Annotated in this window: 54 protein-coding genes, 1 tRNA gene and 1 riboswitch (2 of these 56 running past the window's edge); of the genes, 33 read left to right on the top strand and 22 right to left on the bottom strand. The window is 64.2% G+C overall.

Annotated elements, in window-relative coordinates; genetic code table 11:
* The 3 genes from AC07NV_RS02820 to tgt form a co-directional block, all read left to right on the top strand.
* Nucleotides 1-1,897, top strand: the 3' portion of a protein-coding gene (locus AC07NV_RS02820; protein ID WP_495164817.1) for an EAL domain-containing protein. 215 nt of this gene lie to the left of the window's left edge; 1,897 of the gene's 2,112 nt are visible here — the last part of the coding sequence; the start codon falls outside the window, past its left edge; its stop codon occupies nucleotides 1,895-1,897.
* Between the two features lie 52 nt (nucleotides 1,898-1,949).
* Complete coding sequence (locus AC07NV_RS02815; protein WP_495164816.1) at nucleotides 1,950-2,438, top strand: hemerythrin domain-containing protein; 489 nt, start codon at nucleotides 1,950-1,952, stop codon at nucleotides 2,436-2,438.
* Nucleotides 2,439-2,592: 154 nt separating this feature from the next.
* Nucleotides 2,593-3,717, top strand: coding sequence for a tRNA guanosine(34) transglycosylase Tgt (tgt, locus tag AC07NV_RS02810; RefSeq protein ID WP_495164815.1), 1,125 nt, complete (start codon nucleotides 2,593-2,595; stop codon nucleotides 3,715-3,717).
* Between the two features lie 2 nt (nucleotides 3,718-3,719).
* Here tgt and AC07NV_RS02805 read toward each other — a convergent pair whose 3' ends face one another.
* Entirely contained in the window at nucleotides 3,720-3,890 is a 171-nt protein-coding gene (locus AC07NV_RS02805) for a NepR family anti-sigma factor (RefSeq protein ID WP_495164814.1), read from the bottom strand.
* A gap of 209 nt (nucleotides 3,891-4,099) precedes the next feature.
* Here AC07NV_RS02805 and AC07NV_RS02800 point away from each other — a divergent pair, with 209 nt between their 5' ends.
* The 7 genes from AC07NV_RS02800 (at nucleotide 4,100) to xth (ending at nucleotide 10,967) form a co-directional block, all read left to right on the top strand.
* The gene (locus AC07NV_RS02800; protein ID WP_495164813.1) at nucleotides 4,100-4,894 is read left to right on the top strand and encodes a response regulator; all 795 of its coding nucleotides are present in this window, start codon (nucleotides 4,100-4,102) and stop codon (nucleotides 4,892-4,894) included.
* 54 nt (nucleotides 4,895-4,948) lie between these two features.
* The gene (locus AC07NV_RS02795) at nucleotides 4,949-7,654 is read left to right on the top strand and encodes a bifunctional [glutamine synthetase] adenylyltransferase/[glutamine synthetase]-adenylyl-L-tyrosine phosphorylase (protein ID WP_495164812.1); all 2,706 of its coding nucleotides are present in this window, start codon (nucleotides 4,949-4,951) and stop codon (nucleotides 7,652-7,654) included.
* A complete protein-coding gene (locus AC07NV_RS02790; protein ID WP_495164811.1) occupies nucleotides 7,651-8,118 on the top strand; it encodes a peroxiredoxin in 468 nt (155 codons plus the stop codon). The genes AC07NV_RS02795 and AC07NV_RS02790 overlap by 4 nt, the downstream gene beginning before the upstream one ends.
* Nucleotides 8,118-8,909: a ferritin-like domain-containing protein gene (locus tag AC07NV_RS02785; RefSeq protein ID WP_495164810.1), complete on the top strand. Its 792-nt coding sequence runs from the start codon at nucleotides 8,118-8,120 to the stop codon at nucleotides 8,907-8,909. Before AC07NV_RS02790 ends, AC07NV_RS02785 begins: the two co-directional genes overlap by 1 nt.
* Before the next feature lie 130 nt (nucleotides 8,910-9,039).
* A complete protein-coding gene (locus tag AC07NV_RS02780; RefSeq protein WP_495164809.1) occupies nucleotides 9,040-9,726 on the top strand; it encodes a M23 family metallopeptidase in 687 nt (228 codons plus the stop codon).
* An 89-nt stretch (nucleotides 9,727-9,815) separates the two neighbouring features.
* The gene (gene erpA, locus AC07NV_RS02775) at nucleotides 9,816-10,157 is read left to right on the top strand and encodes an iron-sulfur cluster insertion protein ErpA (RefSeq protein ID WP_495164808.1); all 342 of its coding nucleotides are present in this window, start codon (nucleotides 9,816-9,818) and stop codon (nucleotides 10,155-10,157) included.
* A gap of 39 nt (nucleotides 10,158-10,196) precedes the next feature.
* Complete coding sequence (gene xth, locus AC07NV_RS02770) at nucleotides 10,197-10,967, top strand: exodeoxyribonuclease III (protein WP_495164807.1); 771 nt, start codon at nucleotides 10,197-10,199, stop codon at nucleotides 10,965-10,967.
* Between the two features lie 4 nt (nucleotides 10,968-10,971).
* On the opposite strand, the gene AC07NV_RS02765 is transcribed toward xth, so the two are convergent.
* Both AC07NV_RS02765 and AC07NV_RS02760 read right to left on the bottom strand, forming a co-directional pair.
* The gene (locus tag AC07NV_RS02765; RefSeq protein ID WP_495164806.1) at nucleotides 10,972-11,259 is read right to left on the bottom strand and encodes a putative quinol monooxygenase; all 288 of its coding nucleotides are present in this window, start codon (nucleotides 11,257-11,259) and stop codon (nucleotides 10,972-10,974) included.
* 7 nt (nucleotides 11,260-11,266) lie between these two features.
* On the bottom strand, nucleotides 11,267-12,436 hold the full coding sequence (locus tag AC07NV_RS02760; RefSeq protein ID WP_495164805.1) for an N-acetyltransferase: 1,170 nt from the start codon (nucleotides 12,434-12,436) through the stop codon (nucleotides 11,267-11,269).
* Between the two features lie 117 nt (nucleotides 12,437-12,553).
* Here AC07NV_RS02760 and AC07NV_RS02755 point away from each other — a divergent pair, with 117 nt between their 5' ends.
* Entirely contained in the window at nucleotides 12,554-13,660 is a 1,107-nt protein-coding gene (locus tag AC07NV_RS02755; protein ID WP_495164804.1) for a fatty acid desaturase family protein, read from the top strand.
* 461 nt (nucleotides 13,661-14,121) lie between these two features.
* Here the strand turns inward: AC07NV_RS02755 and lptG are convergent, their stop codons facing one another.
* Both lptG and lptF read right to left on the bottom strand, forming a co-directional pair.
* Nucleotides 14,122-15,219, bottom strand: a complete 1,098-nt coding sequence (lptG, locus tag AC07NV_RS02750; RefSeq protein WP_495164803.1) for an LPS export ABC transporter permease LptG — start codon at nucleotides 15,217-15,219, stop codon at nucleotides 14,122-14,124.
* Nucleotides 15,220-16,386 (bottom strand): LPS export ABC transporter permease LptF, encoded by a 1,167-nt coding sequence (gene lptF / locus AC07NV_RS02745; protein ID WP_495165144.1) that lies wholly within the window; start codon nucleotides 16,384-16,386, stop codon nucleotides 15,220-15,222.
* A gap of 187 nt (nucleotides 16,387-16,573) precedes the next feature.
* Here lptF and AC07NV_RS02740 point away from each other — a divergent pair, with 187 nt between their 5' ends.
* From AC07NV_RS02740 to AC07NV_RS02730, 3 genes are read left to right on the top strand one after another with little or no spacing between them, the layout of a single operon-like run.
* Entirely contained in the window at nucleotides 16,574-17,089 is a 516-nt protein-coding gene (locus AC07NV_RS02740; RefSeq protein WP_495164802.1) for a DUF2141 domain-containing protein, read from the top strand.
* Between the two features lie 7 nt (nucleotides 17,090-17,096).
* The gene (locus AC07NV_RS02735; protein WP_495164801.1) at nucleotides 17,097-18,071 is read left to right on the top strand and encodes a diacylglycerol/lipid kinase family protein; all 975 of its coding nucleotides are present in this window, start codon (nucleotides 17,097-17,099) and stop codon (nucleotides 18,069-18,071) included.
* Between the two features lie 10 nt (nucleotides 18,072-18,081).
* Nucleotides 18,082-18,942: a hypothetical protein gene (locus AC07NV_RS02730; protein WP_495164800.1), complete on the top strand. Its 861-nt coding sequence runs from the start codon at nucleotides 18,082-18,084 to the stop codon at nucleotides 18,940-18,942.
* A 34-nt stretch (nucleotides 18,943-18,976) separates the two neighbouring features.
* Here the strand turns inward: AC07NV_RS02730 and AC07NV_RS02725 are convergent, their stop codons facing one another.
* The 3 genes from AC07NV_RS02725 to AC07NV_RS02715 form a co-directional block, all read right to left on the bottom strand.
* Entirely contained in the window at nucleotides 18,977-20,944 is a 1,968-nt protein-coding gene (locus tag AC07NV_RS02725; RefSeq protein ID WP_495164799.1) for an ATP-binding protein, read from the bottom strand.
* A 107-nt stretch (nucleotides 20,945-21,051) separates the two neighbouring features.
* The gene (gene spt, locus AC07NV_RS02720) at nucleotides 21,052-22,254 is read right to left on the bottom strand and encodes a serine palmitoyltransferase (RefSeq protein ID WP_495164798.1); all 1,203 of its coding nucleotides are present in this window, start codon (nucleotides 22,252-22,254) and stop codon (nucleotides 21,052-21,054) included.
* 7 nt (nucleotides 22,255-22,261) lie between these two features.
* Nucleotides 22,262-22,498, bottom strand: coding sequence for an acyl carrier protein (locus tag AC07NV_RS02715; protein ID WP_088472186.1), 237 nt, complete (start codon nucleotides 22,496-22,498; stop codon nucleotides 22,262-22,264).
* 67 nt (nucleotides 22,499-22,565) lie between these two features.
* On the opposite strand from AC07NV_RS02715, the gene AC07NV_RS02710 reads away from it, so the two are divergent.
* The 5 genes from AC07NV_RS02710 to AC07NV_RS02690 all read left to right on the top strand — a co-directional run bounded on the left by AC07NV_RS02710 (nucleotide 22,566) and on the right by AC07NV_RS02690 (nucleotide 28,158).
* The gene (locus AC07NV_RS02710; RefSeq protein WP_495164797.1) at nucleotides 22,566-23,219 is read left to right on the top strand and encodes a Pycsar system effector family protein; all 654 of its coding nucleotides are present in this window, start codon (nucleotides 22,566-22,568) and stop codon (nucleotides 23,217-23,219) included.
* Between the two features lie 271 nt (nucleotides 23,220-23,490).
* Nucleotides 23,491-24,888, top strand: coding sequence for an MATE family efflux transporter (locus tag AC07NV_RS02705; protein ID WP_495164796.1), 1,398 nt, complete (start codon nucleotides 23,491-23,493; stop codon nucleotides 24,886-24,888).
* A gap of 266 nt (nucleotides 24,889-25,154) precedes the next feature.
* Nucleotides 25,155-25,442 carry a co-chaperone GroES gene (groES, locus tag AC07NV_RS02700; protein WP_037514464.1) on the top strand — a complete coding sequence of 96 codons (288 nt, stop codon included), beginning with the start codon at nucleotides 25,155-25,157 and terminating at the stop codon, nucleotides 25,440-25,442.
* A 78-nt stretch (nucleotides 25,443-25,520) separates the two neighbouring features.
* Complete coding sequence (gene groL, locus AC07NV_RS02695; protein ID WP_495164795.1) at nucleotides 25,521-27,164, top strand: chaperonin GroEL; 1,644 nt, start codon at nucleotides 25,521-25,523, stop codon at nucleotides 27,162-27,164.
* A 226-nt stretch (nucleotides 27,165-27,390) separates the two neighbouring features.
* A complete protein-coding gene (locus AC07NV_RS02690; RefSeq protein WP_495164794.1) occupies nucleotides 27,391-28,158 on the top strand; it encodes a glutaminyl-peptide cyclotransferase in 768 nt (255 codons plus the stop codon).
* Here AC07NV_RS02690 and AC07NV_RS02685 read toward each other — a convergent pair.
* The 4 genes from AC07NV_RS02685 to AC07NV_RS02670 form a co-directional block, all read right to left on the bottom strand.
* The gene (locus AC07NV_RS02685; RefSeq protein ID WP_495164793.1) at nucleotides 28,155-28,835 is read right to left on the bottom strand and encodes a DJ-1/PfpI family protein; all 681 of its coding nucleotides are present in this window, start codon (nucleotides 28,833-28,835) and stop codon (nucleotides 28,155-28,157) included. The genes AC07NV_RS02690 and AC07NV_RS02685 overlap by 4 nt on opposite strands.
* Nucleotides 28,836-28,856: 21 nt before the next feature.
* Nucleotides 28,857-28,949, bottom strand: a riboswitch (ZMP/ZTP riboswitch).
* Nucleotides 28,950-28,983: 34 nt separating this feature from the next.
* A complete protein-coding gene (locus AC07NV_RS02680) occupies nucleotides 28,984-29,190 on the bottom strand; it encodes a hypothetical protein (protein WP_495164792.1) in 207 nt (68 codons plus the stop codon).
* Nucleotides 29,191-29,264: 74 nt separating this feature from the next.
* Nucleotides 29,265-29,594 carry an entericidin EcnAB gene (locus tag AC07NV_RS02675; RefSeq protein WP_495164791.1) on the bottom strand — a complete coding sequence of 110 codons (330 nt, stop codon included), beginning with the start codon at nucleotides 29,592-29,594 and terminating at the stop codon, nucleotides 29,265-29,267.
* Nucleotides 29,595-29,765: 171 nt separating this feature from the next.
* A complete protein-coding gene (locus tag AC07NV_RS02670) occupies nucleotides 29,766-30,098 on the bottom strand; it encodes a hypothetical protein (RefSeq protein ID WP_495164790.1) in 333 nt (110 codons plus the stop codon).
* A gap of 230 nt (nucleotides 30,099-30,328) precedes the next feature.
* On the opposite strand from AC07NV_RS02670, the gene AC07NV_RS02665 reads away from it, so the two are divergent.
* From AC07NV_RS02665 to AC07NV_RS02640, 6 genes are all read left to right on the top strand, one after another.
* Complete coding sequence (locus AC07NV_RS02665; protein WP_495164789.1) at nucleotides 30,329-31,315, top strand: ArsR/SmtB family transcription factor; 987 nt, start codon at nucleotides 30,329-30,331, stop codon at nucleotides 31,313-31,315.
* Entirely contained in the window at nucleotides 31,312-32,250 is a 939-nt protein-coding gene (metF, locus tag AC07NV_RS02660) for a methylenetetrahydrofolate reductase (protein ID WP_495164788.1), read from the top strand. The genes AC07NV_RS02665 and metF overlap by 4 nt, the downstream gene beginning before the upstream one ends.
* 14 nt (nucleotides 32,251-32,264) lie before the next feature.
* Nucleotides 32,265-33,311, top strand: a complete 1,047-nt coding sequence (locus AC07NV_RS02655) for a homocysteine S-methyltransferase family protein (RefSeq protein ID WP_495165143.1) — start codon at nucleotides 32,265-32,267, stop codon at nucleotides 33,309-33,311.
* 4 nt (nucleotides 33,312-33,315) lie between these two features.
* The gene (locus AC07NV_RS02650; protein ID WP_495164787.1) at nucleotides 33,316-33,840 is read left to right on the top strand and encodes a GNAT family N-acetyltransferase; all 525 of its coding nucleotides are present in this window, start codon (nucleotides 33,316-33,318) and stop codon (nucleotides 33,838-33,840) included.
* Between the two features lie 22 nt (nucleotides 33,841-33,862).
* On the top strand, nucleotides 33,863-36,481 hold the full coding sequence (gene metH / locus AC07NV_RS02645; RefSeq protein WP_495164786.1) for a methionine synthase: 2,619 nt from the start codon (nucleotides 33,863-33,865) through the stop codon (nucleotides 36,479-36,481).
* A gap of 93 nt (nucleotides 36,482-36,574) precedes the next feature.
* Nucleotides 36,575-37,534, top strand: coding sequence for a right-handed parallel beta-helix repeat-containing protein (locus AC07NV_RS02640; protein ID WP_495164785.1), 960 nt, complete (start codon nucleotides 36,575-36,577; stop codon nucleotides 37,532-37,534).
* A gap of 4 nt (nucleotides 37,535-37,538) precedes the next feature.
* On the opposite strand, the gene AC07NV_RS02635 is transcribed toward AC07NV_RS02640, so the two are convergent.
* From AC07NV_RS02635 to AC07NV_RS02615, 5 genes are all read right to left on the bottom strand, one after another.
* The gene (locus AC07NV_RS02635) at nucleotides 37,539-38,045 is read right to left on the bottom strand and encodes a type III secretion system chaperone family protein (protein ID WP_495164784.1); all 507 of its coding nucleotides are present in this window, start codon (nucleotides 38,043-38,045) and stop codon (nucleotides 37,539-37,541) included.
* Nucleotides 38,046-38,129: 84 nt separating this feature from the next.
* On the bottom strand, nucleotides 38,130-38,486 hold the full coding sequence (locus AC07NV_RS02630) for an accessory factor UbiK family protein (protein WP_495164783.1): 357 nt from the start codon (nucleotides 38,484-38,486) through the stop codon (nucleotides 38,130-38,132).
* A gap of 45 nt (nucleotides 38,487-38,531) precedes the next feature.
* Nucleotides 38,532-39,083, bottom strand: a complete 552-nt coding sequence (locus tag AC07NV_RS02625) for a TspO/MBR family protein (RefSeq protein ID WP_495164782.1) — start codon at nucleotides 39,081-39,083, stop codon at nucleotides 38,532-38,534.
* A gap of 60 nt (nucleotides 39,084-39,143) precedes the next feature.
* The gene (locus AC07NV_RS02620) at nucleotides 39,144-39,884 is read right to left on the bottom strand and encodes a TlyA family RNA methyltransferase (protein WP_495164781.1); all 741 of its coding nucleotides are present in this window, start codon (nucleotides 39,882-39,884) and stop codon (nucleotides 39,144-39,146) included.
* Nucleotides 39,884-41,929 (bottom strand): protein-disulfide reductase DsbD family protein, encoded by a 2,046-nt coding sequence (locus AC07NV_RS02615; RefSeq protein WP_495164780.1) that lies wholly within the window; start codon nucleotides 41,927-41,929, stop codon nucleotides 39,884-39,886. Before AC07NV_RS02615 ends, AC07NV_RS02620 begins: the two co-directional genes overlap by 1 nt.
* A gap of 122 nt (nucleotides 41,930-42,051) precedes the next feature.
* Between AC07NV_RS02615 and AC07NV_RS02610 the strand changes: the two genes are divergently transcribed.
* Nucleotides 42,052-43,734 (top strand): alkaline phosphatase family protein, encoded by a 1,683-nt coding sequence (locus AC07NV_RS02610; protein WP_495164779.1) that lies wholly within the window; start codon nucleotides 42,052-42,054, stop codon nucleotides 43,732-43,734.
* 19 nt (nucleotides 43,735-43,753) lie between these two features.
* A complete protein-coding gene (gene proC, locus AC07NV_RS02605) occupies nucleotides 43,754-44,584 on the top strand; it encodes a pyrroline-5-carboxylate reductase (protein ID WP_495164778.1) in 831 nt (276 codons plus the stop codon).
* Nucleotides 44,585-44,587: 3 nt separating this feature from the next.
* Here proC and AC07NV_RS02600 read toward each other — a convergent pair whose 3' ends face one another.
* Entirely contained in the window at nucleotides 44,588-45,100 is a 513-nt protein-coding gene (locus AC07NV_RS02600; RefSeq protein WP_495164777.1) for a MarR family winged helix-turn-helix transcriptional regulator, read from the bottom strand.
* Between the two features lie 77 nt (nucleotides 45,101-45,177).
* Between AC07NV_RS02600 and AC07NV_RS02595 the strand changes: the two genes are divergently transcribed.
* Together AC07NV_RS02595 and AC07NV_RS02590 are read left to right on the top strand one after the other, a co-directional pair.
* Nucleotides 45,178-46,263, top strand: coding sequence for a branched-chain amino acid aminotransferase (locus AC07NV_RS02595; protein ID WP_495164776.1), 1,086 nt, complete (start codon nucleotides 45,178-45,180; stop codon nucleotides 46,261-46,263).
* Nucleotides 46,264-46,318: 55 nt separating this feature from the next.
* Nucleotides 46,319-46,393, top strand: a tRNA-Gln gene (locus AC07NV_RS02590).
* Nucleotides 46,394-47,198: 805 nt separating this feature from the next.
* Here AC07NV_RS02590 and AC07NV_RS02585 read toward each other — a convergent pair.
* From AC07NV_RS02585 to AC07NV_RS02575, 3 genes are all read right to left on the bottom strand, one after another.
* A complete protein-coding gene (locus AC07NV_RS02585; RefSeq protein WP_495164775.1) occupies nucleotides 47,199-47,375 on the bottom strand; it encodes a hypothetical protein in 177 nt (58 codons plus the stop codon).
* An 83-nt stretch (nucleotides 47,376-47,458) separates the two neighbouring features.
* Nucleotides 47,459-48,451 (bottom strand): sugar phosphate isomerase/epimerase family protein, encoded by a 993-nt coding sequence (locus AC07NV_RS02580; protein WP_495164774.1) that lies wholly within the window; start codon nucleotides 48,449-48,451, stop codon nucleotides 47,459-47,461.
* Nucleotides 48,452-48,517: 66 nt separating this feature from the next.
* Nucleotides 48,518-48,928 carry a c-type cytochrome gene (locus tag AC07NV_RS02575; RefSeq protein ID WP_495164773.1) on the bottom strand — a complete coding sequence of 137 codons (411 nt, stop codon included), beginning with the start codon at nucleotides 48,926-48,928 and terminating at the stop codon, nucleotides 48,518-48,520.
* Nucleotides 48,929-49,084: 156 nt separating this feature from the next.
* On the opposite strand from AC07NV_RS02575, the gene AC07NV_RS02570 reads away from it, so the two are divergent.
* The gene (locus AC07NV_RS02570; RefSeq protein WP_495164772.1) at nucleotides 49,085-49,702 is read left to right on the top strand and encodes a gluconate 2-dehydrogenase subunit 3 family protein; all 618 of its coding nucleotides are present in this window, start codon (nucleotides 49,085-49,087) and stop codon (nucleotides 49,700-49,702) included.
* 14 nt (nucleotides 49,703-49,716) lie between these two features.
* Nucleotides 49,717-51,405, top strand: a complete 1,689-nt coding sequence (locus AC07NV_RS02565) for a GMC oxidoreductase (protein ID WP_495164771.1) — start codon at nucleotides 49,717-49,719, stop codon at nucleotides 51,403-51,405.
* Between the two features lie 17 nt (nucleotides 51,406-51,422).
* On the opposite strand, the gene AC07NV_RS02560 is transcribed toward AC07NV_RS02565, so the two are convergent.
* On the bottom strand, nucleotides 51,423-52,433 hold the full coding sequence (locus AC07NV_RS02560) for a LacI family DNA-binding transcriptional regulator (RefSeq protein WP_495164770.1): 1,011 nt from the start codon (nucleotides 52,431-52,433) through the stop codon (nucleotides 51,423-51,425).
* A gap of 112 nt (nucleotides 52,434-52,545) precedes the next feature.
* On the opposite strand from AC07NV_RS02560, the gene AC07NV_RS02555 reads away from it, so the two are divergent.
* Both AC07NV_RS02555 and AC07NV_RS02550 read left to right on the top strand, forming a co-directional pair.
* The gene (locus tag AC07NV_RS02555) at nucleotides 52,546-54,060 is read left to right on the top strand and encodes an MFS transporter (RefSeq protein WP_495164769.1); all 1,515 of its coding nucleotides are present in this window, start codon (nucleotides 52,546-52,548) and stop codon (nucleotides 54,058-54,060) included.
* Nucleotides 54,057-54,459: the beginning of a Gfo/Idh/MocA family protein gene (locus tag AC07NV_RS02550; protein WP_495164768.1), read on the top strand. 773 nt of this gene lie beyond the right edge of the window; 403 of the gene's 1,176 nt are visible here — the first part of the coding sequence; the start codon lies at nucleotides 54,057-54,059; its stop codon lies beyond the right edge, outside the window. Before AC07NV_RS02555 ends, AC07NV_RS02550 begins: the two co-directional genes overlap by 4 nt.

Raw genomic sequence — 54,459 nt, 5'->3', positions numbered from 1 at the left:
GTTCCTGCCCGTCGACGGCCGTGGCGAACGGCAGCGGACATTGCCTTTCCTGCTGACCAAACAGTCCAAGTTCGACAAGCTGCCGCTGCGTAGCGCGTTCGAGGGCGACGATCGTTGGTGGGCGATATCGGGGCGGCCGCAGTTCGACGGGGCTGGCAAGTTTACCGGTTATCGGGGGAGCGGTGCCGATATTACCGCGCAGCGCCGCTCGGCCGAGGATGCGTCGCGGCTGGCGCTTTATGACTCGCTGACCGGGCTCGCCAACCGGTTCAACATATCGAAAAAGCTCGACGCGACGCTCGCGGCTTTTGCGCAGCAGCAGCGGTCCTGCGCCATCATGCTGCTCGACCTCGACCGTTTCAAGCAGGTCAACGACACACTCGGCCATCCGGCCGGCGATGCGCTGCTGAAACAGGTGGCCGAACGCTTGCTGAAGATCGTCGGCGACAACGAGATGGTAAGCCGTCTCGGCGGCGACGAATTCCAGATCATCCTTCCCGACATCGAGGATCGCGGCAAGCTGGGCGACATGGCGGCGGACATCATCGCCAGCCTGTCGCAACCCTATTCGGTCGAGGGCAGCCGTTGCATCATCGGTGCGTCGGTCGGCGTTGCGATCGCGCCCTTCGACGGCCTTAGCAGCGACGACCTTGTCCGCAATGCCGATCTCGCCCTCTATGCCGCGAAGGGCAACGGACGCGGCCGGTTCGCCTTCTATTCGAGCGATCTGCACCAGGCGGCCGAACAGCGCCGGGCGCTGGAGCATGATTTGCGCGACGCACTGGCGCGCGGCGAAATTACGCTCGGCTATCAACCGGTCGTCAACGCCAGATCGAATATGGTGACGGGGGTCGAGGCACTTGTCCGCTGGACGCACCGCGACCGCGGCGCGATATCGCCCGCGGTGTTCATCCCGATTGCCGAAGAAGCCAATCTGATCTGGCCGCTTGGCGAATGGGTGCTGCGCAAGGCATGCGAGGATGCGGCCCGCTGGCCCGGCGACATGCGTGTCGCTGTCAACGTCTCCCCCATCCAGTTCGCGAACGCCGACCTGCCCAGAATCGTAGCGCAGGCGCTTGCGGCGGCCGGCCTTGCGCCCGATCGGCTGGAACTCGAAATCACCGAAAGCGTGTTCCTGGGCGATTCCGCCGAAACGAACCAGATGTTCAAGGCGCTGAAGGATCTGGGGGTTCGCCTCGCGCTCGACGATTTCGGTACCGGCTATTCATCGCTCGGCTATCTTCAGTCGGCGCCGTTCGACAAGATCAAGATCGACCAGAGTTTCGTCCGTGATGCCACTGTGCCGGGATCGCGCAACGGTGCGATCATTGCGGCGATCGTCGCGCTTGCCGAGGCATTGGAGATGGAAACGACCGCTGAGGGCATCGAATCGCTCGACCAGCTCGAATTGGTCTGCAAGTTGAACGTCAGCCATGTCCAAGGCTATGTCTATAGCAAGCCGGTGCCCCAGGACGAACTGCTGGAACATGTCGACGCAGGGGCCTGGACGATCAAACCGGCTGGCCCGGCGCGTCAACGCAACGACCGCTTCTCGCTGTTCCGCCAGGTCGGCGCGATTCACGACAATCATCGCTATGCTGTCGTCATCCGGAACTTGTCGTCGACCGGCGCTTTTATCGAAGGCATATTGGACGTGCCCGTCGGCACCCGGTTCGTGATCGATTTCGGCGAAGGCCAGCTCATCACGGCGACAGTCCGGCGTTCGATGAAGCATCAGCAAGGCATCGAATTCGAACAGACGATGGTCAGCGACGGCAATGGCGGATTGTGCACGCGTCATCGCGTCTCGCCCTATCTGATCGCTGCGGCGACCCAGCCGACGTCGGCCCTGGCGCTGCCCTCCTTTACGACGACGAACGACTGGAAAGCGGTCTGAGCCGGAACCGACCACCGCGTGAGCCGTTCTTTTTCCGGAAACGGAGAAGACTATGGCTGAGACCAAAATCTTTGCACGGCTCAAGGCCGATCACGATCGCCACCGCGAGCTTCTCGACCGGATCGACGAAACGCAAGGCGGCAGCGACGACCGTCGCTATCTGTTCGAAACATTTCGTGTCGAGGTGACCGCGCATGCCGCGTCGGAGGAAATGTCGCTTTATGCGACCATGCTCGGCAAACCCGATTTGCGCGAAGACGCGCAGCACAGCGTATCCGAGCATAAGGAAATCGACGAGCTTCTGACCGAACTGTACGAGATGGACTTCGCCTCGACCGGTTGGCTGACGCGCTTTCGCACGATGAAGCACCGCTACCTTCACCATATCGATGAGGAAGAGGAAGAGATGTTCCCCGAGGCCGAGGACGGCCTGTCCGAGGCGAAGAAGAAAGAACTCGTCGCCATTTTCGAAAAGCAAAAGCCGAAGGAAAAGGCCAAGGCAGCGGCCGATGAGCCGTCGAGCGACGACGAGAAGGAATAATCCAATTTCTCTGTCATCCTGGCGAAAGCCGGAATCTAGGCACCGAATTTGAACGCGACAGTGAGATCCCGGCCTTCGCCGGGATGACGATATGGGTTGTGTCGCGACCCTCGATCCTCGACTTTCCGCGCCTGTCCCGCCATAGGCGCGCGCGATGACGACAAGATTCGCCTTTTCGATCGCCGCGACTGACGGCGCCGCCCGCACGGGCACGATTTCGATGCAGCGCGGTGAGATCCGCACGCCCGCCTTCATGCCCGTCGGTACAGCGGCGACGGTGAAGGCAATGCGCCCCGCCGATGTGCGCGCGACCGGCGCGGATATCATCCTTGGCAATACCTATCATCTGATGCTCCGCCCGACCGCCGAGCGGATGGCGCGGCTGGGCGGGCTTCATAATTTCATGGGCTGGGACCGCCCGATCCTGACCGACAGCGGCGGCTATCAGGTGATGAGCCTGTCGGCGCTCACCAAGCAGAGCGAGGAGGGCGTCGCGTTCAAGAGCCACCTCGACGGCTCGCGCCACATGCTGACCCCCGAACGTTCGATGGAAATCCAGCGCCTGCTCGGCAGCGACATCGTGATGGCGTTCGACGAATGCCCGCCCAACGGCGTCGATGCGAAGCGCGCCGAGGCGAGCATGGAGCGATCGATGCGCTGGGCGGCGCGCAGCCGTGCGGGCTTTGACGCAGGCGAGGAGCATGCGGCGCGTTCGGCGCTGTTCGGCATTCAGCAGGGCTCGCTCGACGAAAAGCTTCGCGCGCACTCGGCCGCGGCGCTGACCGACATCGGTTTCGACGGCTATGCGATCGGCGGCCTTGCGGTTGGCGAAGGCCAGCAGGCGATGTTCGGGGTGCTCGATTTTGCACCAGGCCAGCTTCCCGCCGACAAGCCGCGTTACCTGATGGGGGTCGGCAAGCCCGACGATCTGGTCGGTGCGGTCGCGCGCGGGGTCGATATGTTCGATTGCGTGCTGCCGACGCGGTCAGGGCGCAATGGGCAAGCGTTTACGTGGGACGGCCCGCTCAACATCCGCAACGCGAAGTTCGCCGAGGATCAGGCGCCGCTCGACAGCGATTGCGCCTGCCCCGTCTGCACCACTTGGTCGCGCGCCTATCTGCACCACCTCGTCCGGTCGGGCGAGATGCTGGGCGCGATGCTGATGACGCAGCATAATCTGCATTTCTATCAGGATCTGATGCAGCGGATGCGCGACGCGATCGGCGCGGGGGCGTTCGCGGCTTTCCAGGGCGATTTCGACGCGCGCTACCGGCGCTGAATTCAGTCGAGCTTGCTGAGCAAATCGAGCAGCGAATCCGGAATCGCTTCGTCGACCGTGGATTCATAGGCACGGCGCAGGGCGCCATTGACGTCCTGCCCCTTGGCGGAAGGTTTTTTTTCCGCGTCCTTTCCCGAAGCATCGCCGCGTGGCGAACTGGTCTTAGACGACATTATCGGGGTATCTTCTGGACATGGGGCCTTTTGCTAACCGCGCGTACACCAAACTGCAATGGCGCGTTTGTTCCTTCGCGATGAAACTATTTTGCGGCTGAATCGTTCCCTAAGGTCGAAATATATCGGATGTGGGAGGGGATTCGGGGTAATTCGTCCCTTTTCCGGACGCATTCGCAGCACATTGTGTCGCTATCAGGAGGTAAAATATGTCATTGGGTCAGTCGGTTGCGCCGCATCTTCCGTATCTGCGGCGCTATGGCCGGTCCATTTCGGGGAGTCAGCAGAGCGGAGACGCTTTGGTCGCACGCCTTCTCGAAACGCTGGTCGCGAACCCTGGGGCGGTCGATACCGGCGCCGATTTGCGAATTCAGCTTTACCGGATGGTTCATGACAATTTCGGATTGATGACCGAACAGGCGGCGGCGAACGCCGAAGGCGCGCTGAGCGATATTGCGATCGCCGACGCGCGGTTGCGCCGGATTCCGTCGCTAGCGCGGCAAGCCTTGTTGCTGACTGCCGTCGAGGGTTTCAGCTTCGAGGATACGGGGCGGATCATCGGCCGCGATGCCGAGGCGGTGCGCGCGCTGATTTCCGACGCCACCGACGAGATCGACCGCCAGACACGCGCGCGCATCCTGATTATCGAGGATGAGCCAATCATCGCCATGGATATCGAGATGATCGTCCGCGATCTGGGCCATGATGTCGTTGGTGTCGCGACCACGCACCGCGAGGCGGTCGACGAAGCGCAGAAGCACCAGCCGGGCCTTGTGCTGGCCGATATCCAGCTCGCCGACAACAGCTCGGGGATCGAGGCGGTGCAGGAAATCCTGACCGATCTGAAAGTCCCGGTCATCTTCATCACCGCCTTCCCCGAACGGTTGCTCACCGGCGACCGGCCCGAACCCGCCTTCCTGCTGACGAAGCCGTATCAGCCGGCGACGCTGCGCGCGGCGATCTCGCAGGTGCTGTTCTTCGACGAATCGACGATTCCGGCCTGAGGTCGATCTGGTGGGGGTTGCGAGGTTATGACCGGCGGGCGATAGCGGCGCTCGATGACACTCGTGGACGCTTCCAGCCGCCAGTCGGCGCTCGACCGGCTCACCGCGCACGCACCTTTCCTTGCGCGGCTCGCCGAACTCAATCCCGACGACGTCGAGCGCTTTCTGAATGACGGCACCGATGTGGCGCTGGCGGCGGTCACAGCGCCGCCTGCCGGAGACGACATCATGCGGTCGCTCCGGCAATGGCGCGGGCGGATAGCGCTGCTCCTCGCGCTCGGCGATCTGTCGGGTGAGCATGATGTTGCGACGACGACGCGGCTGTTGTCGGACTTTGCCGATCAGGCGTGCGACGCCGCGCTCGCTGCGGCCTTTGCCGAGCGCGTGCCGGATGAGGCGCCGCGCGGCCTTTCAGTGATCGCGCTCGGCAAGCTCGGCAGTTACGAACTCAACTATTCGTCGGACATCGACCCGATCCTGATCTTTGACCCCGAAACCTTGCCCCGCCGCCAGCGCGACGATCCCGACGAGGCGGCGGTGCGGATCGCGCGCCGGATGGTCGAAATCCTGTCGGCGCGCACCGGCGACGGGCATGTGCTGCGCGTCGATTTGCGTCTGCGTCCGCATCCCGAAGTGACGCCGATCGTGCTGCCGGTGAACGCGGCGATTTCCTATTATGAATCCGAAGCACTCGCGTGGGAGCAGGCGGCGTTCATCCGCAGCCGGGCGTCGGCGGGCGACCGCGCGCTCGGCGAGCAGTTCCTGTCGGCGATCCAGCCGTTCATCTGGCGCCGCAGCCTCGATTTTCGTCAGCTCAAGGAAATCGGCGCGATGAGCGACCGGATCCGTGACCATTTTGCGCAAGGGCAGGCGTTCGGTCCGGGTTTCGACCTGAAACGCGGACGCGGCGGTATCCGCGAGATCGAGTTTTTCGCGCAGGTCCATCAGCTCATCTATGGCGGGCGCGACCCGTCGCTACGCGTTCCGGCGACGGTCGACGCGCTGGCGGCGCTGACGGCTGCGGGGCGGATCGAACCCGAAGATGCCGCGCGCCTGTCGGGCCATTATGCGACGTTGCGGCGTATCGAACACCGGTTGCAGATGATCGAGGACCAGCAGACGCATTGCCTGCCGACGCAGGAGGCGGCGCTCGACTGCGTCGCGCGGCTCGATGGCGAGGCCGACGGTCCGGCGCTGCTCGCGGCGCTCGAACCCGTCGTCGCCGACGTCGGGAGTTGCTACGACCGGCTGGTCGCCGAGCGCGCGGTGACGACGGGCTTGCCGCGCGACGAGGATGGGCTGGCGGCGCAGTTGGCGGCGGCGGGGTTCGACCCGCCGGGTGCGGCGCTCCGCACCATCGCCGAATGGCGCGGCGGCAAGCTGCGCGCGCTGCGTAGCCCGGCCGCACTCGACGCGCTCGAAACGATGCTGCCCGAACTGGTCAAGGCGATCGGCGCCGCGCCCGATCCCGACGCGACGCTGACGGGCTTCGACAAGCTGGTCGCGGGATTGCCCAGCGCGATCAATTTCTTCCACCTGCTCGGCGCGCAGCCAGCGCTCGCACGGATCGCGATGCGCATCCTGTCGCTGGCCCCGACGCTCGCCGACGCGCTCGGCACGCGGGTCGAACTGATCGAGGGGCTGATCGACCAGCGCGCTTTTGATGCCCCGGCGAACAAGGACCAGTTGCTTGCCGAATGGGCGCCGGGGCTCGCCGCGCTCGATTATGAGCGATTGCTCGACCGGGTGCGCGACCATGTCGGCGAACGGCGCTTCGCCTATGGCGTCCAGCTCATCGCGGGGGCGACCGATCCGCTTGTCGTCGCCTGCGGCTATTCCGAGCTTGCCGAGGCGGCGCTCGGGGTGCTCGCCGACGCGACGGTGGCCGAATTCGTCGCCGCGCACGGGCATATCCCCGACAGCGAATTGGTCGTGCTCGCGCTCGGCCGGCTCGGCGGGCGCGCGCTGACGCACGCGTCGGACCTCGACCTCATCTATCTGTTCACGGGCGACCATCTCGCCGAATCCGACGGGCCGCGACCGCTCGGCGCAACGACTTATTACAACCGCCTCGCGCAGCGCGTGACGGGCGCGATGTCGGTGCCGACCGCGGCGGGCAAGCTCTACGACGTTGATACAAGGCTGCGGCCGCAGGGCGCACAGGGCCCGCTTGTCGTCACGGTCGACAGCTTCGAACGTTATCAGCGCGAAGAGGCGTGGACGTGGGAGCATATGGCCTTGCTCCGCGCGCGGCCGGTCTATGGTTCCGACGCGGCGAAGGCCGGGGTGCAGCGCATCATCGACGCGTTGCTCGCGATCCCGCGCGATCTCGCAAAACTGGCCGCCGATGCGGCGGAGATGCGCGACAAGATCGCTGCGCACAAGCCGCCGACCGGCGCGCTCGATATCAAGGGCGGACCTGGCGGGCTCGTCGACCTTGAGTTCGCGATGCAGGTGACGCAGCTCACCAGCGGGCAATGCCATGACCCGAATATTTCGGCGGCGCTTGCGTGCATGAAGGCCGCAGATCTCGTCCCGCCCGAGGTGATCGACGCGCATGGTCTGCTCGCGCGGATGCTCGTCATGCTGCGGCTCACCGCGCCCGAAGGGGAGCCACCGACTGCCGCGGCGCGGCAGCTGGTGGCAAGCCAGTGCGGCGAACCCGGCTGGTCGCAACTGCTTGCCGCGCATGACGGCGCGCGGCAGGAGATCGCGGACTGGTGGGGTTCGATTCGCCCCGAAAAGGAGAATGAAACATGAGCGGTCCGAAGATTGGCGACGCCATTCCTGCGGTGAAACTTCTCGACGCCGACGGCGCCACGATCGACCTTGGCGCGATGACCGGCGCGCCGCTGGTCGTCTATTTCTACCCCAAGGCGGATACGCCGGGCTGCACCGTCGAGGCGCAGGATTTCACGCGCCTCGCGCCCGAATTTGCGCATCTGGACGCGCAGGTCCTGGCGGTGTCGCGCGACGCGCCCGCAAAACTCTGCAAGTTTCGCGATAAATATGGCCTGACCGTCAGCCTCGCCTCCGATGAGGATGGCGCGGTGTGCGAGGCTTTCGGGACATGGGTCGAAAAGCAGAATTACGGCCGCACCTATATGGGGATCGAGCGCTCGACCTTCCTGTTCGATCGCGACGGCAAGCTCGCGAAAGAGTGGCGCAAAGTGCGCGTGAAGGGGCATGCGGACGCCGTGCTGGAGGCCGCAAAGACCCTCTGATGCAATCGCTGGGTGAAGCCGCGCGCACAGTCCTGCTGACGCCGGACCCGCACGACAAGCGCCGCGCGGCGCGCAGTCTGGCGCGCGCATGGCGGCAGGGGAGGCTGGCGCATCGCTGCGATACGCCGATGCCCGACCAGCCGGCGTGGCCCGCAGTGCCCGAACTGCTCGCACCGAACCAGATGCCCAAACGCGGCAAGGGCGGGTCCGAACGCGGCCGCATCGCATTGCTCCACGCGCTCGCGCATATCGAATTCGTCGCGATCGATCTGGCCGTCGACCTGGTAGGCCGTTTCGGCGGTGAATTTCCGCGTGCGTTCGTCGACGACTGGATCGGCGTCGCCGCCGACGAGGCGATGCATTTTGCGCTGCTCGACCGGCGACTGCGCGCGCTTGGCAGCCATTATGGCGCGATGCCGGCGCACGCGGGATTGTGGGAATCGGCGCAATTGACCGCCGACGATGCTCTCGCACGGCTCGCGATCGTGCCCATGGTGCTCGAAGCGCGGGGGCTCGACGTCACCCCGGCGACCATGGGCCGCTTCCGCAGCGGCGGAGACGAGGTCTCGGCACAGATTTTGTCGCGCATTTACAAAGATGAAATCCGCCATGTGACCTCGGGCACAGTCTGGTTTGGCTGGCTGTGCGACGAACGGGGATTCAACGCCGTTGAAACGTGGCACGACCTCGTAAAATCGCGATTTCGGGGGGTGTTGAAACCTCCGTTCAACGACTCGGCGCGCCACGACGCCGGTTTAACGCAAGAATTCTACGCAGTTATTGCTTCGTAAGCTTTGGACCAGCACACAGGCTTCTGCGGGGGATGAGCAATCATCCAAACCAATAAGCACCGGCACCAAGGTCCGATCTGGACTTTGGCGACATGGCAAATGTGGGGTCGTCGTTTTGATAAACACTCTTGTGGCGCAGAAGTTGCACCAGGTCGCAATCCTCTGCGCAGCAGCATGTTTCGGACTGGCCGCACCGGCTGTCCACGCTGCCGAAACCAGCGCCGACGCCAGTATCGTTGTTCCCGACGAACCCGATGATGACAGCTTTACCGCTGGCGTTCCTTCGACCGGCGAAAACACCGAAGCCCGAGCAATCTTTCAGGCGTGGAAACGCCTCGACACCGGCCTGACCGCGTCGATCGGTATTGCGGTGCCCTCGCGCCGCCCGATCGACCAGATGTCGCTGTCGTCGTCGTACGGCATGCGCGTCCACCCGGTCACCGGCAAGCTGGCGCGCCACAATGGCATCGACATTCCGGCGCCGCACGGCACCCCGATTTACGCAACCGCCGATGGTATCGTCGGCCGCGCGCAGCGCCTCGGCGGCTACGGCAATTATGTCGAAGTCGAGCATGGCAACGCCATCCAGACGCGCTACGGCCATATGTCGTCTTATGTCGTCATCCCCGGCCAGTCGGTGAAAAAGGGCGACATTCTCGGTTACGTCGGATCGACCGGCCGTTCGACCGGCAACCACCTTCACTATGAAGTCCGCATCGAAGGCGCGCCGGTCAATCCGATGCCGTTCGTCCGCTCGGACCAGATGGCGATCGCGGCACTCACGGGCGACAAGCTCGCGATGGGCGGTCCCGAATAACAGCTTAACAGGGTCGGAGAGGAGGGGCGCCAGGCGGGATACCGTCGAGGCGCCCTTTTCATTTGCGCGCGACGCCCTATCTAGCGGTTATGGCCACGCAGCTTTCCGATATCACCCTGTCGCCCTCCGCGGCGGCGCGAGTCCGCTGGATTGCCGAGCGCAAGGGCGGAACCGAACCCGCGCTGCGCCTCGCGGTCGATGGCGGCGGCTGCTCGGGCTTTACCTATCGCTTCGGGCTCGCCGAAAGCATCGATGCCGATGACATCGTCACCGAAACCGACGGGGTGAAGCTGGTCGTCGATCCGGTCAGCATCGATCTGGTGCGCGGCTGCATCGTCGATTTCGTCGATTCGCTCGGCGGCTCGTCGTTCAAGGTCGAAAATCCCAACGCGGCCTCGGGCTGCGGGTGCGGGTCCAGCTTCTCTATCTGACGCCTTTCACAGCGCCGTGCTTGCTGGCATAGGTGCGCCATGAAAATCGCGACCTTCAATATCAACGGGATCAAGGCCCGTTTGCCGCGCCTCGTCGAATGGCTCGAGGAAACGCAGCCCGATATCGCCTGCCTGCAGGAACTGAAATCGAGCGACGAAACCATGCCGACCAAGGAAATCGAGGCAGCGGGTTACGGTTTTCTCTATCACGGCCAAAAGGGCTTCAACGGCGTCGCGATCCTCGCGAAGGGGACGCAGCCGGTCGAAATCCAGCGCGGGCTCGACGGCGAGCCGGAGGATGAACAGTCGCGCTATCTCGAGGCAGAGGCCCACGGGCTGCGTGTCGCGTCGATCTACCTCCCCAATGGCAATCCGCAGCCGGGACCCAAATTCGATTACAAGCTGCGCTGGATGGCGCGGCTCCGCGAGCGCGCCAAGGCGCTGCTGGCGTCGGAAATTCCGACGATTCTGACCGGCGACTATAATGTCATCCCGCATGACGACGATGTCTGGGACCCGCGTGTCATGGCAACCGATGCGCTGATGCAACCCGAATCGCGTGACGCCTGGTTCCGCCTGCTCGGTGACGGCTGGACCGATGCGCTGCGCAGCCGCCATCCGGCGGGCGGCGTCTGGACATTCTGGGATTATCAGGCGGGCGGGTGGCAGCGCGATCATGGCTTCCGTATCGATCATCTGCTGCTCAGCCCCGCGCTCGCCGACCGGCTGGTCGATGCGGGCGTCGACAAGGATCATCGCGGGCGCGAGAAAGCGAGCGATCACGCGCCGACCTGGGCAGTGCTCGCCTGAGGTCCTAGGCGACCCTGTCCATCAGGATGAAGGTCCCGTCCTGCCGCTGATGGGCGTTGATCAGCGGCACCAGCCGTGTGAAATGTTCGGTCTGGCAATGCGCATCGAGTGCCGCGCGATCAGGCCACTCCTCGACGAAAACAAAATGACCGGGGTCCTTCTGGTCTTCGAACAGGTCATAAGCGATGCACAGCGGCTCGGCTCGCGTCGCCTCGACCAACTCGCGATAGAGCGGCAGAACGATGTCGACGGCGTCGGGCTTGATGAAATCCTGCGCAATGACCTTGAGCATGAGGGGGCTAGTCCAGCCGCTTGTCGTAAATCTGGTACACCCGGTTGACCTTGGCCTCGATCGCCTCGGCGACCGCGTTCATCCCCTGATTGTCGTCGAGTACCCAGCCGATATCGCCGCGCTCGGTGCCATAATCGCGCACGGCGTCGCGGCGGATATATTCGATCATCATGAAGGCGAGGGTGCTCGCCATGCGGCTGTTCTGCAGCTTCCGCGCGACCCCCATCAAGGGCACGCGCAGGATATGGCTCTTGGGTTTGTGCAGCCACCAGAGCAGCCGCGCCCAGTTGAAGGGAAGCAAGGACCCGTCCATGTCGACCAGCAGTTCGTTGATGTTGGGCAGCACGATCATGAACGCGACCGGTTCGCCGTCGACTTCGGCAACGCGGATCAGATCCTCGAAGACGATGTCTTTCAGCTTCTTGCCGACATAGGCGATCTCGCTGTCGGTCAGCGGGACGAAGCCCCAATTGTCCGACCAGGCATCGTTGAGCAGCCCCATGATGAGCGTCGCCTCGGCAGCGAAGCGGCGCTTGTTGACCTTGCGGATGCGGATGCGCGAATTCTTCTCGCCGGCCGCGACGATGCGGTTGACGATCGGAGGGAAGCCGTCGGCGATCGCGACGTCATAGTTGAGGAGCTGCTTGACCGGGTTATAGCCCGCCGCTTCGATCCAGGCGCGATAGAGCGGGCTGTTGTGCCCCATCATGACCGTCGGCCGCTCGTCAAACCCCTCGATCAGCAGGCCGGGTTCGTCCCAGATCGAAATCGACAATGGGCCGAGCGAACGGTGCATGCCTTGGGCGCGCAGCCAATCCTCGGCGCGGACAAGAAGCGCGCGGGCGGTTGCTTCGTCTTCGGCCTCGAGCAGGCCCCAGTTGCCGGTGCCCGGTCCCATGCCCTGTTCGACAGGCTGGGCGAGCGCCAGTTCGTCGATATGTGCCGAGATGCGGCCGACCGTGCGACCATCGCGGCGCGCAAGAAAGAACTGCGCCTTGCCATGTTCGAACCATGGGTTCTTGCCCGGGGTCAGCAGGCCGTAAACTTCGCCTTTCAGCGGCGGCACCCACGCCGGATCGCCGCGATTGAGACGAAAGGCCAGCTCGACGAATTCGCGCAGATCGGCCTTGCCTTTGACCGGGTGGATGGTGATCGGGCCTTCCGAATGTCCGCTCATACTGGTTTCCTGCATTGGACGTCTTATATGTTTGGCGACGCATTAGGGCATTGCTGTGGCGCTGACGACCCGCATTCGGCCATTTTGCTGCCACGAAAATATGGTTCTGGACGCACTATGACGACGATCAATCCCCCCGCCGATCGGGTCGCGATGCCTTTCGCGAAAACGATCGCCAAGACGCCCAAATCGGCGATTGCCGACGATATGGCGATGATCCGCGCAGCATCCGAGCTGACGCGCGACCTCGTGCAGCCTTCGCCACGCATCTACTGGACCGATATGCTGGCCTCGACCTTCGTCGGCTATGCCGGCATCGCGGCTGCGATCCTTGCGCCCTCGACCGCGTGGATGCTGGTCGCCGCGGTGATTTCGGTTGTCGCGCTCTATCGCGCGGGCAGCTTCATTCACGAACTGACGCATATCCGCAAAAATTCGCTGCCGGGCTTTCGCCTTGCGTGGAATATCCTCGTCGGCGTGCCGATGCTGATCCCGTCGTTCATGTACGAGGGCATCCACAGCCTGCATCACAATCGCACCAAATATGGCACGGTCGAGGACCCCGAATATCTGCCGCTTGCGCTGATGAAGCCGTGGACGGTGCCGCTCTTCGTCGTCGCCGCGGCGTTTGCGCCGGTCGCGCTCGTCTTTCGCTATGCGGTGCTCACCCCGCTGTCGTTCCTGATCCCGCCGCTGCGCCGGATCGTCGTCGAACGCTATTCGGGCATGATCATCAATCCGATGTTCCGCCGCAAGCCGCCCGAGGGCGAGTTCCGCCGCCAATGGGCGTGGCAGGAAGGCGGCGCGTGGGCGTGGTCGAGCTTGTTGATCGCCGCGGGCGTCTTCGGCTGGGTGCCGCTGCGCGCACTGCTCATCTTCGGCGCGATCGCGGCTGCGACGCTGGTGCTCAACCAGATCCGCACACTCGTCGCGCATCTGTGGGAAAATGACGGCGCGGTGCTGACCGTGACCGGCCAGTTCCTCGACAGCGTCAACGTGCCGCCGCCGGGCCTATTGCCTGAATTGTGGGCGCCGGTGGGCCTGCGCTATCACGCGCTGCACCATCTGCTGCCAGGCGTGCCGTACCATTCGCTCGGCGAAGCGCACCGCCGCCTGAAGGACGCGCTGCCCGCGGATTCGCAATATCATGGTGCGAATTACGACAGTCTGCCCAAGCTGGTGATGAATCTGATTGCGGGGTCGGCGAAGGGCGCTGCGGCCTGACGAAGGGGCGTTACAGGGGTGTCCGCCTCGGGGCGGTGGACCGCTGGCGCCTTCTTTCGTCACCCCCGGTTGGATCCGGGATTCAGCCGGTTCAAGGACCGCGTGATATTCCAAAGTTCAGGAAAGTTCAGCCCAATGAGCACCCTGATTTGGCTCTCGCGGCGTGCTGGACCGCCCGGCACGTCCCGCCGTGGCTGCGCCCGAAAGTTGGGCAGCGACCAATTTTCTATACCAAATGAAAAGGCCGGATGAAGGCTGACACAGCCGGATAATGTAGGAAAGGCTTATTTGAAGGCGATCCTGCCTTGGGGTGGGAAGCGGTCGTTGCCTTCCCCGCTTCCGTCATCGCGGGTTTAACCCGGGACCCGCCTTTTCTGTCAAGAAGCCAAGCCCCGGACCAAGTCCGGGGTGACGATGATAGACGGGGGCAGCTTTTGGTCGCAAGCCGCCGTCCGCCGGACCTATTCCTCGGTCCGGATCAGGATCATCTCGCCGATCAGCGCAAACAATATGAACGGCCCCCACGCCGCTAGGAAGGGCGAGTAGGCGCCGAGGTCGCCCATCGCGAGCGCGAAATTGTCGGCGACGAAATAGGCGAAACCCAGCCCCATGCCGAGGATCGCGCGGATGAACAGCTTGCCCGAGCGCGCGAGGCCGAACGCCGCGACCGCACCCAGAAGCGGCATCAGGATCGCTGACAACGGCCCCGAAATCTTGTGCCACAGCACGCCCTTGAGCGCATCGACCGGGCGCCCCGCGGCCTCGAGATCGGCGATCGCCGCCTTGAGTTCGAGGAAGGGCAGTTCGTCGCCATCGACCTGCGCCAGCGTGAACTGGTCGGGGCGCACACCCTTGGCCGCGATGATCGTGCCGAGCGGTTCGAGCGTGCCCGAGCGGCGGATGAAGCGCCGGGCGTTGGTCATTTCCCAACCGCCGGCCACCGCGCGCGCGCTGTCGGCCGACAGCATCGACGACAGGACGCCGCCGGTACGTTCATAGATCGTCACTTTGCGAAGGATGATTGCCGGTCCGCCGGTTTCGACCGTTTCGGCGTTGATCAGATCGTCGCCGTCGCGGACCCAGATGTTGGTCCGCACCCCGCTGTCCTTGGGAACGCGGGCATATTCGACCTTTTGCCAGGCGCTGAGCGCCGCGGTCGAGCGTGTGACGATACGTTCGTTGAACGCAAAGCTGATCCCGGCGACGAGCAGCGCGGCGAGGAACAGCGGCGCGAGCACCTGATGCGCCGACATGCCCGACGCCTTCATCGCGACGACTTCGCTGTTCTGATTGAGCGTGATCAGCGTCAGGATCGTCCCGAGCAGCACCGAAAAGGGCAGGAAGGTCTCGACAATCTGCGGCAGTCGCATTCCGACATAGCGCCACACATCCGAATCGCTGTTGCCCGCGACCGCCAATATCTTGCCGCTCTCGCCAAGCAGGTCGAGCGTCTGCAGGATCAGCACCAGCGCGAACAGGATCGAGAAGGAGCGGACGAGAAAAAGACGCCCGACGTAAAGCGCCATCGTGCGCGAGGGGAAAAAATGGAGCTGATGCATTTAGGCTACATTCTCCACGGCACGCGGCTTGCGTTGGAACATCGTGAGCATCCCGCGAATCTTCTGCGCCGCCTTGGCCGCGACGCGCTCGAGCGCGCCGATCGGCTGCCCGCCGGGGACATGCGCGACGGTGTAATACATCCAGATCGCCAGCGCCGAGAACAGCAGGAAGGGCACCCACAGAGCGATGAGCGGGTCGATCACCCCGCGTGCACCCATGTCCTCGGCATATTGGTTGATCTTGTGCTGGGTCACCAGCAGCACGATCGACAGGAAGACCCCGAGCGACGAGGTCGATCTTTTGGGAGGGATTGCGAGCGCGATCGCGATCAGCGGGATCAGGAACATCGACATCACTTCGACGATGCGGAAGTGGAAATTGGCGCGCGATTCAAGCCGCGTCTGCACCGACTGGCTTTTGTCCTTGCCCGCGACGAACAGCTCGGGAATCGTCATTTCGCGATCGGCGCCGCCGCGCAGGCGGAACGCCTCGATCTTGGGCAGCGGGATCGGCAGGTCGTGATTGTCGAAGGTCAGGACGCGCGGCACTGCAAATTTGGGCGATTCATGGATCAGCACGCCTTGCGACAGCCGCAGGATGATCGTGTTCGGGTCATCGGTTGCAAGGAACTGGCCGCGCGCCGCGGTTGCCGACACGCGCTGGCCATCCTTCTGCTCGCCGCGCACGAATATCCCGCGCAAACTGCGCCCGTCATCATAGCTTTGTTCGATCCGCAGCGTCATGCGGTCGCCCAATTTGGTGAATTCGCCGACCTTGATCGAGGCGCCGAGAGCGCCCGAGCGGAGTTCGAACTGCAGGCCTTCATAGGCGTAGCGCGCGACGGGCTGAATAAAGCCGACGATCGCCAGATTGAGCGCCGCGAGCGCGATGGCATAGGCAAAAGGCACGCGCATCAACCGCCCGAAACTCATGCCCACGCCCTTCAGCACGTCGAGCTCGCTTGAGGTTGCAAGCCTTCGGAAAGCAAGGAGAATTCCCAGCATCAGCCCGATCGGGATGCCGAGCGAGAGATATTCCGGGATCAGGTTGGCGAGCATGCGCCACACGACGCTGACCGGGCCGCCCTCGGTCGCGACGAAGTCGAACAGCCGGAGCATTTTTTCGAGCACAAGCAGCATCGCCGACAGGACGAGGGTGCCGAGCATCGGGAAGAAGATGAGCCGCGCGATGTAGCGGTCGATGGCAGGAAGCTTATTCAATCTTTGGTCGCCCCATCACCATGATTTGGCCGCAGTTGTTTCCGATATGCCGATTCAAGGGCGACAGGGACCCATGTCAGCGCGCGCATTTGCGCTTGCTGGGGTGGCTATAGCCTCTGGAGGTTTTGAGGTCATGTCGAAAATGTTTCTCGCCGGACTGCTGGCCGCCGGCGCCGCTGGAGCGCTGATCGTGCCCGTCGCGGCGCAGGGTGCCGCGCTGGGTCCGAGCGCTGCGCTGTGCAACAGCAACGCGACCGCGGTCCAGGTCGATGTGCGCGGTTTCAAGCAGCGCACCGGCACCGTGCGCGTGCAGATCTACAGCGCGAACAGCAATTATCTGGAAAAGCGCAAATGGCTCGAACGGGTCGATGTGCCCGTGTCGCGCGCCGGCACCATGTCGGTCTGCGTGCCCGTCAAGCAACAGGGCAATTATGTCATTTCGGTGCGTCATGACATGAACGGCAATGGCAAGTCGGATCGCAGCGACGGCGCAGGCCTGTCGGGCAATCCTGACATGAAAGTCAGCGATTTCATCTTCAAGCGGAAGCCCAAATTGACGCAGGTCAGTTTTGCGGTCGGCGGCGCTACCAAGCGCGTGCCGGTCGTCCTGAACTACGTCAACGGCCTTTCCTTCGATCCCGTAGAATAGGGGCGTCATGGCCAGCGTCGCGCTTCTTTCCAACCCGCACTCGACCGGCAACCGTGCCTTGTTGCCGCGGGTGCGCGAATATTGCGCGGCGCATCCCGACATCTTTCATTATGAAGTCGAGGACGTCGACCAGATCGAGAAGGCTATCCGCACCATGGCGATGGTCGGGCCGCGCGTTGTCGTGATCAACGGCGGCGACGGCACGGTGCAGGCTGCGTTGACCGAAATTTATTCGGGTGGCCATTTCGGCGGTTCGCCGCCACCGGTCGCGGTGCTTCCCAACGGCAAGACCAATCTTATCGCGCTCGATCTTGGCGCCGAGGGCGACCCGATCAAGGCGTTGCAGCGCGTGATCGATCTTGTCGAGACCGGCCGGCTCGAGGATCATGTGGTCGAACGCCAGCTGATTTCGCTCGACAGCGGCGGCGAAGCGCGGCCGGTACTGGGCATGTTCCTTGGCGGCGCCTATCTCGCCGATGTGATGCTGTATTGCCGCAACCGCATCTATCCGCTTGGTCTGCCGAACGGCGTGTCGCATTTCCTCGCGGCGATTCTCGGGCTGTTCGCGATCATCTTCGGGGTCGGCGGTGGGCGCCTGCCGCCCAAGCCCGAGCATATGACCGTGTCGTTGATCCGTCAGGGCGAGTTCAAGGGCAAATTCTCGCTGCTCATCGTGACGACATTGGAAAAATTGCTGCTGAGCATCCGCACGAGCGACGGCGGCGGCACCAACGGTCACATGAAACTGCTTGCGACGGACAGCAATGTCGGCGCGATGTTCCGCATGCTCGGCGCAACTTGGCGCGGCACGCTGGGACAAAAGCCGCTCGACGGTGTGCATTTCCAGCAGGGCGACGAAATCCGCATCGAAGGCGATCGGTCGAACGTCATTCTCGACGGCGAAATTTTTCAGGCAAAGCGCGGCATGCCGATCATCCTGACCTCGACGCAGCCGGTTCCCTTCCTGCGCCTCGCCGCCTGAGCGCTCGCCGGTGTCCGACCTGATCGATCTGGTCCGCGCCGAATTATCGACTCAGGTCGAACCGCGTGTCGCCGCCATGGCGCGGGCGATTGCCGCCCAATATCCCGGCAGCGCGCGCGCCGTACTTTTCTATGGCAGCTGCCTTCGCGAAACGCAGCTCGACGGGCTGATGCTCGATTTCTACCTGATCGTGTCCGATTATGGCGACGCCTATCCCAAACGCTGGATGGCGGTCGCCAACCGGCTGATCCCGCCGAATGTCTTTCCTTTTCAGCATGACGGGCTGATCGCCAAATATGCGGTGCTCAGCGAGGCCGACTTCCATCGGCTGAATAGCGCGGAGACGCGCAATGTGTCGGTGTGGGCGCGTTTTGCCCAGCCGTCGCGGCTGGTCTGGGTGGTCGACGATACGGCCCGCGACCGTGCGATCGCGGCGGTGGCGCGCGCGGCGCCGGCCTTGCTTGCGGCGGCCGGCTCGATCGAGGGCGAGGCACCGCTCGACTGGTGGCGTCGCGCTTTCACACTCACCTACTCGGTCGAGCTGCGCGCCGAGCGGACCGGACGCGCGCAGTCGGTGGTCGACGCCGATGCCGAACGGTATCAACGGTTCAGCACCCCCGCGATCGCTGCGATTCCGCCCGATGCGCGTGGCGGCGGCTGGACGCGCCGGCGGCTAGAAGGCAAGGCGCTCAGCATCGTCCGGCTTGCCAAGGCCAGCCTGACCTATGCCGGCGGGATCGACTATCTGGCTTGGAAGATCAATCGCCACGCGGGAACGAAGATCGAGATCAAGCCGTGGCAGCGCCGCTGGCCGCTTGTTGCCGCGTTGACGCTTGTGCCGCGTCTGATGAAGAGCGGTGCGATCCGCTAGGCATTGTCCACCGGGAAAATGCGGCAAACCAACTTCAGCTTGCCAGTCGTCGGCCCTCGGTGTGGCGCGCATCGCCGCTCCGCCGGATCGCCTGATCGAGCGCCGCGAGGGTGAAGGGTTTGCGCAGCACGTCATGGTCGCCGAAACTGGCGATCTCGCCCGCATCGCCGGCATAGCCCGTTACGAACAGCACCGACAGTTCGGGCCAGCGCTGTTTCAGCTGCGCGACCATTTCGGGGCCGGTGAGTTCGGGCATCAGCACGTCGGACAGGATCAGGTCGAAGCCGCCCTCCGTCAGCCGTCCCTCGACCAGCGCTTCGGCTTCGAGCGGGTTGCCGCATGCAACCGCCGTGTGGCCCAGCTCGCTCACAGCGTCGACCGTCGCGGCGAGGACGCGTTGGTCGTCCTCCACCACCAGGATGCTCAGCGCATGGCCGGGGGCGGGGGCGGCATCGACATCACCGGGCGCCGCGTCGGTTACGCTGTCCGGCTGCGGCTTGGCGACGGGCATCAGCATGGCGACGCTCGTACCTTCGCCCTCGACCGACGAAATCTGCACCTCGCCGCCCGACTGGCGGCAAAAGGCAAAGACCTGGCTCATCCCGAGGCCGGTTCCCTGACCCGCAGGCTTGGTCGTATAGAAGGGGTCGAAGACCCGCTCGAGCACCTCGGGCGACATGCCGCACCCGGTGTCGATCACCTGCACCGCCAGCGCCGCTGATTTCTGTTCGCCGTCGTCGATGGTGCGGATCGTCAGCGATCCATGGCCATTCATCGCATCGCGCGCGTTGACCGCGAGATTGAGCAAGGCATTTTCGAATTGCTGGCGGTCGACCCAGCAGGCGAGGCCATCGGCCTGAAGGTCGAGCGTCAGCGCGATCCGGTCGCCGATCGTGCGTTCGATGAGCTCGGAAAAACCTCCGATACAATCGTCGATCACGGTCATTTCGGGACGCGCAGGTTCGGACCGCGCGAAGGTGAGCAGGCGCCGCGTCAGATCAGCCGCGCGGTTGGCGCCGTCAAGCGCATTGGCGAGGTGCCGTGGTGCCTTTTCAGGTGAGCGCTGTGCCAGTTCGAGCCCGCCGACAACGACGGCAAGCATATTGTTGAAATCATGGGCGATGCCGCCCGTCAGCTGACCGACGGCTTCCATCTTCTGCGCTTGGCGAAGCTGGGCTTCGGCCGCCTCGCGCTCGCTCATTTCGCTACGTAGCGCAATATTGGCCTGTTCGAGCTCGGCGGTGCGGGCGTCGACGGCCTCTTCCAATTGCATCGCGCGGTCGCTTTCGGCCACCTGTTCGCGGCGGGCGACGCGGCGTTCGGCTTCGGCGCGGACGAGCGAGAAGGTCGCGCCGATCGCGACCACCGCTGCCGCGGCGCCGAGCAGCGAAAAGAGCAGGATCGCCTGGTTCAGGCTGGCACGGTCGGCGGCCGCAAGGCGGTTGCGTTCGCGCAGCAGGCCGCGCTCGTTGGTGATGACGTGGTTCAACAATTTGTCGATGCGGCCGAGGCCGGCATCGTGACCCGCGGCATGATATTTTGAAATCGCGGCGATGGTCTGGTTGTAATTGGCGCTGAGCGCGGCGTCGCCCAGCTGGCTGCCGCGACGGTCCATCTCCGCCGTCAGCTCGTCAACCAGCTTCTCTTGCGCCGGATTGTCGCGGACATTGCGTTTGAGCAGCGCCAGATATTGGCGCGCGAGGCCCCATTGCTGTTCAAAGACGCGCCCATCCTCTTTCTGCAGGCCGACGGCAAAGCGCCCGAGTGCAGCTTCGGCGCGCGCGAGCGCGGCGTCGAGCGAGCGGGTCTGCGATATGACCTCGAGGCTTTGAGTCTGCCAACCGAGCGAGCGGTCATAATTGTCGTTGGCACGCGCGAGCAGCATAACGAGCGCCGCGACGACGCCCGTCAGCATCGTCGCCATCCCGATGGTCAGCCAGAAGCGTATCCGCTCCCGCCGGCTTTCGGTTTCCGTATCGCCATCCCTCTCGAACACGCGCATCTCTTACCGGACAAGCGCGACGCCGCAAAGCGTGGAAGCCCTTAGGCCTTCGACCCTGCTTCAACTCGCCCCGAAAAGGAATCCGCTGGTCGGCGTGCGGTCTCGTTTCAGCCGATAATCCCGACGCGCTTGCCCGCGCGCTCGAACCGGCCGAGGATTACCTCGACCTGCTCGATCGTGTGTTCGGCGCACAGCGAGCAGCGCAGCAAGGTCATGCCCGCGGGCGTCGCGGGCGGGCGCGCGAGGTTGACGTAGAGGCCTTCTTCCAGAAGTGCTTCCCACATCATCGCGCCCTTTTCGAGGTCGGGCATGATCACCGCGATGATCGCCGACTGCGGCTCTTCGGTGCCGAGCTGGAAACCGAGATCGCGCAAACCTTTGTGCAGCACCTTTGAATTTTCCCAAAGGTGCGCGCGCTTGTTCGACCCGTGCATCAGCTTGCGGATGCTCGTCGCCGCGGTCGCGACGACGCTCGGCGGCAGCGACGCGGTGAATACGTAAGGACGGCAGACGAGCCGCAAAATCTCGAACTTCGGGTGGTTCGACACGCAGAAGCCGCCGACGGTGCCGACGCTCTTCGAAAAGGTGCCGATGACGAAATCGACATCGCCCAGCACACCCTGCGCCTCGGCGACGCCGCGGCCATTCTCGCCGATGAAGCCCATCGAATGTGCCTCGTCGACCAGCACCATCGCGCCGGCTTCCTTCGAAACGCGGATCATTTCCTTGAGCGGCGCGACGTCGCCGAGCATCGAATAGACGCCTTCGAGCACGACGAGTTTGCCCGCTTCGGGCGGCAAACGCTTCAGGCGCTTTTCGAGCGCTTCGACGTCATTGTGGCGGAAGGCGACGATTTCGGCGTTGCCCATCGCACAGCCGTCATAGATCGAGGCATGGCTGTCGATGTCGAGGATGACATAGTCGCCCTTGCCGGCGATCGTCGAAATGATGCCGAGGTTCGCCTGATATCCGGTCGAAAACACCATGGCATGATCCATGGCGTAGAATTCTTTCAGCGCCTCTTCGCATTCCTTGTGGCCCTGATAGGTGCCGTTGAGGACGCGGCTGCCGGTCGTGCCGCTGCCGAATTTGTCGAGCGCGTCCTTGCCCGCGGCGATGACATCCTCGTCGAACGTCATGCCCATATAATTATAGGTGCCGAGGAGAATCGTCTCGCGCCCGTTGCAAATCGCGACGGTCGGCGAGACCACTTTTTCCATCACCAGATTATAGGGATCGGTGACCCCGGTCGCGAGCAGATCCTCGCGCTGCTGGATCAGCGGGTCGAATTTCGAGAAGAGATCGGTCATCGCGCTGTCAGCCCTGCAATTTCTCGACCGCGGCGACCAGCTGGCCGACGGTTTCGATTTCGGCCTGCATGTTCATGCTGATGATGATGTCGAACGTGTCCTCGACTTCGGCGACGAAATCCATCACCGTCAGGCTGTCCCATTCCAGGTCGCCGGCAAAGGTGGTGGCGTCGGTCAGTTCGACGCCCTTCTTGTTGAACGGGCCGATCAGGCCAAAAATCTGGTCGCGCAGGGCGGTGCTCATGTGGTGCGTCCCATATAGGAATAAAGTTGCGTGCGGCATGCCGCGAAGGCTTCCGATTGGCAAGCGAATGCGGCGGGAACAGGGCAGCATCTTGCCGCTGGCGGGACTTCGTGGCATCGCTGTGACGGGTCGCCAGCAGGGGCAGCTTGGCATGGACAGCGCAGATTCAAAGACATCGCCGGAACGACCGGCGATTTCCTTTCCGCCGAACGCGGTGCACCTTGTGCGCACCAACCAGCAGATCACGATGCAATTGTCGCAGATGGCCGACCAGAAGGCGTCGATCCTGATGGGTGCGACCTTCGTCGTCTTCACGCTCGCGATCGGGCAGGCGCGGGCAGGCGGCGGGGCGCTGGCGATGCCGCTCGCTATCCTTGCGACCTTTTCCTTCCTGTCGGCGCTGCTCGCGGTGTCGGCGGTGCTGCCGCGCGTCGGCAAGGCGCCGCCGGTCGTCTACAAGGACGGCAAGGATCACAGCAATATCCTGTTTTTCGGCCGCTTCGAGCAGATGGAAGAGGATGAATTCATCGCCGCGGTGAAAGCACGCCTGCGCACCGAGGAAGATCTCTACGAAACGATGCTGCGCGACACGTACCAGAACGGCGTTGTGCTCGCGCGGCGCAAATATCGCTATCTCGCTTATGCCTATCGGTTGTTCGTCATCGGGCTGACGCTGACCTTCATCGCTTTCGGGGTGGAAATGGCGATGTCGTGGGCCTGAAAACCCCCCATGATGGGGGAGGCAGCGAGACTTGCCAGCTTGCTGGCTAGTCGCAGCGGTAGGGGGGGGCATCGGCCTGAAGCGGCGGTGCAAGGATGCGCCATCACCCTCATCCAACTCCGCCTAGCCGCTTCACGACAAAGCCGCGTATCCTCTCCCATCGAGGGAGAAGGTTCAGGCTGTTGCCTTTCTGCCACCCTCGCGGCCAAATGACCCGCTGAAGACAGGCCGGTATTGAACCGCCGGACCCCCGCGCCTATCCGGTCCGGCCATGTTGCAGCAGGCCAGCCCTTTGACCGCGGAGACGCCGCAGGGTCTTCGCAAGGAATTCCGGGCGACACTGGCGCTGGCGGTGCCGCTGGCGGCCGCGAATCTCCTGCAGATGCTCGTCCATGCGATCGACGTGATTTTCGTTGCGCGGCTGGGCGATGCCGCGCTTGCCGCTTCCTCGCTGGGTGTGGCGATCTTCGGCCTTCTGCTCTGGACCGGCTCGGGCCTCATCGGCGCGTCGGCGCCGCTGATTGCCGCCGAACTCGGGCGCCGCAAACATGCGGTGCGCGAAGTGCGGCGTACCGTGCGAATGGCGCTGTGGCTGGCGGCGCTGGTGTCGATCTTCTTCATGGGCATCTGTGCCGCGGGCGGGCCGATCATGCTCGCCACCGGGCAGCCGGCCGAAACGTCCGCGCGCGCCGCCGGCTTCCTGCTGATCCTGATGTGGGGCCTGTTTCCGATGATCGCGGCGGCGGTGCTGCGTATCTTCGTCTCCGCGCTCGGGCGCCCGACCATCGCGACGGCGATCACCTTCGGCGCGCTGTTCGTCAATGCGCTCGGCAATTGGACGCTGGTGTTCGGCCATCTCGGTATGCCCGCGCTCGGCCTGCACGGCTCGGCGATCTCGAGCGTGATGACGAGCGTCCTCATGCTTGTCGCCTATGTCGTCGTCATTCAGAGCGACCGGCGGCTGCGGCGCTATCATCTGTTCGGCAACTGGTGGCGGTCCGAATGGTCGCGCTTTTTCGACATATTGCGCATCGGCACTCCGATTGCCCTGACCATTTTGGCAGAGGCGGGGCTGTTCACCGGCGCGGCGTTCCTGATGGGCCGGATCGGCGAGACCGAGTTGGCCGGGCACACGATCGCGTTGCAGGTCGCCGCGCTTGCGTTTCAGATCCCGTTCGGGGTGGCGCAGGCGGCAACGATCCGCGTCGGGCTTGCCTATGGCGCGCGCGACCACCGCGGCATTGCGCACGCGGGGCAGGCGTCGTTGGTGCTTGGTATCGGCTTCATGGCCTTTACCGCCTTGCTGATGTGGCTGTTTCCCAGCCTCGTGCTGTCGATTTATGTCGATGTTCACGCGGCGCGCAACGCGGCGCTCGTCGGCTTCGCGATGCAGTTCCTTGTCGTCGCGGCCGCCTTCCAGCTGTTTGACGGGGCGCAGGCGGTTGCCGCCGGCGTGCTGCGCGGCCTGCAGGACACGCGCACCCCGATGATCATCGCGATCTGCGGATACTGGATCGCGGGTTATGGCACCGCCATCTATCTCGGCTTCTGGACCCCGCTTGCCGGTGTCGGCGTGTGGATCGGGCTTGCCGTGGGGCTGGTCGTGGTCTCGGCGGTGCTGCTTACGCGGTGGCGGATGCGGGCGCGGCTGGGGCTGCTTCCGGCGTAATTTTCACTGACGTGGAAGGGCTGCGCCGCCCCGCTCCCCCTCCCGGCCTCCCATAGGCTACTATCGTCAGGGAGGACGGGAGGGGGAGCGGGGCGGCGCAGCCCAACGTTTCAGCTTTGCTGAAACGAGATCTGACGCAAAAACTTCGCAAGAATCTTGTACCCCGGCGCTTGACGCCTATCTGACTCCCACCCATATGGCCGATTGTTAGCACTCGCACCCTGTGAGTGCTAAATGACATCCATTGCATTACCGGAGAGATATCCATGCAATTCCGTCCGCTGCACGACCGAGTGCTCGTCCGCCGTATCGAAGCCGAAGAAAAAACGGCCGGCGGCATCATCATCCCCGACACCGCCAAGGAAAAGCCGCAGGAAGGCGAAGTCGTCTCCGTCGGCACCGGCACCCGCGCCGACGATGGCAAGGTGACCCCGCTCGACGTCAAGGCGGGCGACCGCATCCTGTTCGGCAAATGGTCGGGCACCGAAGTCAAGGTCGACGGCGAAGAGCTGCTGATCATGAAGGAATCGGACATTCTGGGCGTGATCGCCTGAACCGCTTCCGCGTCCTCACCGGACGCGATTTCAGAGTAAAGTTGCGCAGTTTTCTGCGCCTTTTAAAGGAAAAAGCACATGGCTGCTAAAGACGTAAAATTCAGCCGCGACGCGCGCGAGCGCATTCTGCGCGGCGTCGACATCCTCGCTGACGCGGTAAAGGTCACGCTGGGCCCCAAGGGCCGTAACGTCGTGATCGACAAGAGCTTCGGCGCGCCCCGTATCACCAAGGACGGCGTCACCGTCGCCAAGGAAATCGAACTCAAGGACAAGTTCGAAAACATGGGCGCCCAGATGCTGCGCGAAGTCGCATCGAAGGCGAACGACAAGGCCGGCGACGGCACCACCACCGCGACCGTTCTGGCGCAGGCGATCGTGCGCGAAGGCATGAAGTCGGTTGCAGCCGGCATGAACCCGATGGACCTGAAGCGCGGTATCGACATCGCGGTTAGCAAGGTCGTCGAAACGATCAAGGCGCAGTCGAAGCCCGTTTCGGGCACCGCTGAAATCGCCCAGGTCGGCATCATTTCGGCCAACGGCGACACCGAAGTCGGCGAGAAGATCGCCGAAGCGATGGAAAAGGTCGGCAAGGAAGGCGTGATCACCGTCGAGGAAGCCAAGGGCCTCGATTTCGAGCTCGACGTTGTCGAAGGCATGCAGTTCGACCGCGGTTACCTGTCGCCCTACTTCATCACCAACCCGGAAAAGATGCTCGTCGAGCTGGCCGATCCGTACATCCTGATCTTCGAAAAGAAGCTCTCGAACCTCCAGGCGATGCTGCCGATCCTCGAAGCCGTGGTCCAGTCGGGTCGCCCGCTGCTGATCATCGCCGAAGACATCGAAGGCGAAGCGCTCGCCACGCTGGTGGTCAACCGCCTGCGCGGCGGTCTGAAGGTCGCAGCCGTCAAGGCACCGGGCTTCGGCGATCGTCGCAAGGCGATGCTGCAGGACATCGCGATCCTCACCGCCGGTGAAATGATCAGCGAAGACCTGGGCATCAAGCTCGAAACCGTCACGCTGAACATGCTGGGCCAGGCCAAGCGCGTCACCATCGACAAGGACAACACCACCATCGTCGACGGTGCCGGTGAAGCCGCAACGATCAAGGGCCGCGTCGAACAGATCCGTGCGCAGATCGAAACCACGACCAGCGACTACGACAAGGAAAAGCTGCAGGAACGTCTGGCGAAGCTCGCCGGCGGCGTTGCCGTGATCAAGGTCGGCGGCGCTTCGGAAGTCGAAGTGAAGGAACGCAAGGATCGCGTCGATGACGCGCTGCATGCGACCCGCGCTGCGGTCGAAGAAGGCATCGTCCCCGGCGGCGGTACGGCGCTTCTGTATGCCACCAAGGCCCTCGACGGCCTGTCGGGCATCAACGAAGACCAGACCCGCGGCATCGACATCATCCGTCGCGCGCTGCAGGCTCCGGTTCGCCAGATCGCTGAAAACGCGGGCTTCGACGGCGGTGTTGTCGCCGGCAAGCTGTTCGACCAGAAGGACACGAGCTTCGGCTTCAACGCTTCGACCGATGTCTATGAAGACCTCGTCAAGGCCGGTGTCATCGACCCGACCAAGGTCGTCCGCATCGCGCTTCAGGATGCTGCCTCGGTTGCCGGTCTGCTGATCACGACCGAAGCCGGCATTGCCGAATCGCCCGAGGACAAGCCCGCCATGCCCATGGGCGGCGGCGGCATGGGCGGCATGGGCGGCATGGACTTCTAAGTCCGACCCGTTCGGCACTCAGCCAACGAAAAGAGGGCCGGGGGAGAAATCCTCCGGCCCTTTTCTTTGCGCTTTACTATCTTCGTCACCCCGGACTTGATCCGGGGGCCATTTGGGCGGGCGTCGTTATGGATGCCGGATCAAGTCCGGCATGACGAAAATGGGATGACGAAATAGGGGAGGCGGGACATTGCCAGTTAAGGCGATGCGGCATAGCTTGGCCGCGATGATATTCGTCCTCGCCCTTGCGCTGCTCGCCGATCCCGCCGTCGCTACGCCTCCGGCTCCACCGCCGATCGAGCGCTGCGGCTATCGCATCGTGCAGAGCTATCCGCACGACGCGACCAGCTTCACACAGGGGCTCTTCTGGGACGAGGGGCATCTGTACGAAGCCACTGGCCAATATGGTCAATCGCGGATCGCGCGGCTCGACCTCAAGACCGGCAAAGCGCTTGCCCAGACAAAACTGCCGGCGGACCAGTTCGGCGAAGGCGTCACGCGGTGGCGCGATCAGATCATTGGTGTGACCTGGCAGGGCGGCGTCGGCAACCGCTGGCAGATCAAGGATCTGAAGCCCGTCGGCACGTTCAAATATGAAGGCGAGGGGTGGGGGCTCACCATGGTCGGTGACGCTCTGGTGCTCAGCGACGGGACGTCCGCGCTGCGGTTTCTCGACCCGGCGACGATGAAGGAACAGAAGCGCGTCACCGTGCGCTTCGGCGGCCGGCCGATCACAATGATCAACGAGCTGGAGACGATCGACGGGCAGGTCTGGGCGAATATCTGGATGACCGATTTTATCGTCCGTATCGATCCCGCCACGGGCAATGTGGCTTCGCTCGTCGATCTTTCGGGTCTGAAAGCGGACGCGGGCGCGAGCGGAAACGACAGCGTGCTCAACGGCATCGCGTGGGACGCGAAAAAGAAGCGGCTATTCGTTACGGGCAAATATTGGCCGAAGCTCTACGAGATTGCGCTGGCGAACTGCCACTAGCTTCCCGACAGCGCCGCTTCCATTCGTGCCGCGGCGGCGTCATAGACATGCTCTTTCAATCCCGCGGTGATCGTCTTCGGCGCCCGGTCGGGATGACCGCCGCGAAACGGCGGCGCGGGATCATATTCGATCGCGAGCTGGATCGCCTGCGCGACCGCATCGCCGCGTAGCCGGGCAATCAGCGTCAGCGCGAAATCGAGCCCCGAAGTTACCCCGCCGCTGGTCACGACATGTCCGTCCTCGACAACGCGCGCCTTCACCGGTTCGGCGCCGACGAGGGGTAACAGATGCGTATAGGCCCAATGCGTCGTCGCGCGCTTGCCGCCGAGGAGCCCCGCGCGGCCAAGCAGGAAGGCGCCGGTGCACACGCTGGTCACCCACTGCGCCTCTGCGGCTTGCCGCGTGATGAAATCGATCGCCGCCGTGTCGCCCAGCGCGCCGACAACGCCGTGGCCGCCGGGGATGCAAAGGATATCGGCCAAGGGGGCGCTTGCGAAATCATGCGTCGGGATGATCGAGAAGCCGCTGTCGGTCGCGATCGGGTCGAGGGTCGCGGCGGCGCCGGCAATCACGGCGCCGGGCATGCGTGAAAGCGCCTGCGCGGGAGCGGTGAAGTCGAGTTGGGTGATGCCCGGAAAGAGCAGGAAGACGATATTGGTGGTGGGCGTCTCGGTCATGCGGATGTCCTTGCGCTGGCAGTGGATCACCCAGGCGCGCGGCTCATATCGGCCTGCCGGCCAGCCTCGCTTCCCGATGGGATCCCATCTTCAGCGCCAGTCACGAGGCGGGGTCAGCCTAGCCGCTCGGCATGGCGAGGGGAAGGCGCTATTTGTCCGCCTTTGCGGCGTCTTCCGCCGGTTTCGCCGCAGGCGGGCTTTCGCGGCTTTCAAGCATCTCGGCGGCATCGTCGAGTGCCTTGGCCTCGCTGACGGTCACGCCGCCCGGACCGGGTTCATTGTCGGTGCGGCTGCACCCCGTCGTCAGGGTCAGTATCGCGAGCGCGGTGCTCGCCATCCGGAGGCCGGCCATCATATGCGCTCCCACGAAAAAGGGCTCCATCCGACATGGATGGAGCCCCCTTAACAGCCCGAAGGCGTGCCGACGACTTACTTCTTGTCGTTGGCTTCGGCCTTCTTGGTTTCTTCGGCGATCTTGTCGCCAGCCTTGCTGGCGGCATCGCCAGCGGCCTTCACGGTACCTTCGACGGCGTTGCCGGCGTCCTTGGCGGCAGCGGCAGTCGCATCGGCAGCTTCGCCAGCGGCAGCGGCGGTCGCGTCGGCAGCACCGGCGGCGGCGTCGGCGGCGGTGTCGCCCGCGGCGGCGGCGTCATCGGCGGCCGACGTGGCAGCTTCGGACGCAGCGTCCTGGGTCTTTTCCGAGCAGGCGGTGAGGCTGAAGGCCGCAGCGGCCATCGAAGCGATAATGATCTTGCGCATGGGTATTCCTTTCAAATGCAATGGCCGGCGGCTGGCCACTGGTGAGAGAGTTAACTGCGGTTCAGGGGCTTGGCAACTGCGCTGCTTGAGGCCTGTCCCAAAAGGAAAAGGGGCCACCGGCGGACCGGCGACCCCTTCCTGTTCTTTCGGCCCGAAAGGCCAAAAAGATGCTTACTTCTTGGCTTCTTCCAGCGCGCCCTTGGCAGCGTCGGCAGCTTCCTTGGCAGCACCAGCAGCTTCGGTTGCCTTGTCGGCAGCCTTGGCGGCGTCGCCAGCAGCGGCAGCATCGCCAGCCGCAGTCGCGGCAGCACCGGCTTCGCCAGCGGCAGCAGCCGTTGCGTCGGCAGCGCCCGTGGCAGCTTCCATCGCGCCGTCAGCAGCGCCTTCAACGGTCGCGGCTGCGTCTTCGGTGGTTGCTGCAGCGTCGTCCTTGGCCTTGTCGGCGCAGGCAGCGAGGCCCAGCGAAGCGGCGAGGACGAGCGACAGAGTGATCGATTTCTTCATTTTGGGAATACCCCTCTCGGTTTGAACTGATCGACCGGCGCAGGAACAGATCGATCCCGGAATTTGCCAATCGCGCGCAGAATTACTCCCTCGCCACATGGGGCGCAACGTCCTTTTTCCGAGAGCTTGCGTCTTTCGTCGCAATTCCTTCACGGCCGAATCGCGCGCCGCAGAAATTGTGGCGCGGCGCTTGGTTGACCAGATATAAAGAAAGCTTTATATGTTGATCGATGAGCGAGCTGATCGACATTTTTCGCGCCCTGGCGGACCCGACGCGATTGCGAGTCGTGGCACTTTTGCGCGAGATGGAGTTGGCGATCGGCGAACTGGCGGTCGTGCTCGACCAGAGCCAGCCGCGCGTGTCGCGGCACGTTCGCATTCTGGTCGAGGCCGGGATCGTCGAACGCCGCCGCGAAGGCAGCTGGGTCTTCCTGCGGATCGCGAAGGGCGGGCCGGTTGCAGGCATTATCGGCCAGGCGGAAAAATGGCCCTTTTCGGCGCGCGAGGCGTTGGTCATCGCGCATGACGCGCGGCGGCTGGCGGCGGTCCGCGACGAACGCATTGCGGTGGCCGAGCGCTATTTTGCCGAACATGCCGCCGAATGGGATGCGATCCGGTCGCGTCATGTCGCCGAAAGCGAAGTCGAGGCGGCGATGCTGGCGATGATGCACAACCGCCGGCTCGGCCATCTGCTCGACATCGGCACCGGCACCGGCCGGATGGCGGAAATCTTCGCCCCGACCGCGCGCCGCATCACGGCGCTCGACCGCAGTCCCGAAATGCTGCGCATCGCGCGCACGAAGCTCGAGGGTCAGCCCGTTCCTGTCGACCTGCTCCAGGGCGATTTCCTGAACCTCCCGGTCGACGATGCGAGCATCGACAGCATCGTCATCCATCAGGCGCTGCACTTCGCACACGAACCCGACCGCGTGATTGCCGAAGCGAGCCGTGTGCTGCGCGGCGGCGGCCACCTGCTTGTCGTCGATTTCGCGCCGCATGAGGATGAAGGGCTGCGCAATCTCGCCGCGCATGCGCGCCTCGGCTTTTCGGATGCCCAGATCCGCGGCTGGTTCGCTTCGTCGGGGCTGTTGCTCGAAACCACCCAGACACTCGAAGGTGGAGAGCTGGCGGTGAAACTCTGGCTCGGCCGCCGTCGCAGCGATGAAGATCAACCCCCCGTCACCGGTGACGGACAAAGCAAAAGGCTCGCGGCATGACGTCGAATTTGAACTCGCTGGCGGAAGCGCGCCGCGCCGCGGCCTCGCCGTTGTTCGCCAATCTCGAAGGCGATATCGGCGTCAGCTTCGAATTCTTCCCGCCCAAGACCGAGAAGATGGAAGCGCAGCTGTGGGACACGTTCCGCACGCTCGAACCGCTGGCTCCGAGCTTTGTGTCGGTCACTTACGGCGCGGGCGGGTCGACGCGCGAGCGTACCCACGCGACTGTAGCGCGGATCGCCGCCGAAAGCCGCGTGCCGCCTGCGGCACACCTGACATGCGTCGAGGCGTCGCGCGCGGAGATCGACGAGGTCGCGCAGGCCTATTGGGACGCCGGGGTACGGCACATCGTCGCGCTACGCGGCGACGTGCCCGGTGGTGCGGCCTATCGTCCGCACCCCGACGGCTATGCCAATGCGATCGAACTGGTCGCGGGGCTGAAGGCGATCGCGCCGTTCGATATTTCGGTTGCCGCCTATCCCGAGGTTCATCCCGACGCCGACTGCGCCGAATCCGACCTCGACAATCTGAAGCGCAAGCTCGACGCGGGGGCGACGCGCGCGATCACCCAATTCTTCTTTTCGCCCGACAGCTTCTTGCGCTTTCGCGATACGGCGGCCGCGGCGGGCATCGACGCGCCGATCATCCCGGGCATCCTGCCCGTGTCGAATGTGTCGCAGACCCGCCGCATCGCCGAGATGTGCGGCACCGCGATCCCGGCATGGATGGTATCGCTGTTCGAGGGGCTCGACGATCATCCCGCCGCTCGCCAGTTGGTGGCGGCGACTGTTGCCGCCGAAATGTGCCGCCGCCTGTATGCGGGGGGCGTGCGCGACTTCCATTTCTACACCCTCAACCGCGCCGAACTCAGCTATGCCATTTGTCATCTGCTGGGTCTGCGGCCGGTCTTGACCGCAAAGGATCAGGCAGCATGAGCGCCAATTCGAAAATGGGGGCACGCGAAGCCCTGCAGGCGGCGGCGAAGGAGCGCATCCTGCTGACCGATGGCGGCTGGGGAACCCAGATCCAGATCCGCAAGCTGACCGAGGCCTGCTATGCGGGTAATCTTGGCCTGACGCATGATCAGAAGGGCAATAACGACATCCTCGCGTTGACGCGCCCGGACGTTGTGGCCGCGATCGGCGAGGCCTATCTGGCGGCCGGGTCCGACATCGTGTCGACCAACACCTTCAGCGCCAACAGCATCAGCCAGGCCGATTATGGCGCCGAACATCTGGTCGCCGACATCAACCATGAAAGCGCGCGGCTGGGCCGCGAGGCGGCGGACAAATATGAGGCGATGGACGGCCGCCGCCGCTTTATCGCGGGCGCGGTCGGGCCGACGAACAAGACGCTGTCGCTGTCGCCCGACGTCAACAATCCCGGTTACCGCGAGATCGATTTCGACGAGCTCAAGAATGTCTATATGGAGCAGGTCGTCGCGCTTGCCGAGGGCGGCGCCGACTTCATCCTGATCGAGACGATCTTTGACACGCTGAACGCCAAGGCGGGGATCGCCGCGACACTCGAGGCCGAGGCGAAGGTCGGGCGCGAATTGCCGCTGATGATCTCGATGACGCTGACCGATCTCAGCGGCCGCAATCTGTCGGGGCATACGGTTGAGGCCTTCTGGTACGCGGTGCGCCACGCGAAGCCGCTGACGATCGGACTCAATTGCTCGTTCGGCGCGTCGCAGCTTCGTCCGCATGTCCGCGTGCTCTCCGATATCGCCGACGCGCTGGTGATGGTTTACCCGAACGCGGGGCTGCCCAACGAACTCGGCGAATATGACGAGATGCCCGACACGACCGCCGCGCTGGTGCGCGAATGGGCTGAACATGGGCAGGTCAATATTCTCGGCGGCTGCTGTGGATCGACCCCCGCGCATATCGCGGCGATGGCGAAGGCGGTGCAGGGGCTCCCGGCGCGGCATATTCCCGAGGTGCCGGTGCGGACGCGGCTTGCAGGGCTCGAGCCCTTCACCATGGCGGCCTGAACCGATGGCCGACAGTCCGACATGGACGATCCGGGAGGCCGGAGACGATGACGCGCCGGCGCTCGCGCTGATCGGCGCGGCGACCTTTCTCGAAACCTTCGCGGGCATTCTCGACGGGGATGCGATCGTTGGCCATTGCGCCGCGCAGCATACCGCCGCTGCCTATCGCGACTATTTTGCGGCGGGTACGCGTGCGTGGATCGCCGAAGCCCAGCCCGGCGGTGCACCTATCGGTTTTGCGTTGATGGGAAAGCCCGACCTGGCGGCCGCAGGCGAAGGCGATATTGAATTGAAGCGCATCTATTCGCTGTCGCGGTTCCACGGCACGGGGATGGGCGCAGCCCTGATGAAACAGGCTTTGGAGGCTGCGAGCGGCCATCGCCGCCTGCTGCTCGGCGTCTATGCGCGCAACGAGCGTGCGCTTGCTTTCTACCGCAAGCAGGGTTTCGTCGATATCGCCACCCGCCAGTTCAACGTCGGCGGCAAACTCTACGACGATCTCGTCCTCGCCCGCCCGCTCGCCGCCTAATTTTTCTGTTCAGGATTACCCGATGACCACCGCCGCCGCCTCCAGCTTCGTCAATATCGGCGAGCGCACGAACGTCACGGGCTCTGCGGCGTTCAAGAAATTGATCCTCGCCGACGATTATGCGGCGGCGGTCGAGGTCGCGCGCCAGCAGGTCGACAATGGCGCGCAGGTCATCGACGTCAACATGGACGAAGGCCTGCTCGACGCCGAATATGCGATGACGACCTTCCTCAAGCTCATCGCCGCCGAGCCTGACATCGCACGCGTGCCGGTGATGATCGACAGCTCGAAATGGAGCGTCATCGAGGCGGGGCTGAAATGCGTTCCCGGCAAGCCGATCGTCAATTCGATCAGCATGAAGGAAGGCGAGGACGCCTTCCTCGTCCATGCGCGCAAATGCATGGCCTATGGCGCCGCGGTGGTGGTGATGGCGTTCGATGAGGTCGGGCAGGCCGACACGATGGAACGCAAGATCGAGATTTGCGAGCGCGCGTACAAGCTATTGATGACGATCGGCTTTCCGCCCGAGGACATCATCTTCGATCCCAATGTCTTCGCGGTCGCGACGGGTCTGGAAGAGCATGACAATTATGCGGTCGATTTCATCGAGGCGGTGAAGGTCATCCGCGTTCGCTGTCCGCACGTCCATTTTTCGGGCGGCCTGTCGAACCTGAGCTTCGGTTTTCGCGGCAACGAGACCGTGCGCCGCGCGATGCACAGCGTCTTCCTCTATTATGCGATCCCCGCCGGGCTCGACATGGCGATCGTCAACGCGGGCCAACTCGACGTCTATGATACGATCGACCCCGAACTGCGTCAGGCGGTCGAAGACGTTGTGCTCAACCGCAAGGTCGAGGGCGAAGCCGAAAGCCCGACCGAGCGGCTGATCGCGCTCGCCGAACGCTATAAGGGTAGCAATCCCGCGCAGGAAAAGGCCGCGGAGGAATGGCGCGGCTGGCCGGTCGCCAAGCGGCTCGAACATGCGCTGGTCAAGGGCATCGACGCCTATGTCGTCGACGATACCGAAGAGATGCGCCTGCTGATGCCGCGCCCGATCGAGGTGATCGAAGGGCCGCTGATGGACGGGATGAACGTCGTCGGCGACCTGTTCGGGTCGGGCAAGATGTTCCTGCCGCAGGTGGTGAAATCAGCGCGTGTGATGAAGAAGGCGGTGGCGCATCTGCTGCCGTTCATCGAGGCGGCAAAAGAACCGGGCGCGAAGGGCAAGGGCAAGGTCGTGATGGCGACCGTGAAGGGCGACGTCCACGACATCGGCAAGAATATCGTCGGTGTGGTACTGCAATGTAATGGCTTCGAGATTGTCGACCTCGGCGTGATGGTGCCCTGGTCGAAGATCCTCGACGCGGCGAACGAGAATGACGCCGACATGATCGGCCTGTCGGGGCTGATCACCCCTTCGCTCGACGAGATGGTGACCGTCGCCGAGGAGATGCAGCGCGCGGGGATGACGATGCCGCTGCTGATCGGCGGCGCGACGACGTCGAAAGTCCACACCGCGCTGCGCATCGATGTGGCGTATAAGGGGCCGGTGCTCCACGTGCTCGACGCGAGCCGCGCGGTCGGTGTCGCGACGGCACTGGTCAGCGACACCGGACGCGATGCCTATGTGAAGGGCTATAAGGATGACTATGAGCATGTTCGCGACGTGCGCGCGAACAAGGGGCAGAGCGCACTGATCCCGATCGAGGATGCGCGCGCCAACGGCTTTGCGATCGACGAGCATATCCGGCCGTTTCCGCCCGAGAAGCCCGGCGTGCATGTATTCGACAGCTGGGATCTGGCCGAACTGGTCGAGTGGATCGACTGGACGCCCTTCTTCCGCGCGTGGGAACTGGCGGGCAATTATCCGGCGATCCTGACCGATCCCGTCGTCGGCGAGAGCGCGTCGAGCTTGTACGCCGATGCGCGTGCGATGCTGGACAGGATCATCGGCGAAGGCTGGCTGACCGCGCGCGGTGTCGCCGCACTCTGGCCGTGCCGCCGCGAGGGGGACGACGTCATCATCCACCTCGAAGAGAGTGAAGAGCATGTCCGCATCCCCTTCCTGCGCCAGCAGATCGCCAAGCGCGAAGGCCGTCCGAACATGTGTCTCGCCGATTTCGTCAGCGAAGACGGCGACTGGATCGGTGGTTTCTCGGTCGCGATCCATGGCATCGAGCCGCATCTCGCGCGCTTCAAGGCGGCGCACGACGATTATAACGACATCTTGCTGAAGGCGCTCGCCGACCGCTTCGCCGAGGCCTTTGCTGAACGGCTGCACGCTCATGTGCGCACCGACATATGGGGCTATGCCCCCGGTGAGCAGTTGACTCCCGAGGCGATCGTCAAGGAAGAATATCGCGGCATCCGGCCCGCGCCCGGCTATCCTGCGTGCCCCGATCACAGCCTGAAGCCGATCCTGTTCGACCTGCTCGACGCGGGCAACAATTCGGGCGCGATCCTGACCGAGAGTTTTGCGATGCTGCCGACCGCCGCGGTGTCGGGCTTCTATTTCGGGCATCCCGACGCGAGCTATTTTGGTGTCGCCCGGGTTGGGCCGGATCAGCTGGCGGAATATGCCGAGCGGCGCGGCGTCGATATCGAAACGGCGACACGCTGGTTGAGACCCAATCTCGATTAACCGGCGACGGTGCACCTGTCCGATATGGGGACAGGCGCGCGGTTAACCAGCTTCGCGAACGACTGGCGGCGCGGAAGTTGCTATAAAGCGGCGATGTTCCAGATGTTGATCCGCCGGCCCCTGCTGCCGCTGCTCGCCCTTCCGCTGCTTTTCGCGCCGGTGCCGCTACCCGCCCAATCGGGTGCCGGCCCCTATGTCGTTGCCGAAAGCGGCCGCAGTTTCGGGCGACTGCAGGACGCTGTCGATGCGATCGGCGAGGGCGCGGGGACGATCCGCGTCGCCCCCGGTTATCATCGCGACTGCGCGATCCAGACGGCGGGGCGTATTGCCTTCGTTGCGGTCGAACCCGGCCGGGCGATCTTCGACGGCGTGACCTGCGAAGGCAAGGCGGCGTTGGTGCTGCGCGGCGCCGGCGCGCGCGTCGACGGGCTGGTGTTCCAGAATATGCGTGTGCCCGACGGCAATGGCTCGGGCATCCGGCTCGAAACGAGCGACCTCGACGTTGTGAACAGCCTGTTTCGCAACAGCGAGGAAGGCATCCTGTCCGCCGACGACCCCGAAGCGACGCTGACGATCGACCGTTCGACCTTTTCGGGCCTCGGCCGCTGTGATCGCGGCCTCAGTTGCGCACATAGTGTTTACACCGGCATCTATGGCCGCGTTATCGTCACGCGCAGTCGTTTTGAAAAGGGCCGCGGTGGGCACTATCTGAAAACGCGTGCGATCCAGGTCGACATCAACGACAATAGCTTCGACGATACGCAAGGCAAGGCGACCAATTATATGATCGACCTCTCGTCGGGATCGGTCGGGCGGGTTTCGAACAATTTGTTTGTGCAGGGACGCGACAAGGAAAATTATTCGGCGTTCGTCGCGGTCGCCGCCGAAGAGCGCAAGAACCCGTCGCGCGGCCTGTCGATCGCGGGCAATCGCGCAAGCTTGCCTGCCGGCATCGACCGCAGATCGGTGTTCGTCGCCGACTGGAGCGGCGAAGCGCTGGCGATCGGGACGAATGAATTGGGACCGGGACTGACGCGCTTCGAAAAGCGGTAGGCGATTAAGCCTCGCCGCGCGTTTCGATCAGCGACGCGGCGAGCGCCTCGGCGGGTGATTTTCCGCCCCACAAGACGAACTGGAACACCGGATAAAAGCGCTCGCATTCGTCGATCGCGCTCTCGATCAACGTTTCGGTCAGGTCGAGCGGCATCGAGGCGTCGGCGCCGAGCAGCATACCATGGCGGAACAGGATCGTGCCGCTGTTCGACCAGAGCTCGAAATGACCAAGCCACAATTGCTCGTTGATCAGCGCGAGGGCTTCGTGCGCGACGGCCCGCTTGTCTTCGACGACGCGGATGTCGGGGAAGGCGAGCAACTGGATGACGCCATCGTCGGCGCGCCAAACCGCACGCAGTTCGTATGTCGTCCAGCTGCCCTGCGCGGTCGCGACGATTTCATCCTCGCCGACCATCTCGTGCGGCCAGTCGTGCGCCGCGAAATAGGACGCCAGCATCTCCATCGGTGCCGCATCCTGGCCGTCATCGTCGTCGTAAATATCGTCACTCATGCGCGCGCCCTTAGCGGCTCTCGCGCATCGTGGCGAGTCCGCGAATATTCGTTCCCCCTGCCTTCACAGGGGCGACGACATCTGTCAGGCCTTGGGCTTGCGCGCCGCAGGCTTGGCTACCGGCTTGACCGCCGGCTTCGCAGCGGCAGGCTTTGCCGCTGCCTTCGGCGCCGCAGCTGCCTTGGCGGTCGCTGCGGGCTTCTCGACGCCTTCCAGCTTGTCGAGCCGCGCCTTCAACGCTTCGGCCTCGGCGCGCGCCGTGGCGGCCATCTTCTTCACAGCCTCGAACTCTTCGCGGCTGACGAAATCCATACGGCCTACCCATTCCTTGGCGCGGTCGCGCATCGCGGACTCGGCTTCGCGGCCCGCACCCGCAACGGTTCCGGCGATGCCGTTCACCATCTTGGCCAGATCGTCGAAAAAGCGGTTTTCGCTCTGCATGTCATATTCCTTCGTCGGGGACTGGCCCCCAGTTATCCCTTGCCACTATCCTATTTGGGTGCTGGCGGCGGCGGGGACAAGGGTTTCGGCATCGGGATTGCGCTGATCGATCTGGAAATTCAGGATCGCCGCAAAGCTGAGCCAGATCATATACGGCACCAGCAGCCACGCCGCGGCCTTGCGGATCGGCGCAAAAGCAAAGGTGGTGGCGACCGTCACCATCAGGATGAAAATGATGAGATAAAGTGCCGTCGTCACCTGATGCTGGCCGAAGAAAAGCGGCGACCAGGCAAAATTGGCGATCAACTGGACAAAGAAGAGCAGCAGTGCAAAGCCGCGCCCCCTGGCACCGCGCGCGTGCAGAATCATCGCCAGCGACAGGCCAAGGCAGATGTAGAGGATCGGCCAGACCGTACCGAACACCCAGCCCGGCGGCGTAATCGGCGGCAAGTCGAGCGCGGCGAACCAGCGATTGCGATAGCCGCTGTTCGACAGCAGCCCGGAAAGACTGCCGACCAGGACGACCGCCGGAACGGTCACCAAGGCCCAGCGCAAATAGGACATGCGAAGCTGGCCCTGCGTAGCAATCTCGCTCATGCGCTCTGTCGTCCCCACCGATTCTGCGGGGTCAAGGTGTTGCGGCTGGCGGGCCCAGCGTCAAGCGGCTCGTCGCGTCGCCGCGATCAGGAATTCGACGTTGCCCTCGGGCCCCGTGATCGGGCTTTCGACGAGGTCGAGCACCTGCCACCCTTCGCCCTCCAGCCAGCCGCGCACTTCGGCGCAAACGCGTGCATGGACCGCAGCATCGCGGATGACCCCTTTTTTGCCCACCTCGTGCCGTTCGGCCTCGAACTGCGGCTTGATCAGCGCCACCATGCGCGCGCCCTCTTTGGCGAAAGTCATTGGTACCGGCAGGACCTTCGACAGCGCGATAAAGCTCGCGTCGCAGACGATCAGGTCGACGGGTTCGGGGATGTGGGACGCGGTCAGGATCCGCGCGCTCGTTTGTTCATGGACGATGACGCGCTCGTCCTGCCGCAGTTTCCATGCAAGCTGGTTGGTGCCCGAATCCACCGCATAGACGCGCACCACGCCGCGGCTGAGCAGCACGTCGGTAAAGCCGCCGGTCGACGACCCGACATCAATCGCGACCGCACCGGCGACATCCCAGCCGAGGTGCGTCAGCGCGTGGTCGAGTTTGACCCCGCCGCGCGACACCCACGGGTGGTCGCGGCCCTTCACGCTGATTTCGGCATCATCGGCAACCTGCTGCCCCGCCTTGTCGATCTTGCGGTCGCCGACAAAGGCGAGGCCGGCGAGGATAAGCGCCTGCGCGCGCGTCCGGCTTTCGGCGAGGCCGCGGTCGACGAGCAACTGGTCGGCGCGCTGCTTCGCCATCAGAGCTTCGCCTTGTCGGCGAGCATGGCGGGGGTGAGGATCTGCGGCAGGATTTCGGGTTTGGCCGCGCCGGGGGCGTACCAGAGGTAGAGCGGCACGCTATTGCGCCCATGCTCGGCAAGCGTGCGTGTGATGGCCGGATCGCCATTCGTCCAGTCGCCGACGAGCGTCACGACACCCTTGTCCCTAAATACTTCCTGCACCGCCTCGCGATTGATCGCGCCCGCTTCGTTCGCTTTGCACGACAGGCACCAATCGGCGGTGAAATAGACGAACACGGGCTTGCCGGTCGCGCGCGCGCTCGCCAGAGAGGCAGGCGTGAAGATCCGCCCTACGGACGCCGAATTACCGGACGACGCCGGTGCGCCCATCAACTTTGCGGCGTTGCTTCCACCTATATAAACTGCGCTGATCACCACCAACGCGACGAGCCAGCCTCGCTGCCCCTTTTTTTGGTAATATCCCAAAGCCTGAAAAGCGATCGTGCCGAAGATCAACGCCTGCAGCGCCGCTTTCCAGCCCGCATCGCCGGCTTGCCGCCACAACAACCAAGCCAACGCCAGTGCCGTCAGCCCCATGGGTAGCGCCATCCATTTTCGGAAGGTCGCCATCCAGGGACCCGGCTTTGGCAGGCGATTGCGGAGTGCGGCGATAAAACCGATGGCGAGAAAGGGCAGGGCAAGCCCCAGCCCCAAGCCACCGAAAATCGGTAGCGCCGCCCAAGCGGGCAGTACAAGTGTTGCGCCGAGCGCGGCGCCGAGCAACGGCCCGCTGCACGGCGTCGCGACGAAGGCGGCGAGAGCTCCGGTCCAGAAGCCGCCTGCCGCACCGCCTTGGCTCACCAGCTTCTGCCCGCCACCGAAAGACGGGAGTTCGAAGGCGCCCGCGAGATTGGCCGTGATAGCCAGCGCGAGCAGCATCAGTATAAAAACGCTAAGCGGATGCTGGAGCTGGAACGCCCAACCGACCTGTTCTCCCGCCGCGCGCAACGCGAGCAGGATGCCGCCTAGAAGCAGCGAGACAAGCACCGCGCCCGCGGTATAGGCAAGCGCCTCGATCTTCGCCTCGCGCGCATCGCCGCCCGAGCGCGCGAGGCTCAGCGCTTTCAGGCTCAGGATCGGGAAGACGCAGGGCATCAGGTTGAGGATCAGCCCGCCGAGAATCGCGCCGCCGAGCGCGGTCCAGAACAGGCCCTGGTCGATGTCGTCGGTTTTCCCGGCGATCACCTCGCCGGCGGCGGGGACCGCGCCGGGTTCGAGCATCAATGACAGCCCGCGCCCACCGCCGAGCTTCAGTAGCGCCGAAACCGGCCCTGCCTTTTCACCCTTCACGCGCGTCTCGACGACGATGTAGTCGCCGTTGCGGCTGAAGCTCTGCGGTGCCGCATAGTCGACGACGTTTTGCGTTTCGACGAACAGGTGTGGCGCGTCGAGCGGGGTACCGGCGGGGAGGGGAATTGCGAACCGCACCATAGCGCCCCGTCGCTCCCACATACCGTGGCGGTCGAGCGGCTGTGGTAACAACGCTCGCCAGCCGTCGAAACGTTCGCGCGATGCGGCAGAAGTCGCTCCATCGCCCGCCTTCAACGCGACCGAAATCACCGCGCGTTCGGGGACGCAGACCTTGTCGGTGCAGGCGAGCCAATTGGCGACCCCCGACAGCGTCAGATCGGTGCCGCGCGCGATCGACTTATCGATGCGGACGTCGGCTAGCAGCGCATAGGGATGCTCATAGACATGGTTCATCATGCCGAAGAGGACCAGTGCGTCGGGGACCGGATAGCGGAACGGGGCAATGGTGACGCCTTCGGGGGTATTCCATTCGACCGACAGGCCGAAACCCGCGTCACCGCCATTGGCCCAATAGCCGTGCCAGGTCTTTTCTGGCGTCATCGTCAGCGCAAGCGTCGTCGCGCCGCCGGGCGCGGGTGCGGGCGACTCGGCAACGAGCTTCGGCTGGATATGCGTCGACCGTGCCGCCGCCGGGCTGAGCGCGAGCAGGATGATCGTCAGCAGCACCAGCACCGCACGCCATGCCTTAGTCATAAAGCCGTCTTCCCAGCGATCCATGCCCGTCCTCAAGGGATTCTGACCCTTCTGCCTGTCGTTCGAGGCTTGCCATATAGGCGGCTTTCGTCGAGAGGACAGCCCGCGCTGACACCCCTCTGATGGAGAAGCCGCCCGTGAAGCTGAAATATCTGTCCACCGCCCTTGCTACCGCGCTTTGTCTTGCCGCTGCCGGAACCGGTCTCGCGCAGAATTCGGCGCCCCCGGTACAGAAGGTGACGGCCGCAACCCCGCCGCCGAAGCTTGTGGTGATGATCGCGGTCGACCAGTTTTCGGCCGACCTGTTCGCCGAATATCGCGGCCATTTCACTGGCGGCCTCGCGCGGCTCGCATCGGGCATCGTTTTTCCATCGGGCTATCAGGCGCATGGTGCGACCGAAACCTGCCCCGGCCATTCGACGATCCTGACCGGCAATCATCCCGCGCACACCGGGATCGTCGCGAACAATTATTTCGACCTGTCGGTCACGCGCGAAGACAAGCGTGTCTATTGCGCCGAGGACGAGACGGTTGCGGGCACGACGTCGAAGAGCGGCCAATATGCGCCGTCGGTAAATCACCTGCTCGTGCCCACGCTCGGCGACCTGATGAAGGCGCGCGATCCGAAGGCGCAGGTCGTCTCGGTCTCGGGCAAGGATCGCTCGGCGATCATGATGGGCGGGCGGCAGGCTGACGAGTTGATGTGGCTCGCACCCACCGGCCTTACCAGCTATCGCGGCACGACGCTGTCGCCGACCGCGCTGCAGGCGAGCGCGGCGATTGCCGCTGCGATCGGTCAGGCGCGCCCCGCGCTGATGCTGCCCGCCGATTGCGTAACCCACGACATCGCGATCCCGCTCGAAAAGGGCGGTTCGGTCGGCACCGGCCGGATGGCGCGCGATGCGGGCGACTTCCGCCGTTTCCAGGCGTCGCCCGAAGCCGATGGCGCGGTGCTGGCGACCGCCGCGGCGCTGCGTCAGGTGCGCAAGATGGGTGAGGGCAGCAGCACCGACCTGCTCATCGTCGGCCTGTCGGCGACCGACTATGTCGGCCACAGCACCGGCACCGAAGGTAGCGAAATGTGCATCCAGATGGCGGGGCTCGACCGTGAGCTCGGCGATTTCTTCGCGCGGCTCGATTCAACGGGGATCGACTATGTCGTCGCGCTGACCGCCGATCATGGCGGCCACGATCTGCCCGAACGCAATCGCCAGAACGCCTGGCCCGATGCGCAGCGCGTCGACAAGGCTCTGAACCCCGGGGCAATCGGCAAGGAGGTCGCCGAAAAGCTCGGCCTGCCGCAGCCGCTATTTTATGGCGACGGCGACGACTATTATCTGTCGAAGACGCTGACTGCGGCGCAGCGCAAGGCGGCGCTTGCCGAAATCCTGCCCCGCCTGCGCGCGCATCCGCAGATCGAGGCCGTGGTGACGCGCGACCAGCTCGACGCGCATCCGATCTCGAAGCGCGCGCCCGATACGTGGACGCTGATGGACAAGCTGCGCGCCTCCTATAATCCGCAGCGTTCGGGCGACTTCATCGTCGTGCTGAAGCCGCGGGTCACCCCGATTCCGGAATCGGGTATCGGATATGTCGCGACGCACGGGTCGGTGTGGGACTATGACCGCCGCGTGCCGATCCTCTTCTGGCGCAAGGGGCTGACAGCGTTCGAGCAGCCGAATGCGGTGATGACGGTTGATATCATGCCGACGCTCGCGTCGGTGATCGGTCTGCCTGTCGATGCGGGCAAAATCGACGGCCGCTGCCTCGACCTGCTGTCGGGTCCCGAGAGCAGCTGCCGTTAAGGACAGAAAAGAAGTATCTATGACGAAAGCTTTGCGGAATTTTTCCGGCCGACTCCTGCTGGTTGGCTGCGGCAATATGGCGGGCGCGATGCTCGATCGCTGGCTGGCGGCGGGCCTCGACACGGCGCTGGTTGCGATCGTCGACCCCTATGCGACGCCGCGCGCCGGCATTGTCCAGCATGAGACGCTGGATGCCTGGCAGGCGGCCGGCGGCGCCGCCGACTGGATCATGCTGGGGATGAAGCCGCAGCAGCTGGGCGAGGTCGCCGACATGTTGGCACCGCTCGCGACGGGTGAAGTCCATCTGCTGTCGATCCTAGCCGGCGTGTCGCTTGCCGATCTTTCGGCGCGCTTCCCAGACGCTGGCGCACAGGTCCGCATCCTGCCCAATCTTGCTGCGCGCATCGGTGCCGGCGTGTCGGCCGTCGCGACATCGGGCGATGCCGACGACAAGGCAATCAACGCGTTGCTCGATCCGCTCGGCAAGACGGTGGTGCTCGCCGATGATTCGACCATGGATCTTGTGACAGCCTTCACCGGAAGCGGTCCCGCTTTCGTCTTTCGCCTGATCGAATCCTATGCTGCCGCAGGCGAACGCCTCGGCCTGTCGGCCGAAGATGCGCTGGCGCTTGCCACCGCGACCTTCGGCGGCGCGACCGCACTGCTCGCCGACAGCGGCGAAAAGCCAGGCGTGCTGATCGCGCAGGTTGCGAGCAAGGGCGGTACGACGCAGGCGGGACTCGATGTGCTCGACAGCGACGGCCAGCTTGCCGCGCTGCTTACCAACGTCTTGCGCGCGGCGCGCGATCGCGGGCGCGAACTCGCCGACCTCGCACGCGGCGACAGCTGAGATTCAGCGCGGATCGCGGCCCAGTTCTGCGATCCGGCGCCGATCACGGGCGGGGACGAGCGCCTCGCTGACCTGCCAGAAACCGGTCACCGCTTGCTGCCCTGCATGGGTATAGGCGCGGCTCATCGTGTCGCGCAGCATGGTGAAGATGGCGGCTTCGGCCGCGCGGCCGGTGTCGGTCAGGCGCAGCTCCTTTTGCCGCCGGTCGCGATTGCCCGGCCGCGTCGTTAGATAGTCGCGCGCCTCCAGCTCCTTCACCACGCGGCCGAGCGACTGTTTGGTGATGCCGAGCAGGGCGAGCAGATCCGAAATTGTGAGACCGGGTTGCCGCGCGATGAAATAGAGCGCGCGGTAATGCGCGCGGCCCAGTTCCTTCTCGGCAAGCCGTGCATCGATCGCGCGCCACAGCGAGGCATGGGCGAAAAACAGAAACTCGATACCGCGCCGTACCTCGTCTTCGCGCAAGAAAAGAGCAGAGGCGGCGGGTACTTGTGAAAGAAAATTTTCATCCGGCATAGTCGCTACCGTTGCGCGCCACGCCGGTCTTTGGCAAGAGGCGCGCTCCATAAACCCGCAAACACAGGTGTTTCCGCATGTCCGCTCCCGCCTTTACCCATCTGCCGCACCCCAATCTGATCGCGGACGATGTACGGGCGGCGGCGATTGCCGATCCGGCGTTCGGGCGCGTGTTCACCGACCATATGGTGTCGATCCGCTATACCGAGGGGCAGGGCTGGCACGACGCGCAGGTGATGCCGCGCGGGCCGCTGTCGCTCGATCCCGCGACCGCGGTGCTCCATTATGCACAGGAAATTTTCGAAGGGCTGAAGGCCTATCGCCTCGATGACGGGTCGATGGCGCTGTTCCGGGTCGAGGCCAATGCAGCACGTTTCAACGCCAGCGCGCGCCGTATGGCGATGGCCGAACTGCCCGAGGATCTGTTCATCGCCGCAGTGAAGGAAGCCGTTGCATCCGACGCGCACTGGTTCCCGCCGGTCGATGGCGGCGCATTGTATCTGCGTCCCTTCATGTTCGCGAGCGAAGTCTTCCTCGGCGTGAAACCCGCAGCCGAGTATCAGTTCCTCGTCATCACCTCGCCCGTCGGCAATTATTTCAAGTCGGGCGCGCCTGCGATTTCGCTGTGGGTTTCGGAAGATTATACCCGCGCTGCGCCCGGCGGCACCGGCGCTGCCAAATGCGGCGGCAACTATGCCTCCAGCCTCGTCGCGCAGCGCGAGGCGATCGCCAAGGGGCACGATCAGGTCGTCTTCCTCGATGCCGCCGAACATCGCTGGATCGAGGAACTGGGCGGCATGAACATGTTCTTCGTCTTCGACGACGGTAGCATCGTCACTCCGCCGCTGACCGGCACGATCCTGCCCGGCATCACGCGCGACACGATCATCACGCTGGCGCGCGACGCCGGCCTGACGGTGCGCGAGGAACCCTATGCGATCGACCAGTGGCAGGCCGATGCGGAAAGCGGCAAGCTGACCGAAAGTTTCGCTTGCGGCACCGCCGCGGTCGTCACTCCGGTGGGGAAGGTAACGCGCGGCGATACCAGCTTTACCATCGGTGCCGGCGGACCCGGACAAATTACGACCACGCTGAAGGACAGGCTCGTCGACATCCAGCGCGGGCGCGCCGAGGATCCGTACGGCTGGGTGACCCGGCTCTAAGGGTCGCCTTGCCAACAGGCATCGAGACGCTATAGACGCGCTCGCACCGGCCCGTTGGGGCGTCGCCAAGTGGTAAGGCAGCGGCTTTTGATGCCGCCATTCGCAGGTTCGAATCCTGCCGCCCCAGCCAGCCGGTAAAAATCAATGAAATCAGTGATTTGTGTCATTTCAATGGTCGAATCCGACAGCCAGATTGACACCGGCTCGTGATCTTTGGCGTCTTTTGCAGGCATCCTTACGCTGTCTTTACTGAGCGGAAGAGCTGGCGGTGTTTGAGGCGTATCGCAACGATGCGCTTGGTCACAAGGGCAAAGGAGAGGGGGCGCTCGCTTTGCCAAGGCTGCGCGCGGGGCCAAAATCAAAGCGTGGGCGGACCAAATTTCTATCGTGACGGATCATTTGCCCGACTATCAAGAGACGCACTTGCTCCCTGTCTCCAAACGGTAGCCTTGTGCGCGCCATGTGCGGAATTCAAAGAGCGCTGCCCACTGATGAGATCGCAGTAGGCGGAATCCGCAACGTCTCTTTTGCGCCTGATGCCAGCCGCTCCGGCCGTTCTCGCGCCATGCCCGAAAGCGATCGCGGGATTGGTACACCCCAGCGACGCGCGGGTGATGTCTGAACTCGCCTCTCGGGTTCCATCGGATGGCGGGTCAAAATATTCGAAATGGATGCGGGCCTTGTTGCGGAACGCGACTTCGCGGCGGTAGAGCTGCGTTATGTCTCGTCGATGATCGCGTGCAGCTGCGGCCTGATTTTCCTGCAGGATGTCAAGGTCGCGGGCTGCGACGCTTTCCCAACGGCCGCGCGCGAGCGTCCGATCGATAGGCGTATCCCGTTGCGTGCACTATGGCATCGGCCTGCAGCGCCCCATCGAATTTCATGGCAGGCGCCGCCTGATGAAAGAGCGCGTCATTTCTGAATCTTGACTCGCCTCAGATCTTCGGGGTCCGGTCGAGAAAGGTATTGGCGTCCCGGTCCAGGCCAAGGCGGCGGTTCAATACCGCTTCGGCGATCACCATCTCCACGAGCACGTCGGGGTCGAGGCCCTCCGGCGCGATAATGCACGTTGCCGAGATCGAAGCCGGCACATTGGCATTGTCGCCAAGCATCGCCTTCCTCATCGAGCGATTGGTGACCTTCCGGCGGAGAATATCTGCATGGTTCAGGGAGTGGTGCAAGCCAACCGGCGGCGCTACCCGCCAGCCCGCTTTTGCTCGCCGCAACTCAAATAATCGAACCCGATCCTTGCCGATTTCGCGGGGTCTGACGGGAAGTCGAACTCATAGACATAATAGGCGATCTGCGGCCCTGCTGCCTCGATCACGCGGCGCCAGTCAGTCGTCCCGGCGCCCATGTCGGTGACCGCGCCATTGGCGGCGAGGTCCTTCATATGCAGAAGCGCGATGCGGCTGCGATATTTCGTCAAGAAGGCGAGCAGGTCGTCGAGACGGTCGGGCTTGAACGCAAGGCGTGCCCAGAAGATGTCGACCTCGAACTGGACGAAGCGCGGGTCGGTGTTCGCGGCGACGATTTCCCAGGCGCTCGTCATCACCGGCTTGCCGTCGCCATGGTCGTACAGGAAGCGATTGTCGAACTCGCCGGTGTGATTGTGAACGTACAGGGTGATGCCCTCGGCTGCGGCGGCTTTGCCGAGCGTGTCGAGATTGCGTGCCGTCTCGAGAACATGGTCGAGCGTGTCGAGCCCCGGCGCCCCGAAGCCTCCCGAGCCGATAAAGCGCTGTCCGCGCGCTTTGGCGGCCGCAAGTGTCGCGGGCCATTTATCCTTGTCGAGGCTCGTATGGCTCGCCACCGCTTGCAAGCCATTGTCCTTGAGCAGTTTCGCATAGGCCGCGGGGTCGCTGCCGCCGATCAGGTCCATGCCCTCGATATTGCGATAGCCGATCGCCGAAATCTGTTTGAGGACCGACTCGAGCCGTGCGGGATCCGGCTTCGCGCCGGCGAGCTTGGCGAAGGACGGTTTTAGTCGCTCGAACTTCTCGCCGACGGGCAGTGTGTCCCATTCGACAGGGACGGGGATGTCCGCAAGCGTGCTTGCGAAGACATAAGCCTGGATCGCGATCTTCTCGACCGGAAGGCCGAGGCACCGGGCCGTGGCGGGCGCTTTCTTGTGTGCACTATGGTCGTGGGCGGAGGCGCCTGCGGCCGCGAGGGCCGACGATATCATCAAAAGCGGAGCGATGTGGCGACCCTTCATAATCCTGTCCCTTTCAGTTGTGTTTTTTGGCCGGTGTCAGCGAAGGCCTTGTATATAATCGATGATCGCGGCCCGCTTGGCGGGGTCCGAAACGCCCGGATAGCTCATGCGATTGCCCGGCACGACCGCCTTGGGATTGGCGATGAAGGCGTCGAGCGTCTTGCGGTCCCAGCGCAGCTTCGCTTTCGCGAGCGCGGGCGAATAGCGAAAACCCGTCGCCTGCGTCGACGGCTTGCCGAAAATGCCTGCGAGGCTTGGCCCCAGCCGGGTGACGCCGGCCTTGTCAGAATGGCAGGCTGCGCAGGCCTGAAATGCGACGCGCGCCTTCGCCGGATCGGCGGGCGCCGCGCTGGTGGCGGTCACGCTGGGTGCCGCGAAAAACAGCGTGGCGGCCGCAATCGCCAATGCGATGGCGATTCGCGGCAAGGGCATGGCCTTCAACGTCATCCTCGTCCCTCCTTTCCCGCGTTCCGGCATATGTAAATGATTACATATTTCATCGTCACGGAGGCATTCATTCGTATATTTATATCGATTTGTCCTCTTGCACGGGCATTTGCAATCGATTACGCAATGATCATAACATAAGCAAGGGAGAGGTCAATGCCATCCGCCCAGACTGCCGGCGGCGTCCTGACCGGGCGTCGTGATTTGCTGAAGCTTGCCGCCTTTCTCGGCGTCGGGCTGGTCACTCCTGCGGCGCGTGCCGCCATGGTGGCGTCGGAGCCCTGGTCTCCCGACGCCCACGCACTCATCGCCGACATCGCCGAAACGATCATTCCTGCGACCGATACCGGCGGAGCGAAAGCGGCGGGCGTGCCGGCTTTTATCGAAATGATGGTCTCCGACTGGTTCGACCCGGCTGAACGGACGCACTTCATGGAGGGGATGGCGGCCTTTCGCGATGGCGCGCGCGCCGAACATGGCAAGGCGTTCACCGAACTCGCGCAGGCCGCGAAGGACGCATATTACGGCAAGCAGCTTGCCGCCGCTGCGACCGCGATGACGGTGCCCGGCGCGGAGGGGAGGCCGCGCACGCCGTTCGCGGCGCTGATGAAGCGGCTTGCCGTCTATGGCTACTACACGAGCGAGCTCGGCGGGTCGGTCGAGCTCCGGCTCGACATGGTCCCGAACGAATATCTTCCCGACGCGCCGTTCAAGCCGGGCGACCGGGCCGATTCCTTCATCCTCTACTCGCTGTCGCCTTTCAGCGCCTTTTGACCGGGAGCATCACCATGTCGAATCAGGATTTCGATGCGATCGTCGTCGGCTCGGGCATTTCGGGCGGCTGGGCGGCGAAAGAGCTGACCGAAAAGGGGTTGAAAGTCCTGCTTATCGAGCGCGGGCGATCGATCACGCCCGAGGATTATGTGGGCGAGCACAAGGCCGATTGGGAATTTCCCTTTCGCAATCTCGGCGACCGGCATCGCTACGAGCGCGACTATCCGATCCAGCGAACCTGCTACGCCTTTGGCGAGGCGACCGATCAGTTCTTCGTGAACGATAGCGCGCATCCCTATGGTCAGGACGCCGAGCATCCGTTCAGCTGGATTCGCGGCTATCATCTCGGCGGGCGTTCGCTCACCTGGGGCCGTGTGACACCGCGGCTGGGCCCGATTAACTTCACCGAAAATGCCGAGGACGGCCATGGCGTCGACTGGCCGATCCGCTACGAGGATATCCGGCCCTGGTACGATCATGTCGAACGCTTTATCGGCGTCTCCGGGCAGTCGGACTATGATGCGCCGACGGCGCCGGTCGGCCGCTTTCAGCCCGGCATGCCGCTCAACCGCTGCGAGGCGCATGTCGCCGAGGGGATTGCGAAAACCTATCCCGACCGCCGGCTGATGATTGCGCCTTCGGCGATTCTCACGCAGGATCTGGGCGATCGTGCGGCGTGCCACTATTGCGGGCCGTGCCAGCGCGGCTGTTCGACCGGATCCTATTTCAGTTCGATCAGCTCGACGCTCCCCGCCGCCGAGGCGACGGGCAACCTGACCATCGTCACCGACGCGATCGTGGAGGGGCTCGATCACGATCCCGGTACGGGCAAGGTCTCGGGCGTGCGCGTCATCGACTCCGCCAAGGGAACGCGCACGACGTACCGCGGGCGGATCGTGTTCCTGAATGCCTCGACGCTTGGTTCCACCCAGATTTTGCTCAATTCGACGAGCGAGCAATATCCGGACGGCATCGGCAACACGAGCAGGGTACTTGGCCATTATCTGATGGACCATCTGATGACCGGCGGCGCCTTCGGCATCGTGCCGGGAATGCTCGACAGCCAGCCGATCGGCAACCGTCCCGCCGGCCTTTACATGCCGCGCTTCCGCAATGTCGGAAAGAAGGATGCGCCCTTCCTGCGCGGCTATGGCCTGCAGGGCGCCGCCGCGCGCTCCAACTGGACACGCGGGGCGATGACGCCGGGCTTCGGGGCGCCGCTGAAGCAGTCGCTGCGCGAACCGGGACCGTGGTTCATTTATATCGCCGGTTTCGGCGAGTGCCTGCCCTATTATGACAACCGGTTGAGCCTCGATGCGCAGAAGAAGGACAAATGGGGCATCCCGATCCTCAACGCGCGGTTCGAGTGGGGCGCGAACGAGAAATTGATGGCCGAGGACATTTCGAAAGAAGCGGTGGCGATGCTGACCACGGCGGGCGTCGTCGGCGTGACGGCGATCCGGACCGCTATCCCGCCCGGCGGCTTGGCGATCCACGAAATGGGCACGGCGCGGATGGGGCGCGACCCGAAGACATCCTATCTGAATGGCTTCAACCAGTCGCACGAGGTTGCCAACCTGTTTGTCACCGACGGCGCGTGCATGACGTCGACTGCGGCGCAGAATCCGTCGCTCACCTATATGGCGCTGACGGCGCGGGCGGCCAATCATGCGGTCGAACGGCTCAAGGCCGGCCAGCTCTGACGGGGCTGGTCGCGACTTCAGCGAACCGATGGCGCCGCCGTGCTTGCACGCACCACCAGTTCGTGGGGCAGGGTGATCGAGGCGAGGCCCTCTGCTTTCCTGGAAAGGATCGCGAGCAGCATCTCGACCGCCTTTCGGCCGATCGCTTCCTTGGGCTGGCTGATCGTGGTGAGCGCGGGATGAAAGGCGCGGGCGTAGCGAATGTCGTCGAAACCGACGACCGAGACATCGCGCGGGCAATCGAGGCCGCGTTCGCGAAGCGCCGCGATCGCGCCGATCGCCATTTCGTCGCTGAAGCAGAAGATCGCGGTCGGAGGGTTCGCGTCGGCCATCAATTCGTGCGTCAGCGCTTCACCCGAATCGACCGAGAAGTCGCCCGTCCGCACCCGCACTTCATCCCACAGACGCTGTCCAGCGGCGGCACCCTGCACGCCGCTCAGCCGGTCGCGGCTGATCGGGCTCAGCAGCGGGCCGGTGATCACGCCGATCCGCTTGTGCCCGAGATCATAGAGATGCTGCATCGCCTCCGCCGCCGCGACGGCGTTGGCGATGTGAACACTCGAGACGTTGAGCCCGGGCTCGAACTCGCAGCCGTTGACGATCGGCGCCTCTTCGCCCTGTTTCGCGACCAGCGCGACCATGGTCGGCGCCAGCCGGTGGCCGAGGAAGATCATGCCGTCGGCTTCGCGACGCGTCAGCATCGCGGCATAATATTCCTCGCGCTCGCTATCATGGTGCGTGTCGCCGATCAGCAGCGAATAGCGCGCGGCGAGCGCGGCCTCCTCGGCGCCGCGGATCACGGCGGAGAAAAAGGGGTTGGAAATGTCGGGAACGGTCAGAATGATCCGCTGCGACCGCGTCGTGCGCAGGCTTTGCGCGGCATAATTGGGTGCATAGCCGAGCGCCTTCGCCGCTTGCAGCACCTGGCTGCGCCGCGGTTCGTTGACCGCGTCGGGGTTGCTCAGCGCGCGCGATACCGTCGCGGTCGAAACGCCTGCCGCGCGTGCCACATCTGCAATCGTCGTCATTTGGAAAACGTTCTCTCATCGTGAAAAGCCTTGGTAAGCTTAGTATTATTGGCCTTGCGATTCAACGTCGCTGTGCATAATGTAATCCATTACATACAAAGGGGAGAGTTTGGTGAACGGGCCATTTGATTCGCGGCGGCGACTTTTCGGCATATCCTTCGCTGCCATCACGGCGACATCCTTCTGCTTCGTGCTGCGCGCGATGGTCGTCGATGAATGGGGTGTCGCCTTCGGACTGTCGGAGACCCAGAAGGGCGAATTGCTCGGCGTCGGCCTGTGGCCCTTCGCGATTAGCATCGTGCTGCTCAGCTTGGTGATCGACCGGATCGGATTTCGCCGTACCTTTGGTTTCGCCGCCGCCTGTCACATCGTCGGGCTCGCCATATTGGTGACCGCGGGCGGCTATTGGTCACTTTATGTCGGCACTTTCATCATGGCGCTGGGGAACGGCGCGGTCGAAGCCGCCGCCAACCCGCTCGTCGCGACGCTTTACAGCGAGGACAAGCCTCGCTGGCTCAACCGGCTCCACGCCGCCTGGCCGCTCGGGTTGATGCTCGGCGGCGTGATCGCCATCGCCTTTGGGGCGCATGTCGACTGGCGCGCGAAGACCGCGATCATGGCGGTCCCTGTGCTCATCTATGCGATCGCGCTATGGGGGCAGCGTTTCCCCGTCAGCGAGCGCGTCGCGGCAGGGGTGTCGTATCGTGACATGCTGAAGGAAGCGGGTTTCGTCAGCGCCTTCGTGATCCTGTCGCTGATGTGCGTCGAGATCGGGCGCGTCGCCGACCTGCCCGGGACGCTCGTGGTTTTCGCCATCGCGGCGCTGACCGCCCTTTATGCCCTCTATGCCCGCTCGGCGGGGCATCCGCTCTATATCGTCCTCGTCCTCGTGATGATCCCGCTCGCGATCACCGAGCTCAGCACCGACAGCTGGATCGTGTCGCTGATGGAGCCCGAACTGGCTCGCTGGGGAATCGAGGCGGGCTGGGTGCTCGTCTACACCGCCGCGATCGTCTTCGTGATCCGTCTGTTTGCGGGGTCGATCGTGCGTGTCGCGACGCCGCTCGGAACACTGGCGATCGCGTCGGCGCTCGCCGCGATCGGCCTGTTCTGGATGGCGGGCTCGAGCGGCGCGGCGCTGCTGGCGGCCGCAACGCTCTACGGCATCGGCAAGAGCTTCTTCTGGGGGACGAGCCTCGCGGTGGCGTCGGAGCGCTTCCCGAGGGGCGGCGCGGTGACCGTGAACGTCATGGCGGGTGCCGGGATGCTGGCGGCGGGGATCGTCGGGGCGAGCTTGCTCGGCACGATCCAGGATCGTTCGACCGCTGCCGGGCTCACGGCCTATGACCGTGCGCATGAAACGCGGCTCGCCGACACTCATCTCTCGGCTCCGAAGCGCGGTGTGTTCGGGTCGTATCGCGCGCTCGACGCGGCGTCGGTCGCACGCGCGCCCGAAACCGAACGGCGCGCGGTCGAAACGGTGGTTGTCGAGGGCAAGAAGGGCGCGCTGCGCGAAGTCGCGCTGCTGCCGGTGATGATGCTCGTCATCTACCTCGCGCTGATCCTCTTCTTCCGGTCGCGCGGCGGCTATGCGCCGGTTACGCTCGCGGCGCGGGGCGAGGCATGACTGCGCCCTTACGCCCTCCTGCCATGGCGCCGCTCGCCATGGCGATGGTGGGCGGCGGTCCCGGCTCGTTCATCGGGCCGGTGCATCGCATGGCGGCCGAACTCGACGGGGCGATACGCCTGCGCGCGGGTGTGTTCAGCCGCGATCATGCGCGTTCGCTGGAGGCGGCGGCAGGATATGGCATCGATCCCGAACGGGCCTATCCCGACGTCCGGGCGATGCTCGCGGCCGAAGCGCAGCGTCCCGACGGGATTGCCCTGGTTGCGATCGCGACGCCCAATGACACCCATCTGCCCATCGCGGCCGCGGCGCTCGCGGCAGGCATCCATGTGATCAGCGACAAGCCCGTGACGGCGACGCTCGACGAGGCGCTCGCCTTGCAGGGCCATGTTGCGGCAT

The organism is Sphingopyxis sp. GW821-FHT10B01 (assembly GCF_059415685.1).
The sequence above is the reverse complement of the archived record's forward strand: the minus strand, read 5'-3'. Positions and strand labels throughout refer to the sequence as shown.

Excerpts from the sequence above, each read along its gene's own strand:
- AC07NV_RS02815 (WP_495164816.1), top strand. The coding sequence starts at position 1,950 with ATGGCTGAGACCAAAATCTTTGCACGGCTCAAGGCCGATCACGATCGC.
- tgt (WP_495164815.1), top strand. The coding sequence starts at position 2,593 with ATGACGACAAGATTCGCCTTTTCGATCGCCGCGACTGACGGCGCCGCC.
- AC07NV_RS02805 (WP_495164814.1), bottom strand. The coding sequence starts at position 3,890 with ATGTCGTCTAAGACCAGTTCGCCACGCGGCGATGCTTCGGGAAAGGAC.
- AC07NV_RS02800 (WP_495164813.1), top strand. The coding sequence starts at position 4,100 with ATGTCATTGGGTCAGTCGGTTGCGCCGCATCTTCCGTATCTGCGGCGC.
- AC07NV_RS02795 (WP_495164812.1), top strand. The coding sequence starts at position 4,949 with ATGACACTCGTGGACGCTTCCAGCCGCCAGTCGGCGCTCGACCGGCTC.
- AC07NV_RS02790 (WP_495164811.1), top strand. The coding sequence starts at position 7,651 with ATGAGCGGTCCGAAGATTGGCGACGCCATTCCTGCGGTGAAACTTCTC.
- AC07NV_RS02785 (WP_495164810.1), top strand. The coding sequence starts at position 8,118 with ATGCAATCGCTGGGTGAAGCCGCGCGCACAGTCCTGCTGACGCCGGAC.
- erpA (WP_495164808.1), top strand. The coding sequence starts at position 9,816 with ATGGCCACGCAGCTTTCCGATATCACCCTGTCGCCCTCCGCGGCGGCG.
- xth (WP_495164807.1), top strand. The coding sequence starts at position 10,197 with ATGAAAATCGCGACCTTCAATATCAACGGGATCAAGGCCCGTTTGCCG.
- AC07NV_RS02765 (WP_495164806.1), bottom strand. The coding sequence starts at position 11,259 with ATGCTCAAGGTCATTGCGCAGGATTTCATCAAGCCCGACGCCGTCGAC.
- AC07NV_RS02760 (WP_495164805.1), bottom strand. The coding sequence starts at position 12,436 with ATGAGCGGACATTCGGAAGGCCCGATCACCATCCACCCGGTCAAAGGC.
- AC07NV_RS02755 (WP_495164804.1), top strand. The coding sequence starts at position 12,554 with ATGACGACGATCAATCCCCCCGCCGATCGGGTCGCGATGCCTTTCGCG.
- lptG (WP_495164803.1), bottom strand. The coding sequence starts at position 15,219 with ATGCATCAGCTCCATTTTTTCCCCTCGCGCACGATGGCGCTTTACGTC.
- lptF (WP_495165144.1), bottom strand. The coding sequence starts at position 16,386 with ATGCTCGGCACCCTCGTCCTGTCGGCGATGCTGCTTGTGCTCGAAAAA.
- AC07NV_RS02740 (WP_495164802.1), top strand. The coding sequence starts at position 16,574 with ATGTCGAAAATGTTTCTCGCCGGACTGCTGGCCGCCGGCGCCGCTGGA.
- AC07NV_RS02735 (WP_495164801.1), top strand. The coding sequence starts at position 17,097 with ATGGCCAGCGTCGCGCTTCTTTCCAACCCGCACTCGACCGGCAACCGT.
- AC07NV_RS02725 (WP_495164799.1), bottom strand. The coding sequence starts at position 20,944 with ATGCGCGTGTTCGAGAGGGATGGCGATACGGAAACCGAAAGCCGGCGG.
- spt (WP_495164798.1), bottom strand. The coding sequence starts at position 22,254 with ATGACCGATCTCTTCTCGAAATTCGACCCGCTGATCCAGCAGCGCGAG.
- AC07NV_RS02715 (WP_088472186.1), bottom strand. The coding sequence starts at position 22,498 with ATGAGCACCGCCCTGCGCGACCAGATTTTTGGCCTGATCGGCCCGTTC.
- AC07NV_RS02710 (WP_495164797.1), top strand. The coding sequence starts at position 22,566 with ATGCGGCGGGAACAGGGCAGCATCTTGCCGCTGGCGGGACTTCGTGGC.
- AC07NV_RS02705 (WP_495164796.1), top strand. The coding sequence starts at position 23,491 with ATGTTGCAGCAGGCCAGCCCTTTGACCGCGGAGACGCCGCAGGGTCTT.
- groES (WP_037514464.1), top strand. The coding sequence starts at position 25,155 with ATGCAATTCCGTCCGCTGCACGACCGAGTGCTCGTCCGCCGTATCGAA.
- groL (WP_495164795.1), top strand. The coding sequence starts at position 25,521 with ATGGCTGCTAAAGACGTAAAATTCAGCCGCGACGCGCGCGAGCGCATT.
- AC07NV_RS02690 (WP_495164794.1), top strand. The coding sequence starts at position 27,391 with ATGATATTCGTCCTCGCCCTTGCGCTGCTCGCCGATCCCGCCGTCGCT.
- AC07NV_RS02685 (WP_495164793.1), bottom strand. The coding sequence starts at position 28,835 with ATGACCGAGACGCCCACCACCAATATCGTCTTCCTGCTCTTTCCGGGC.
- AC07NV_RS02680 (WP_495164792.1), bottom strand. The coding sequence starts at position 29,190 with ATGATGGCCGGCCTCCGGATGGCGAGCACCGCGCTCGCGATACTGACC.
- AC07NV_RS02675 (WP_495164791.1), bottom strand. The coding sequence starts at position 29,594 with ATGCGCAAGATCATTATCGCTTCGATGGCCGCTGCGGCCTTCAGCCTC.
- AC07NV_RS02670 (WP_495164790.1), bottom strand. The coding sequence starts at position 30,098 with ATGAAGAAATCGATCACTCTGTCGCTCGTCCTCGCCGCTTCGCTGGGC.
- AC07NV_RS02665 (WP_495164789.1), top strand. The coding sequence starts at position 30,329 with ATGAGCGAGCTGATCGACATTTTTCGCGCCCTGGCGGACCCGACGCGA.
- metF (WP_495164788.1), top strand. The coding sequence starts at position 31,312 with ATGACGTCGAATTTGAACTCGCTGGCGGAAGCGCGCCGCGCCGCGGCC.
- AC07NV_RS02655 (WP_495165143.1), top strand. The coding sequence starts at position 32,265 with ATGGGGGCACGCGAAGCCCTGCAGGCGGCGGCGAAGGAGCGCATCCTG.
- AC07NV_RS02650 (WP_495164787.1), top strand. The coding sequence starts at position 33,316 with ATGGCCGACAGTCCGACATGGACGATCCGGGAGGCCGGAGACGATGAC.
- metH (WP_495164786.1), top strand. The coding sequence starts at position 33,863 with ATGACCACCGCCGCCGCCTCCAGCTTCGTCAATATCGGCGAGCGCACG.
- AC07NV_RS02640 (WP_495164785.1), top strand. The coding sequence starts at position 36,575 with ATGTTCCAGATGTTGATCCGCCGGCCCCTGCTGCCGCTGCTCGCCCTT.
- AC07NV_RS02635 (WP_495164784.1), bottom strand. The coding sequence starts at position 38,045 with ATGAGTGACGATATTTACGACGACGATGACGGCCAGGATGCGGCACCG.
- AC07NV_RS02630 (WP_495164783.1), bottom strand. The coding sequence starts at position 38,486 with ATGCAGAGCGAAAACCGCTTTTTCGACGATCTGGCCAAGATGGTGAAC.
- AC07NV_RS02625 (WP_495164782.1), bottom strand. The coding sequence starts at position 39,083 with ATGAGCGAGATTGCTACGCAGGGCCAGCTTCGCATGTCCTATTTGCGC.
- AC07NV_RS02620 (WP_495164781.1), bottom strand. The coding sequence starts at position 39,884 with ATGGCGAAGCAGCGCGCCGACCAGTTGCTCGTCGACCGCGGCCTCGCC.
- AC07NV_RS02615 (WP_495164780.1), bottom strand. The coding sequence starts at position 41,929 with ATGACTAAGGCATGGCGTGCGGTGCTGGTGCTGCTGACGATCATCCTG.
- AC07NV_RS02610 (WP_495164779.1), top strand. The coding sequence starts at position 42,052 with ATGGAGAAGCCGCCCGTGAAGCTGAAATATCTGTCCACCGCCCTTGCT.
- proC (WP_495164778.1), top strand. The coding sequence starts at position 43,754 with ATGACGAAAGCTTTGCGGAATTTTTCCGGCCGACTCCTGCTGGTTGGC.
- AC07NV_RS02600 (WP_495164777.1), bottom strand. The coding sequence starts at position 45,100 with ATGCCGGATGAAAATTTTCTTTCACAAGTACCCGCCGCCTCTGCTCTT.
- AC07NV_RS02595 (WP_495164776.1), top strand. The coding sequence starts at position 45,178 with ATGTCCGCTCCCGCCTTTACCCATCTGCCGCACCCCAATCTGATCGCG.
- AC07NV_RS02585 (WP_495164775.1), bottom strand. The coding sequence starts at position 47,375 with ATGCTTGGCGACAATGCCAATGTGCCGGCTTCGATCTCGGCAACGTGC.
- AC07NV_RS02580 (WP_495164774.1), bottom strand. The coding sequence starts at position 48,451 with ATGATATCGTCGGCCCTCGCGGCCGCAGGCGCCTCCGCCCACGACCAT.
- AC07NV_RS02575 (WP_495164773.1), bottom strand. The coding sequence starts at position 48,928 with ATGACGTTGAAGGCCATGCCCTTGCCGCGAATCGCCATCGCATTGGCG.
- AC07NV_RS02570 (WP_495164772.1), top strand. The coding sequence starts at position 49,085 with ATGCCATCCGCCCAGACTGCCGGCGGCGTCCTGACCGGGCGTCGTGAT.
- AC07NV_RS02565 (WP_495164771.1), top strand. The coding sequence starts at position 49,717 with ATGTCGAATCAGGATTTCGATGCGATCGTCGTCGGCTCGGGCATTTCG.
- AC07NV_RS02560 (WP_495164770.1), bottom strand. The coding sequence starts at position 52,433 with ATGACGACGATTGCAGATGTGGCACGCGCGGCAGGCGTTTCGACCGCG.